General features: G+C 41.6%; 56 protein-coding genes and 1 riboswitch (2 of these 57 cut by a window edge). Of the genes, 22 read left to right on the top strand and 34 right to left on the bottom strand.

Annotated elements, in window-relative coordinates; translation table 11 throughout:
• Positions 1–187, bottom strand: the 5' end (the start) of a protein-coding gene (locus ACU52_RS03435) for a D-2-hydroxyacid dehydrogenase (RefSeq protein WP_053397762.1). Its footprint begins 767 nt before the window's first position; 187 of the gene's 954 nt are visible here — the first part of the coding sequence; its start codon is at positions 185–187; its stop codon lies off the left edge, out of view.
• A 15-nt stretch (positions 188–202) separates the two neighbouring features.
• Positions 203–1477: a replication-associated recombination protein A gene (locus tag ACU52_RS03430; protein WP_053397761.1), complete on the bottom strand. Its 1275-nt coding sequence runs from the start codon at positions 1475–1477 to the stop codon at positions 203–205.
• A gap of 118 nt (positions 1478–1595) precedes the next feature.
• Here ACU52_RS03430 and ACU52_RS03425 point away from each other — a divergent pair, with 118 nt between their 5' ends.
• The 9 genes from ACU52_RS03425 (at position 1596) to trxA (ending at position 14578) form a co-directional block, all read left to right on the top strand.
• Entirely contained in the window at positions 1596–2351 is a 756-nt protein-coding gene (locus ACU52_RS03425; protein ID WP_053397760.1) for a nitrilase-related carbon-nitrogen hydrolase, read from the top strand.
• Between the two features lie 29 nt (positions 2352–2380).
• Positions 2381–3187, top strand: coding sequence for a hypothetical protein (locus tag ACU52_RS03420; protein ID WP_021855599.1), 807 nt, complete (start codon positions 2381–2383; stop codon positions 3185–3187).
• A 186-nt stretch (positions 3188–3373) separates the two neighbouring features.
• Positions 3374–3558, top strand: a riboswitch (cobalamin riboswitch).
• Between the two features lie 40 nt (positions 3559–3598).
• On the top strand, positions 3599–3763 hold the full coding sequence (locus tag ACU52_RS15530) for a hypothetical protein (RefSeq protein WP_239684860.1): 165 nt from the start codon (positions 3599–3601) through the stop codon (positions 3761–3763).
• Positions 3763–5586, top strand: a complete 1824-nt coding sequence (locus ACU52_RS03415) for a TonB-dependent receptor plug domain-containing protein (protein ID WP_316936640.1) — start codon at positions 3763–3765, stop codon at positions 5584–5586. Before ACU52_RS15530 ends, ACU52_RS03415 begins: the two co-directional genes overlap by 1 nt.
• A gap of 11 nt (positions 5587–5597) precedes the next feature.
• Positions 5598–6713 (top strand): YncE family protein, encoded by a 1116-nt coding sequence (locus ACU52_RS03410; RefSeq protein WP_053397759.1) that lies wholly within the window; start codon positions 5598–5600, stop codon positions 6711–6713.
• Entirely contained in the window at positions 6706–7836 is a 1131-nt protein-coding gene (locus ACU52_RS03405; RefSeq protein WP_021855596.1) for an ABC transporter substrate-binding protein, read from the top strand. The genes ACU52_RS03410 and ACU52_RS03405 overlap by 8 nt, the downstream gene beginning before the upstream one ends.
• Positions 7833–8849, top strand: a complete 1017-nt coding sequence (locus tag ACU52_RS03400; protein WP_021855595.1) for an iron ABC transporter permease — start codon at positions 7833–7835, stop codon at positions 8847–8849. Before ACU52_RS03405 ends, ACU52_RS03400 begins: the two co-directional genes overlap by 4 nt.
• 814 nt (positions 8850–9663) lie before the next feature.
• Entirely contained in the window at positions 9664–14094 is a 4431-nt protein-coding gene (locus ACU52_RS03395; protein ID WP_082335144.1) for a carboxypeptidase regulatory-like domain-containing protein, read from the top strand.
• Positions 14095–14275: 181 nt separating this feature from the next.
• Positions 14276–14578, top strand: a complete 303-nt coding sequence (gene trxA / locus ACU52_RS03390) for a thioredoxin (RefSeq protein WP_021855594.1) — start codon at positions 14276–14278, stop codon at positions 14576–14578.
• Between the two features lie 199 nt (positions 14579–14777).
• Here trxA and ACU52_RS03385 read toward each other — a convergent pair whose 3' ends face one another.
• From ACU52_RS03385 to ACU52_RS03375, 3 genes are all read right to left on the bottom strand, one after another.
• Positions 14778–15500 carry a nitroreductase family protein gene (locus ACU52_RS03385; RefSeq protein WP_239684859.1) on the bottom strand — a complete coding sequence of 241 codons (723 nt, stop codon included), beginning with the start codon at positions 15498–15500 and terminating at the stop codon, positions 14778–14780.
• A complete protein-coding gene (locus ACU52_RS03380; protein WP_053397757.1) occupies positions 15473–16009 on the bottom strand; it encodes a GNAT family N-acetyltransferase in 537 nt (178 codons plus the stop codon). The genes ACU52_RS03385 and ACU52_RS03380 overlap by 28 nt, the downstream gene beginning before the upstream one ends.
• 64 nt (positions 16010–16073) lie before the next feature.
• A complete protein-coding gene (locus ACU52_RS03375; RefSeq protein ID WP_053397756.1) occupies positions 16074–16670 on the bottom strand; it encodes a YqiA/YcfP family alpha/beta fold hydrolase in 597 nt (198 codons plus the stop codon).
• Between the two features lie 408 nt (positions 16671–17078).
• Here ACU52_RS03375 and ACU52_RS03370 point away from each other — a divergent pair, with 408 nt between their 5' ends.
• Positions 17079–17378 (top strand): glutaredoxin domain-containing protein, encoded by a 300-nt coding sequence (locus ACU52_RS03370; RefSeq protein ID WP_053397755.1) that lies wholly within the window; start codon positions 17079–17081, stop codon positions 17376–17378.
• 92 nt (positions 17379–17470) lie between these two features.
• Here the strand turns inward: ACU52_RS03370 and recQ are convergent, their stop codons facing one another.
• The gene (gene recQ, locus ACU52_RS03365; protein ID WP_053397754.1) at positions 17471–19288 is read right to left on the bottom strand and encodes a DNA helicase RecQ; all 1818 of its coding nucleotides are present in this window, start codon (positions 19286–19288) and stop codon (positions 17471–17473) included.
• A gap of 424 nt (positions 19289–19712) precedes the next feature.
• Here recQ and ACU52_RS03360 point away from each other — a divergent pair, with 424 nt between their 5' ends.
• Positions 19713–20408, top strand: a complete 696-nt coding sequence (locus tag ACU52_RS03360; RefSeq protein ID WP_053397753.1) for a hypothetical protein — start codon at positions 19713–19715, stop codon at positions 20406–20408.
• Between the two features lie 302 nt (positions 20409–20710).
• On the opposite strand, the gene ACU52_RS03355 is transcribed toward ACU52_RS03360, so the two are convergent.
• Positions 20711–21385, bottom strand: a complete 675-nt coding sequence (locus ACU52_RS03355) for a GIY-YIG nuclease family protein (RefSeq protein ID WP_053397772.1) — start codon at positions 21383–21385, stop codon at positions 20711–20713.
• A 464-nt stretch (positions 21386–21849) separates the two neighbouring features.
• Here ACU52_RS03355 and ACU52_RS14960 point away from each other — a divergent pair, with 464 nt between their 5' ends.
• Positions 21850–21990: a hypothetical protein gene (locus tag ACU52_RS14960; protein ID WP_156316878.1), complete on the top strand. Its 141-nt coding sequence runs from the start codon at positions 21850–21852 to the stop codon at positions 21988–21990.
• Positions 21991–22493: 503 nt separating this feature from the next.
• Here ACU52_RS14960 and ACU52_RS03350 read toward each other — a convergent pair.
• Positions 22494–23945 (bottom strand): hypothetical protein, encoded by a 1452-nt coding sequence (locus ACU52_RS03350; RefSeq protein WP_147630751.1) that lies wholly within the window; start codon positions 23943–23945, stop codon positions 22494–22496.
• Positions 23946–24683: 738 nt separating this feature from the next.
• Between ACU52_RS03350 and ACU52_RS03345 the strand changes: the two genes are divergently transcribed.
• The gene (locus ACU52_RS03345) at positions 24684–25472 is read left to right on the top strand and encodes an inositol monophosphatase family protein (protein WP_053397751.1); all 789 of its coding nucleotides are present in this window, start codon (positions 24684–24686) and stop codon (positions 25470–25472) included.
• A gap of 51 nt (positions 25473–25523) precedes the next feature.
• Here ACU52_RS03345 and ACU52_RS03340 read toward each other — a convergent pair whose 3' ends face one another.
• Together ACU52_RS03340 and ACU52_RS03335 are read right to left on the bottom strand one after the other, a co-directional pair.
• Positions 25524–26318 (bottom strand): ADP-ribosylglycohydrolase family protein, encoded by a 795-nt coding sequence (locus ACU52_RS03340; protein ID WP_053397750.1) that lies wholly within the window; start codon positions 26316–26318, stop codon positions 25524–25526.
• A gap of 48 nt (positions 26319–26366) precedes the next feature.
• A complete protein-coding gene (locus tag ACU52_RS03335; RefSeq protein WP_053397771.1) occupies positions 26367–27047 on the bottom strand; it encodes an NUDIX hydrolase in 681 nt (226 codons plus the stop codon).
• A gap of 241 nt (positions 27048–27288) precedes the next feature.
• Here ACU52_RS03335 and ACU52_RS03330 point away from each other — a divergent pair, with 241 nt between their 5' ends.
• Positions 27289–27687: a BamJ family beta-barrel-assembly machinery protein gene (locus ACU52_RS03330; protein WP_053397749.1), complete on the top strand. Its 399-nt coding sequence runs from the start codon at positions 27289–27291 to the stop codon at positions 27685–27687.
• Between the two features lie 35 nt (positions 27688–27722).
• On the opposite strand, the gene ACU52_RS03325 is transcribed toward ACU52_RS03330, so the two are convergent.
• From ACU52_RS03325 to nusB, 14 genes are all read right to left on the bottom strand, one after another.
• A complete protein-coding gene (locus tag ACU52_RS03325) occupies positions 27723–28484 on the bottom strand; it encodes an arginase family protein (RefSeq protein WP_053397748.1) in 762 nt (253 codons plus the stop codon).
• 144 nt (positions 28485–28628) lie between these two features.
• On the bottom strand, positions 28629–29441 hold the full coding sequence (locus ACU52_RS03320) for a TrmH family RNA methyltransferase (RefSeq protein ID WP_053397747.1): 813 nt from the start codon (positions 29439–29441) through the stop codon (positions 28629–28631).
• 820 nt (positions 29442–30261) lie between these two features.
• The gene (locus ACU52_RS03315; RefSeq protein WP_053397746.1) at positions 30262–30831 is read right to left on the bottom strand and encodes a hypothetical protein; all 570 of its coding nucleotides are present in this window, start codon (positions 30829–30831) and stop codon (positions 30262–30264) included.
• 267 nt (positions 30832–31098) lie between these two features.
• Complete coding sequence (locus ACU52_RS03310; RefSeq protein ID WP_053397745.1) at positions 31099–32367, bottom strand: Y-family DNA polymerase; 1269 nt, start codon at positions 32365–32367, stop codon at positions 31099–31101.
• Positions 32368–32374: 7 nt separating this feature from the next.
• Positions 32375–32812, bottom strand: coding sequence for a LexA family protein (locus ACU52_RS03305; RefSeq protein ID WP_021855570.1), 438 nt, complete (start codon positions 32810–32812; stop codon positions 32375–32377).
• Complete coding sequence (locus ACU52_RS03300) at positions 32809–33093, bottom strand: hypothetical protein (RefSeq protein WP_021855569.1); 285 nt, start codon at positions 33091–33093, stop codon at positions 32809–32811. Before ACU52_RS03300 ends, ACU52_RS03305 begins: the two co-directional genes overlap by 4 nt.
• A gap of 353 nt (positions 33094–33446) precedes the next feature.
• Positions 33447–34145 (bottom strand): DUF2461 domain-containing protein, encoded by a 699-nt coding sequence (locus ACU52_RS03295; protein ID WP_053397744.1) that lies wholly within the window; start codon positions 34143–34145, stop codon positions 33447–33449.
• 55 nt (positions 34146–34200) lie between these two features.
• Positions 34201–34848, bottom strand: a complete 648-nt coding sequence (gene nth, locus ACU52_RS03290; protein WP_053397743.1) for an endonuclease III — start codon at positions 34846–34848, stop codon at positions 34201–34203.
• The gene (locus ACU52_RS03285) at positions 34832–35266 is read right to left on the bottom strand and encodes a DUF5606 family protein (RefSeq protein ID WP_053397742.1); all 435 of its coding nucleotides are present in this window, start codon (positions 35264–35266) and stop codon (positions 34832–34834) included. Before ACU52_RS03285 ends, nth begins: the two co-directional genes overlap by 17 nt.
• Positions 35267–35312: 46 nt before the next feature.
• Positions 35313–35873, bottom strand: a complete 561-nt coding sequence (gene coaE, locus ACU52_RS03280) for a dephospho-CoA kinase (protein WP_053397741.1) — start codon at positions 35871–35873, stop codon at positions 35313–35315.
• Between the two features lie 6 nt (positions 35874–35879).
• On the bottom strand, positions 35880–36500 hold the full coding sequence (locus ACU52_RS15775) for a CdaR family protein (RefSeq protein ID WP_316936639.1): 621 nt from the start codon (positions 36498–36500) through the stop codon (positions 35880–35882).
• Positions 36478–36864 carry a hypothetical protein gene (locus ACU52_RS15770; RefSeq protein ID WP_316936638.1) on the bottom strand — a complete coding sequence of 129 codons (387 nt, stop codon included), beginning with the start codon at positions 36862–36864 and terminating at the stop codon, positions 36478–36480. Before ACU52_RS15770 ends, ACU52_RS15775 begins: the two co-directional genes overlap by 23 nt.
• Positions 36864–37196, bottom strand: a complete 333-nt coding sequence (gene yajC, locus ACU52_RS03270; RefSeq protein WP_021855563.1) for a preprotein translocase subunit YajC — start codon at positions 37194–37196, stop codon at positions 36864–36866. The genes ACU52_RS15770 and yajC overlap by 1 nt, the downstream gene beginning before the upstream one ends.
• A 31-nt stretch (positions 37197–37227) precedes the next feature.
• Positions 37228–38169, bottom strand: a complete 942-nt coding sequence (nusB, locus tag ACU52_RS03265; protein ID WP_021855562.1) for a transcription antitermination factor NusB — start codon at positions 38167–38169, stop codon at positions 37228–37230.
• 229 nt (positions 38170–38398) lie between these two features.
• On the opposite strand from nusB, the gene ACU52_RS03260 reads away from it, so the two are divergent.
• The 6 genes from ACU52_RS03260 (at position 38399) to ACU52_RS03235 (ending at position 44039) form a co-directional block, all read left to right on the top strand.
• Positions 38399–38998: a 50S ribosomal protein L25/general stress protein Ctc gene (locus ACU52_RS03260; protein WP_021855561.1), complete on the top strand. Its 600-nt coding sequence runs from the start codon at positions 38399–38401 to the stop codon at positions 38996–38998.
• A gap of 10 nt (positions 38999–39008) precedes the next feature.
• Entirely contained in the window at positions 39009–39581 is a 573-nt protein-coding gene (gene pth / locus ACU52_RS03255; RefSeq protein WP_021855560.1) for an aminoacyl-tRNA hydrolase, read from the top strand.
• Positions 39581–40009 carry an RNA-binding S4 domain-containing protein gene (locus ACU52_RS03250; protein WP_021855559.1) on the top strand — a complete coding sequence of 143 codons (429 nt, stop codon included), beginning with the start codon at positions 39581–39583 and terminating at the stop codon, positions 40007–40009. The genes pth and ACU52_RS03250 overlap by 1 nt, the downstream gene beginning before the upstream one ends.
• Before the next feature lie 29 nt (positions 40010–40038).
• Positions 40039–40614 (top strand): phosphoribosylglycinamide formyltransferase, encoded by a 576-nt coding sequence (gene purN, locus ACU52_RS03245; RefSeq protein WP_021855558.1) that lies wholly within the window; start codon positions 40039–40041, stop codon positions 40612–40614.
• Between the two features lie 610 nt (positions 40615–41224).
• Positions 41225–43570 carry a TonB-dependent receptor gene (locus ACU52_RS03240; RefSeq protein WP_239684858.1) on the top strand — a complete coding sequence of 782 codons (2346 nt, stop codon included), beginning with the start codon at positions 41225–41227 and terminating at the stop codon, positions 43568–43570.
• A gap of 55 nt (positions 43571–43625) precedes the next feature.
• Positions 43626–44039 carry a secondary thiamine-phosphate synthase enzyme YjbQ gene (locus ACU52_RS03235; protein ID WP_021855556.1) on the top strand — a complete coding sequence of 138 codons (414 nt, stop codon included), beginning with the start codon at positions 43626–43628 and terminating at the stop codon, positions 44037–44039.
• Between the two features lie 213 nt (positions 44040–44252).
• Here ACU52_RS03235 and ACU52_RS03230 read toward each other — a convergent pair whose 3' ends face one another.
• Positions 44253–46112, bottom strand: coding sequence for an SLC13 family permease (locus ACU52_RS03230; RefSeq protein ID WP_053397769.1), 1860 nt, complete (start codon positions 46110–46112; stop codon positions 44253–44255).
• 301 nt (positions 46113–46413) lie between these two features.
• On the opposite strand from ACU52_RS03230, the gene ACU52_RS03225 reads away from it, so the two are divergent.
• Positions 46414–48546 (top strand): Tex family protein, encoded by a 2133-nt coding sequence (locus tag ACU52_RS03225; protein ID WP_053397740.1) that lies wholly within the window; start codon positions 46414–46416, stop codon positions 48544–48546.
• Positions 48547–48599: 53 nt separating this feature from the next.
• Here the strand turns inward: ACU52_RS03225 and coaW are convergent, their stop codons facing one another.
• The 6 genes from coaW to ACU52_RS03195 form a co-directional block, all read right to left on the bottom strand.
• The gene (gene coaW / locus ACU52_RS03220; protein WP_021855553.1) at positions 48600–49442 is read right to left on the bottom strand and encodes a type II pantothenate kinase; all 843 of its coding nucleotides are present in this window, start codon (positions 49440–49442) and stop codon (positions 48600–48602) included.
• A gap of 132 nt (positions 49443–49574) precedes the next feature.
• Positions 49575–49919 carry a 50S ribosomal protein L20 gene (gene rplT, locus ACU52_RS03215; protein ID WP_021852324.1) on the bottom strand — a complete coding sequence of 115 codons (345 nt, stop codon included), beginning with the start codon at positions 49917–49919 and terminating at the stop codon, positions 49575–49577.
• Positions 49920–49952: 33 nt separating this feature from the next.
• The gene (gene rpmI / locus ACU52_RS03210; protein WP_021855552.1) at positions 49953–50150 is read right to left on the bottom strand and encodes a 50S ribosomal protein L35; all 198 of its coding nucleotides are present in this window, start codon (positions 50148–50150) and stop codon (positions 49953–49955) included.
• 90 nt (positions 50151–50240) lie between these two features.
• Positions 50241–50924, bottom strand: a complete 684-nt coding sequence (gene infC, locus ACU52_RS03205; RefSeq protein ID WP_053397739.1) for a translation initiation factor IF-3 — start codon at positions 50922–50924, stop codon at positions 50241–50243.
• A 135-nt stretch (positions 50925–51059) separates the two neighbouring features.
• Positions 51060–51572, bottom strand: a complete 513-nt coding sequence (locus ACU52_RS03200) for a flavin reductase (protein ID WP_053397738.1) — start codon at positions 51570–51572, stop codon at positions 51060–51062.
• Between the two features lie 196 nt (positions 51573–51768).
• Positions 51769–52458 carry a leucine-rich repeat protein gene (locus ACU52_RS03195; protein WP_262503037.1) on the bottom strand — a complete coding sequence of 230 codons (690 nt, stop codon included), beginning with the start codon at positions 52456–52458 and terminating at the stop codon, positions 51769–51771.
• An 855-nt stretch (positions 52459–53313) separates the two neighbouring features.
• On the opposite strand from ACU52_RS03195, the gene ACU52_RS03190 reads away from it, so the two are divergent.
• Entirely contained in the window at positions 53314–54279 is a 966-nt protein-coding gene (locus ACU52_RS03190; RefSeq protein WP_008617283.1) for a CfxA family broad-spectrum class A beta-lactamase, read from the top strand.
• Between the two features lie 92 nt (positions 54280–54371).
• Here ACU52_RS03190 and ACU52_RS03185 read toward each other — a convergent pair whose 3' ends face one another.
• The 3 genes from ACU52_RS03185 to ACU52_RS03175 all read right to left on the bottom strand — a co-directional run.
• A complete protein-coding gene (locus ACU52_RS03185; RefSeq protein WP_004339684.1) occupies positions 54372–55775 on the bottom strand; it encodes a hypothetical protein in 1404 nt (467 codons plus the stop codon).
• Between the two features lie 283 nt (positions 55776–56058).
• Positions 56059–57174, bottom strand: a complete 1116-nt coding sequence (locus ACU52_RS03180) for a DUF6371 domain-containing protein (RefSeq protein ID WP_004292742.1) — start codon at positions 57172–57174, stop codon at positions 56059–56061.
• A 3-nt stretch (positions 57175–57177) separates the two neighbouring features.
• On the bottom strand, positions 57178–57671 hold the 3' end of the coding sequence (locus ACU52_RS03175) for an AAA family ATPase (RefSeq protein WP_004338330.1). 604 nt of this gene lie beyond the right edge of the window; the window shows 494 of its 1098 coding nt (coding positions 605–1098); its start codon lies off the right edge, out of view; the stop codon is at positions 57178–57180.

The following is a 57671-nucleotide window of genomic DNA, read 5'->3' as shown; positions in this document are numbered from 1 at the left end:
ACTTAGCCATTATGGCATCAGACAACACAACTTTATTTGTCAACACGATATCAGCCTGCTCAACACGCGACACTACGTCATCAGGAGACGTTCTGTCATATACAGTCAAATCACCTAATTCTTTTATTCCGTTCCATGATAAATCACCTGGATTTACACTATATCCATCTAAAACAACAATCTTCATAGTTATATATTTTTGTTATTCTTTAAATCTGTTTCCCCAACACTTCAACATTCGTTGATACAACTTTTCCTCATTGGGCGAATGTTGCCCATGCCATATCCGCTCATTAACAAGTTCATCAGGCAAGAATTGTTGTTCAACAAAATGTTCCGGATAATCATGTGAATACTTATACCCGTCACTATATCCTAGATCAGCCATAAGTTTCGTAGGAGCATTACGCAAATGCAATGGCACCGGCAGATTACCTGTCCTGGCAACAACTTCAAGTGCATGATTAATGCCGTTATATGCAGAATTGCTCTTGGGACTCGTCGCTAGATACACCGTTGCCTCGGCCAATGGAATTCCCCCCTCAGGCCATCCTATTTTATTTACGGCATCAAATGCTGCATTGGCAAGCAGCAGCGCATTCGGATTCGCCAAGCCAATATCCTCTGAAGCACTTATAACAAGTCTGCGAGCAATGAACTTAGGGTCCTCACCACCTTCAATCATACGTGCTAGCCAATACAACGCTGCATCAGGATCCGAACCTCTAATACTTTTTATAAACGCAGATATTATATCATAATGCATTTCTCCGTCCTTATCGTACGCAAGAGGATTTTGCTGCAAGCACCCTACTACAGTTTCATCAGTTATCTCAATTTTTTCACTATTGACAGAATCAACGACCAACTCTAAAATATTCAACAATTTACGGGCATCTCCCCCGCTATACCTTAGAATGGCATTAGTCTCTTTCAGTTCTATATTTTTTTTCTTCAGTTCAACATCTTCTCTTAAAGCGCGCTGCAAAAGTCCGAGCAAGTCTTCTTTTTCCAAGGGCTTCAACACATAAAGCTGACATCTTGAAAGCAATGGTCTGATAACTTCAAAAGAAGGATTTTCCGTGGTTGCGCCTATCAACGTAACTATACCTTTCTCAACCGCAGCCAACAAAGAATCTTGCTGACTCTTGCTAAAGCGGTGTATCTCATCAATAAACAATATAGGAGTAAAATTATTGAAGAAGCCAGCATTCTTGGCTTTATCAATAACATCCCTGACATCTTTCACACCACTTGTAACAGCACTCAATGTATAAAAGGGTACTTTTAGGTGATTTGCCACTATCAAGGCCAATGTCGTCTTTCCTACCCCAGGAGGCCCCCATAAGATAAAAGATGTCACTCTTCCGGCTTCCAACATATTACGGAGAACGGCATTCTTACCGACAAGATGTTTCTGTCCGATATAGTCGTCAAGAACCTTGGGTCTTAATCTCTCTGCTAAAGGCTTAACCATAAATGCAAAAGTAGAAAATATATGTCATTTATGCAAAAAATATCTATTAAAAACTTGCGAATAAAAGATAATATATTACTTTTGCAGCATTCATAGAAACTGAAAACGAGAATAAATAGTGAAAGTTACAATCCTCCAAACGGATATCAAGTGGGTGCAGCCTGATAAGAATCAAGTTGCAGCAGGTCAACTTATATCCAATAATCCTGGCTCTGATTTATACATATTGCCAGAAATGTGGGCGACAGGATTTATAACAGATCCGGCAAAATATTCTGCAGAAGTCAATTTTCAAAAATCACTTGAATGGATGAAAGAAACAGCACAATCCAACAGATGTGCAATATGTGGAAGTCTTTCTATCCTGACACATCAGTCACAGTACAGAAACAGATTATATTTTGTAATGCCTGACGGAGAATATTATTACTACGACAAGCACCATTTGTTTAAATACGGAGGAGAAGACGTATACTATACAGCAGGCGACAAAAGAGTAATTGCGAAATATAAAAATTTCCGTTTTTTATTACAGACCTGTTATGATTTAAGATTCCCTGCATGGATGAGATATAAAGAAGACTATGACGCTATAATTTTTGTGGCCAACTGGCCTCAAAACAGGCAGGACGCATGGAACATCCTATTAAGAGCAAGGGCCATTGAAAATCAATGTTATGTAATTGGATGTAACCGCACAGGGGAAGATGATAGATGTCAATATAACGGAAATAGTGCCATCATTGACCCCAAAGGCGCTTTACTAGCCCAGTCTGACGAAAAAGAACAGGCTATCACTGCTGAAATTGATTTAGACAAACTGAATCATTATCGTTCAAAGTTTCCTATACTGACAGATAGAGATATATTTTAAAAATAAAAAGAAATTAATTAAAAAGAAATATGAAAGATATTGATAAGAAGTCACTTACATTAAAAACCATCAACAAAAGTAACGTTTGGGATATTCAGGAGAATGATGTTTTCAGGATGTTGGAAGTTGCAGAAAAAGACTCCGATATAAGAGAAAACATCAAGCACTACATTGATATCATCAAAAGCGCATTTGAAGTTGAAGAAATAAAGATAGACCGCCCTGAAATAATCAAGAAGTATGAAGCCCGCGGTTTCCAGATTGGCACAATGCCTGTAGATGAAAGCCAGAAGGTCAAAATAGGAATAAAAAAACGTCCTATATTAAGGGTAACAGACCTTACATACGAGAACATCCGACATATTTCTGCAACAAAACTGCTTGAAGTTATCGATCGTAATTTTGGCGGAGGTTGGGATTCTTTGTCACAAAGCATTCAAGACATCATACAGAGCGGATTTGACATAAGTACAACAACTTTACCCAAAGACAGATTACATAAAGTTGGCGGAATGTACGAAAAGAAAGTTGCTGACGGATTTGAAGTATTGGAAATTTCAAAAGGTGCATGGATTGAAGCTATTTTTGCAAAACTTAAGCCCGAAACAGAAAAGCCCCGTCTTAAATTTGGAACAGACGACTCTCGCAAATACGATTCTGACGAAGATGACGACGAGGATCTGCCTGAGATTGATGAAAAGTATGACAATGACGATGATGATGACGCATTCGACGAAGATAAGCTGACAGAAGAAAGCTACAGAACAACAATCGAGGAAAATCCTGAAGACCTCGATCTTACAGCAGAAGATGTCGCAGATGATGACGAATACTAAAACACAAGCATACATTTAGCATCACAATTGTAAATATCATATAATAGCCATACCGTGCTTATCGCTGGTATGGCTATTTTTCGTACCACATCAATTTACCAAACATATATACGCACTTTCTATTAAAAGGAATGTATCATATCATCTTTTTAACTGTTTTATTATTAAAATTTTAATTATTATCATTACCTTTGCACAATCAATCGGTTCATCATACGATGATTAAAAGGGAACAAGGTGAAAATCCCTGACAGTCCCGCTGCTGTAATTTGTCGTTTATGAAGCAAACAAAATAGCCACTGTGTATTATAGGGAAGGCGTTTGCTTTTATGACAATAAGTCAGAAGACCTGCCATTGAAACAGTTTATCCCACCAGCTTCGAGGAAAGCTGTTGATAAAACATTTTACACATGAAAAAAATAACGGCATTAGTTCTGGTATGCTCAGTTCCTTTTTGTGCTCAAGCGCAATCTGAAAAAAATGATACAATTGATAACACATATCAGTTGCAGGATGTTGTGGTCACAGAAAATAAAAAAAGCACGAAGTTACCAGTACATCGCCATTATATGTAATCAACAACAAAAACCTTAATACTGCAGGCATCACTGATATAGCTGATGCCCTTAACCGTATGCCCGGAATAACCATACGTGATTATGGTGGTGCCGGAGGTATGAAAACCGTTTCTGTCAGAAGTTTCGGCACTCAGCATACAGGCGTTAGCTATGACGGAATAATGCTTAGCGACTGCCAGAGCGGACAAATCGACCTGTCGCGCTATTCCTTAGAAAACATCGACAACATATCGCTTGTCATCGGCGATAATGACGACATTTTTATACCCGCAAAAAATGCCAGTTTACCGGCATCCATTAACATAAGGACAATAAAGTCTCCTACAGAAGACACAGCTCCTCATCTGACCACTCAGCTGAAAGTTGGTTCATTCGGATATATTAGTCCATTTATAAGATACGAGCAGAATTTTTCAAACAAATTTTCTTTCTCGGCAATTGGAGAATTCGTCTATGCAGAAAACGATTATCCTTTCACGCTACGCAATATTTCAGTCGTTACAAAAGAGCGCCGCACAAACAGTCGTATGAAATCAGGGCATGGTGAGACTAATTTTATATGGAACATTAATACCCGCAATGAATTAAGCGGCAAAATATATTATTATGATAACGACAGACAACTGCCCGGACAAGTCAGATATTACACAAATATAAGCAATGAAGAGCTCAGAGACCAGAACTTCTTTGCCCAAATCGGCTACCGCACATTTAACAGCAACAATCTATCTTTAAAAGTTAATGCAAAATATAACTGGGCAGCTTCAAAATATAAAGACGGTTCATATAGCGATGGCATAAAAGATGCTGATTATTGGCAAAGAGAAGCTTATACATCAGCAAGTCTCCTATACACTCCATTTAAAGACTGGGCGTTCTGCTATTCTGCCGACTACAGCTATAACAACATGAACAGCAGCCTTTCAACAGATACACACCCATTTAGGCATACCGTTCTTCAGGCAGCTACAGCTAAATATAAATCAGCAAGACTGTCTATCATCGGAAAGTTGCTGCTTTCACTATATTACAATGGTGCAGAATATGGAGAATCTGCACGCGACATGAGCAAACTCTCACCATCTCTGTCACTCTCATATAAAGTTTTTAAAAATAATGACTTTTATATTAGAGCATCATATAAAAATATATTCAGGGCACCAACATTCAATGAGTCATATTTCTATCATTACGGCAGCACAAATCTGCTTCCAGAAAGCACTGATCAATATAATATAGGATTCACATTATTACAAGATGTCACAAAAAAGACAAATATCAAAATAACATTAGACGGATATCTCAACCATGTTAAAGACAAAATAGTTGCCGTACCATACAATATGTTTATATGGACAAACATAAATGTCGGAAAGGTAAGAGTGTTGGGCTTAGACGCAACGGCTAATGTAATGCATAAGTTTTCAGACAAGCATTTGATAACTCTTACAGCCAGCTATAGCCTGCAGAATGCAGAAAACCGTACTAATCCGGAATCTCCATATTATGGATACCAGATTGCCTATACACCATTACACTCTGGAAGCGTTTCTGTTTGTTACGAAAATCCATGGGTAAACCTCACAGTACACGGCACCGGTATGAGCAGCCGCAGTTCAAATAACGAACATTATGAAGACTCTAACATACCGGGATTTTTCGAAACCGGCATAACCCTTTTCAGGTCGTTTAAAATAGCCAAAAACACGATTACCCTACGAGGAGACATCAAGAACCTCCTCAACAAGCAATACGAAATTGTCAAGGCATATCCGATGCCGGGAATAAGCTATCAATTTTCAATAAATTATAAATTTTAATCAAAAAAGAAATGAAAAAATTTTTAAGTTTTGCAGCAATTGCATTATGCGTATCATTTACATCGTGCAGCGACGATGACGATAATTACGGTCCGAAACCTATTGATGTAAGCACAGGTGCCTTCATTGTAAACTCAGGAAACATGAGTTCTCAAATCAGCGGCAGCATCACATCTATTGACTATTCTACACAGACAGCCGCCCAGAAGGTATTTCAGGCTGCCAATGGACGCAATCTTGGTACAACACCTAATGACGCTCTGATTTATGGTGACAAGATGTATATTGTTGTAACGGGCGAAAATACAGTTGAAGTTGTCAACAAGAACACAATGGTGTCTGTCGGAACAATAAAGACAACCGAAGTTATGGGAGCAGACAAGGGTGAGACACCCAGACGTCTTGCAGCCGGAAACGGAAAAATTTATGTGTCAACATTCAAAGGCTACGTTGCAGCAATCGACACAGCATCTTTAAATCTGGATAAGATTTATCAGGCTGGTTCATATCCTGAGGGAATTGCTATAGACGGCAATATGCTTTATGTAGCAAACAGCAGCTATGGCAATGGCCAAAATCCTTCTATTTCATACATCAACCTTACCGATGGAAGCGTTACAAATCTCACCGACCCATTGATAACAAACCCTGTTGGCATCAGTGTTATCGACGGAACACTTTATGTGATGGACAGTGGTCTTTATGATTCTAATTACAACCAATATGGCGCCGGTGTAAAGAAGATTACTGCAGACAAGAAGGTTACAAACCTTATCGACGCAACAATGATGGCGACAGATAAGAAAAACATCTACGTAATAAATGCTCCTTACAGCTATGTTTCTCCCGTCACTCCTACTTACAGCGTCTACAACATTGCAAGCGGTGAAGTTAAGACATTCATAACAGACAACCTGCCGTTCAGCCCATCTGCAATTGGAGTTGACCCTGTTAACGGATATGTGTTTATCACTTCTTACAGCAAGAATCCTGACACCGGATATGCAAGCTATACTACAGATGGCTATGTCAACATGTACAAAGAAGACGGAACCTTTGTTAAGATGTTCTCTACCGGAGTTGGCCCTAATGCAATAGCATTCAATACTGGTGTTGTTTATGAATAAAAATTTAACGATAACCTCTTTACTGATATCAGTGCTGATTACCCTGTGCGCATGCCGGGGTAACAGCACTGATACATCTTTTAGCGGTGACACCCTAGAACTTAAATATGCCAAGCAGCTTCATATAATCAAATGCGACGGTTACAACGTTGTCACCCTGAACGATCCTTGGAACAAAGGAAAAATACTTCATACATACATCCTTGTACCGTCAGACAAAGAACTGCCGGCCAATCTGCCACAGGGCACTATTGTTAGAACACCTTTGCAACGTGCGGTTGTAACGACATCTGTTCACTGCGGCCTGATTATGTCTTTTGGCAAAGGTCAGAACATCAAAGGGGTTTGTGATGTCAAATATATTAATCTGCCATGGATTCAGCAACAATGCAAAGAAAACAAAATTGCTGACTGCGGCAGCGGAATAACCCCAACACTCGAAAAGATTATAGGTATAAACGCTGACGCAATATTGATTTCTCCATTTCAGAACAGCGGAGGCTACGGACGTCTTAATGAGTGGGAAAAGCCCATTATTGAAACTGCTGACTACATGGAAACTACAGCATTAGGAAGAGCAGAATGGATGAAATTCTATGGAATGCTGTTTGGTGCAGAAAAACAGGCTGACAGCATCTTTAATGACGTTGAGACAAAATACAACAGCCTCAAGCAAATTGCCAAAACTGCCAAGACAAGACATTCTGTAATTATCGATAAGATAAACAGTTCTGTATGGTATGTGCCTGGCGGACAAAGCACCATCGGACAGATAATTGCTGATGCAAATGCGGCATATCCTTTTTCTGCCGAAAAGAGCAGCGGCAGTCTACCTCTACCGTTTGAGATAGTCCTCGAAAAAGCCGGCAACAGCGACATTTGGCTTATCAGATATAATAGTCCTCAAAAAGCCACCTACAAATCATTGTTGACGGAAAACAGCGGATACTCACAGTTTAAGGCATTCAAGAACAAGATGGTCTTCGGATGCAATACTTACAGTAACACGTTCTACGAAGACACCCCATTCCATCCAGACTTGTTGCTGCGTGATTTCATCATAATAACACATCCGGAAATAACCGAACTTGGCAAAGCGAAATACTTTGAACATATAAAATGAAAAAATATTGCAGATTTTTTGTTGTAATAACTTTGGCAATAATTGCTCTGTTTGTAATTAACATCATCTATGGAGCCGTGAAAATACCGATAAACAGCATTATCGATATTTTCAGCGGCAACGATGAGGTAAATGAAAGTTGGAAATATATAATATTGCAGACTCGCCTGCCCCAGGCTCTTACGGCCATTTTATGTGGTGGAGCATTAGCTGTCAGCGGATTATTACTTCAGACCGCATTCTGCAATCCTCTTGCCGGTCCGTCTATATTCGGTATCAATAGTGGTGCCAGCCTTGGCGTGGCTTTCGTTATGCTTCTGTTTGGTGGAAGCATAACGGCAGGAGCAGTTTCTGTTACTGGATTTCTGGCAGTACTTATTGCCGCATTTGTAGGTGCTGTGGCTGTAATGGCTGTATTATTGTTTTTCTCTAATCTTGTAAACAATAACGTCATGCTCCTTATCACCGGCATTATGATAGGCTATATATCCTCATCTGCAATATCACTGCTCAACTTCTTTGCGACTGAAGAGGGCGTTCACTCATATATGATATGGGGATTGGGCAACTTCGGAGGAGTGTCTATGGCTCAGATGCCTCTGTTCGCGGCTGTTACAATAGTAGGTTTAATATGTGCATTGCTTCTCATTAAACCTCTCAATGCCGTATTGTTAGGCGAACAATATGCAGAAAATCTTGGTATAAACACCATCAAGTTGCGCAATTGCCTTTTATTGGTAACAGGACTTCTTACCGCCGTTACCACCGCCTATTGTGGCCCTATTGCATTTATCGGACTTGCCGTTCCACATATAGCACGTATGCTTCTTAAAACAGACAACCACCGCTATCTCATACCTGGCACTATTCTTTCCGGAGCAGCCATATCACTTCTGTGCAACATAATATGCGTTCTTCCTGGCGACAACGGCATCATACCCCTTAATGCTGTCACTCCTATCATGGGTGCACCGGTTATCATTTATGTAATCATCAAAGGGAGACATCAATAACAGCACGTATTGGCATAACAGAAATGAATAATATATAAGACTTTTTACCTAACGACCTCTCCAACAAGGCTAGCATAACTCTTCCGTATTTGCATTGTGCAGACATGATTGTCTTCCATTCTTTTACAGGCTTGTCTGCCAAACTCAAAAAAGCAGAAAAGCAGGAAAATAGGCTCTATATGAAGACTTAATCGGCAAAAAATAAATAGGGCCGAACAAAACCTGCTTTATTGCAACATATAATTCAATTCTGATTTACCTTTACGCAATATAGAACCAACAAACTCCGGGAATAAGTCTATTATAAATATTCCAATATCTCATTTTCCATCGTGTTTGCCTATCTATTTCGTTATATATATGCCAATTGTTTTGTCTACCACCCACACAGAATAAACATCTCAAATATGCATAACTATGCCCATATCAATGCCAACAACCTTGTTCATCATCAATAATCATAACAAAATTGCAAATATCACACAAGAGACGTCTATACGTATGCGAAGATATGAAAATTACAGTATGTGTATACTATTGTATTTTACGGATAAAGAATTTTATACAGCGACATGGTAAAAGCGACATATAATAATTTACATTTAACAACTAGAATATCTCTAAAACAATTTATTATTACTATAAAATCGTAATAAATAAGGAACAGACTATATTTTTATCAATACACATTATTTATATACGAAACAATAATAAATGAAATAAAATATATAAAATTTTATATTGTTTTTCAAAAAATTACGAAATTAGTATTATATTTGCAATAAGTTACAACCTTTATAAAACCAACAGCATTATGTTAAAAAAACTATTACTTTTTATCGCATTTTGTTCAATAAACATGTTGAACTATGCACAAATCACAGAAGGAAGTACAAGAGGACCATCCTATGCCTACAGAACATCAGGCGAAAATGGCATTGTCAGCTTCCAAATGAACACTTTCACTCCAACAATGCTTTATTCTCAAACTGAAAGTGTTAGAACAGGTACATTTGTAGAAGGAAGTTATTATGTTTTAAGTTCTGACTACAAAGAACTTTTCGCTTATGACCTTTCTACAGGTAAAAAGGAAAAAGTCATGGATATTAATGATGAATTCTTTGATATGACTTATGACTACAGTACGCAGTCACTTCTCTTTATTAAATATATTTACCCTGGTTCTGCTTTGGTAAGACTTAACCTTACAACAGGTGAATATACAACACTATGCAATTTCGACTATAGCATGTTTGCCGTAGCTGCAGGACTTAATGGTGAAGTATATGTAGCCGATATGTGGGGAGAAATATATAAAGTCAACACACAAACAGGAGCCTTAACTAGTATTGTAAATACAGATCAATACGCCTCAAGTAATGTAATGCGCTCACTCGATTGCGATGTTGAAACAGGCAAGCTATATTTCATAAGCAACACATCATACGGAGGATGTACAATGTATGAGATTGATCCAAACAGCAAGACATTTACTTCTGTAGGTGAACAGCCTAATACTTATGTCGGACTATACACAGGATATACAAAAGCGACTCCATCAAGTCCATCCGCACCTAAATCACTAACAGTCACACCTGCATCTGGCGGCTCAAATAAATGTACTCTCACGTGGATATGCCCGTCTACAACATTTAATCGTCAAGCTTTAATCGGATTAACTCAAGCGACCATATACCGTGATGGTGAAGTTATAGGTATAACAGAAGATGTTGCTCCCGGCCAGCCAGCAACTTATATTGATGATACAGCAACAGCAGGTATGCATACATACAAAGTAACATTAAGTTGCCCTGTTGGCGGCGAAGGAATGTTTGCTATTGCATCACAATATGTCGGCAAAGACGTACCTGCTGCTCCGACTGATGTTGTTGCCACAGCAACAGATAAGAATACTATAAAAATTACATGGAAAGCTCCAGATAAAGGATTAAACGGAGGATTCTTCTCAACTGCAAATTTAACTTATAACGTAATAAGAAACGATGGAAAAGTTTTGACAAAAAATACAACCGAAACTAATGCCACAGATATTATTGACGGAGCCTATGCAGGCTATTCTTACACTGTAACAGCTATTAATGATTCAGGAGAAGGAGGAAGCACAACTTCTAATACTGTAGCAGCAGGAAATATACAATCGTTACCACTAGAAACTGGTTTCTATAACGATAATGAGTTTAATACTTGGACCATTTATGATGCTAATAACGATGGAAGTACATGGATGTTAGGCACAAAATGGGGCAAAGGCAACATAGGCGCTGAAATATACAAAGCAAGTACAAATGACGACTGGCTCATATCTCCACCTGTAAATATTCCAGCAGGAGTACCAACCCGTATACAGTTTGGTGTTTATTGTACATACTACTGCACTGAAAATCTGGAAGTTTATATTGCTCCGGCCGGTACTTCTGTATCAGAAGCCACATCACTGGGAACTATTGAAATAAAAGGTTCGGAGGGTGGATATTATGGTGATGTAATAAATAAGGTATTTGACATACCAGCTGTTGAAACATCTGGTAATTATAGCATCTATATACGTTATTCGGGTGGATACAGCACACAGGGTGTACACATTAATGATTTTGTATGGAAGGAAAACGATTCTGCCGCAATATCAGGTAAAGTTGAAAATTTCATGATGGGCCTTTCTGGTGCTACAGTACAAGTAGGTGAGACAACAACAAAAACTGATTTATATGGAAACTACACAATTGATGAAATTCCGGCAGGCGACTATGATGTATATGCATCTTATCAAGGTTATAAGACTGCTACTGAGCATGTTTCACTAAAAGCAGGAGACAATGTTACTGTCAACTTTATGCTCGAATTACTTGAATCACACACTGTAACAGGAAATGTTACTGATGAATCCGGAAAACCAATAAAAGGAGCTAAAGTATCGCTTACCGGTTATGAAAATGTTATCGGCGAGACAGATGCAGAAGGTAAATATGCTATTGAAGCAGACGAGGCTGAGAACTATGAACTGTCTGTAATAAAGAACAACTATAAATCACAAAGTCGCAGTATTAATCTTGACGAAAATAAATCTGACGAAAACTTCTCGCTAACCGTTGACGTTCTGCCTCCTTATTGTGTTACTGCAGCCGACAATAACGATGGAACAGTTGCTGTTAATTGGGACAAGCCACGCACTTTATCAGAGAAAAAATACGATGATGGTACACCAGTAAGCAGCTATGGATACGGAACGAACTTCTCTGGCTCTCAAATCATAGGAACAATATTCCCTGGAGAAACAACATTACGTGAACTTAAATGGTGGACTACAGGCGGTGAAGGATGTGAAGATAATATAACACTCATGCTAATTGACCTTGACTGGGGAGGGCAACCTACTGGCGAAGTATTGTATCAGGTAAATGTAATAACCAAGAACGGACAATGGAATACATTCCGTCTTCCGGAATCTTTATATGCTGAAAAGGGATTCCTTTTTGCTATTGCCGGAAAGAATAACGTTGCAACAGATAAAGGTACTGATGACGGAACAGTAGACCATCCAATGACACAGGTCTATACTACAACTTACGACATCGCAAGTTCTTATAATTACATTGACGACACAAGTGAGCCTTCACGCCACCTATTATTGCGTGCAGTATGCGAAAATGTTGAACCTGAAGACGCAACAATGCCTCATGTTACATACAATGTTTACCGTCTGCCCGTAGAGGCAAAGAATCAGCCAGAGTTATGGAAACCGGTTGCTAACGAAACCAATGAAATGACATTCAAAGACAGTAATATACCAAGCGGAAAATATTTTTATGCTGTAAAAGCTGTTTATGGTAAAGATATGCAATCTGTTGAAACATATTCTGACACAATAGAATATAACATGAAAGCAAATGTTACATTCAATGTTAATGCTAACTCAAAACAAGAACATGCAGAAGGAACGACAGTAAGGATATTCAACGAAAGCAATAGCTACACAGCAATTGTAAATGAAGGATCTGCCAAATTCAATAATGTAGAGAAGGGCTATTATTCTGTTACTATAAGCCAGAAAGGTTTTAATACAATTGAGAATGAAAAGTTGCAGATTACTGGCGACGATACCGATTTCAGCTATAACTATACGCTGACGCAGAGTCTTGACCAGCCGGCTAACTTGGACGTACTCATAAATGATGATTCGGCTACGCTGGTATGGAATATGCAGCAAAATATAGAAGACGGATTTGAAAGCGACGACTATACAGACTTTGAAGTAAATCCTGCAGGAAATACAGGCTGGACATATAAAGACAATGACGGTCTTAATACATGGGGATTCGGTAATACCACATTCCCTCATATGGGTGAACCAATGGCCGCAATAATATTTAATCCGGCCACTACTACCCCACCACTCGTAAATAAGGATACAGGTGAAGTATATGAAACATCACATTCAGGTGAACGTGCTCTCGGTTTCTTTGCGTCACGTACTGAAGACGGAGTTACGGTTGTTGAAAGTGACGACTATTTATTCTCTCCAGAATTGCATCCTTATCGCGACTTTAAGTTCTCGTTCTGGGCACGCACATACGATGAGTATGAAGGTTATCGCGAACGCATAAGAGTTGGATATTCTACAACAACGACAGATCTTAACAACATTACATGGCTCGACTCTGAACTACAATATGTTCCACTTGAATATACATATTATGAGTATGACATTCCAAAAAATGCTAAATACGTAGTACTTAACAGTTCTTCAATGATGAACTTCCTCTTGCTAGTCGATGATATATTTATTGGCGTTGATAATCAAGTAAAAGGTAACAACTATATGCCAGTAAACGTATTAGGATATGAGGTTTATCTAGATGGAGAAAAGGTTGCAGATACAAACGATACAGAATACACTTTCCGCGATTTGTCAAATGGCACTCATACAGCAAGCATTGTACAAAAGTTCGATACAGGAAATTCTGCACAGCTTACAATTTCATTCGATATTCTTACTACAGGAATTAAAACGATTGCAGACAACGTACTTGCAATCTACACTAATGGAGATGAGTTACATATCGATGGCGAATACACTAACGGAGTGGTTTACAATACATCTGGAGCTGCTGTTATGAATCTCTACGGTGCAGCAACAAACAGTCTGTCATCATTACCAAACGGCATATATATTGTTAAAGCGCAAAAGGCTGACGGCAAGATAATGACAGCTAAAATTACTAAATAGCGTTTATTCCTAAAAAGAATAAAATTCATATTTATAGATGCCGTGTCATTTCAATATGGGACGGCATCTTTTTCTTTAACGGAATTTTTATACACCTTAACAGCATACTTAGCCTAATATTTTGGCACACACTTTGCTTGTTAGAATTACAAATAAGTTATTAATTTAATCACGAAAAGCGATGGAAACTTTTAACGACGTAATATCCGGCAATGGTCTCGTCCTAGTAGACTTCTTTGCCACATGGTGTGGTCCATGCAAAATGATGCACCCTGTATTAGAACAAGTTAAGGCAACTCTCGGCGACAAGATACGTATCATTAAGGTTGACGTTGACAAACACAATGATACAGCCGGACGCTATGGCATACAATCTGTCCCCACTCTTATGCTCTTCAGAAATGGAGAAATTCTTTACAGACAAAGCGGCGCAATGTCTAAATCAGATCTGATGGCTCTTCTCGATCCGTTCTTGAATCAATAAACATCGCAGATACAATGCTGTAGTTGGCACAACTGATAAGAATAAGTCCAAACCGACAAAAGTCAATAATCGGTTTGGACTTATTTTATTATAATGTTATAAGGTCTTAGCTCTAAAATTTGATAATAAGTCCACAGACAATTGAGCTACCTCCACTAGCCGTCGGTCCATCTGTGTTATAAGCATTTAATATCTATACTTATTCTGTCCACACAAAGTTCTCCAGGCCTGCTCCTATTTCGAAATGCAGTTTGGCTATACCTAAATCCATTTTAGTATAACCTACCAATGAGAACTGACGCCTTGCACGTACCTTTGCAGGATTTATTCCGTCGGCACTAACATACTCAAAATAAAACTTCTGCTGATTCACTGCTGTAGGAGCGAGCAAGGCGGCCTCAACTCCACTCTTAAACCATTCAGGAGTTGCCCCGTCAGCATTGCTCACCTGCTCCATGCGCTTTATTTTGTGCGACACGCCGTTTGTCTCGCCGTAGCCTATCGAAATATAGGCTTTTATTGCTTCATTATCATCAAGCACATACGTTCCTGGCACTTTCTTATAGCTCAATCCTACCCAACAGGTATTCATCCCGGCCATCTGCGCCGCCAGCACCAGTTGTTCACCATAATAGCCGATACGCTCATCAAGGTCATCTGCCTTCTTTCCTGCCATAACGATATAGTTGTTAACGTTTCTGAACTTGCCATACTTTGCCAGCATACCCTGAAAAGCCTTATGCTCATTCTGTATCAGCTGCATATGCAGATGCCCCATAGCATTAAGTTCTTCTATCTTACCCTCAAGCAGTTTCACATCGTTGTCTGTCAGAGGCATGTTCTTATAAGCCCTCACGCTATGCCTTTGCTTTATCGCGTCGTCTATTGTCATCATCAGTCCTCCTTTGGCAGATTCTTCCAAAACTTTCTTAAATCATCTATTATGCTGTCGTAGTCATTTTGCGTAAACGTTCCTTCCCCCAGCAACAATATTGTGTAGTCAATACCTTCAAAACTCTTTGCCGTCTGGGTGTCGCGGAATCCGTTACGCTTATAAAACTCATATCTTCTGCAACGCTGCTCCTTGTTGTTGCAGTCTGTCTGCCATGGCGATTCTATATCTATAACCAGTCGTCTGTCTGCATATTTTGCCTTCAATGCAGTTAGAATATGCTGTCCGTATCCCCTGCCGCGCAGCTCTTCCCTTACGGCGAAATACCAGCCCCAGTTAAAGTCTTTGCGGTTAAGAACCATCGTCAAGCCAACAAACACGTCTTCGTCATAATATGCCATAAAGTCTATGGGCATAACTCCCAACAGCCCTTTTAGCTCATCATATGGTATACGCTCTTCCTTCGGAAACGCACTCTCATACAGACTTTTCAGTTGAACATTGTCTACATTCTCTGCGGTTATCTTTTCTGTCCTCATAATATCAATTATTAACATTTGTCAAGATAAGAAACACTTTGCTTCCTGCCGTTAGCATTTACAGCTATAAATTTTGTACCAGCATTTTTTCAGCCAGCGGCACATACCATTCCTTCACCTCATCTGCCGTAGGTGTATGTCCTCCCGGGAAATGATAAGCATGTTTATAATGCTCCATAAACAACGGTTCGAAATGCGCCAGAGTGTCATTCTCGCCGAACAGTCCCCATATCCGTTCCTTGTTTTCATCCTTGCAGCACTCAAACTGAACAGCTTCCATCTCGGAAAATTCACAAATAAGTTTCTCGTCAATTACCAGACGTTGCCTGCCGTTTTGGCGCGGCGACTTATATTCATGCTCACCTATTCTGGTTTTCAGAAACTCCGTCATCATAAAATACGGATTGCCCAGCAGTGCCGGTATGCCTTCTATGTTGGCAGCCATCTGTGCATAAAACGACCCGCAACTGTTGCCTACAAGCACGTCAGGTTTCTCACTGTCGCAGATGTCTTTAATCATCGCCATGGCCTCATCTGGATGTATCGGCAGGTCGGGCGTTATCACCTCAGCCTTTCCCTTTAGAGCCTCTCTAAGACTAAGTGCCGGCACACATTGGCCACTGGCAAAAAATCCGTGAAGGAATAATATCTTTTTATCCATATTCGTCATTGAAAAATTCAAACTATACATGCCACAAACAAATGAATGCCCAATGATTCTCTATACGAAAACCACACAAACCGGCACTATTCATTAAGCGGCAAATATTCTATACTTTACAAAAGTACAAAATTAAAGCCAAATACATCATCACAAAGCCACAATATCATATAAGTTTACACTGCTGCTACAGCTTTTACGCTCATTGCCTTACAGCCGACATGCATTTATACTATTTGCAGCCAAGCCTCACATTCTATAATCGTTGCCGGCTGTTTCTGACATATATTTCATATTTTACACAACATTTATCGCCGCAGCACATACTGATATAAGTAAATTTCCTTAACTTTGTCATTGGCATTATATGCCATGACATTTATTCGTCAAACTAAAAACATTTGCATTATGATTAAAATTTATGTAATGAACACATGCCCTGACTGCACCGACGTTAAAGAGCAAGTTAAGGGGAACGACAAATATGAAGTCGTCGACATCGGCGAACATGTAAGAAATCTTAAAGAGTTTCTAAGGCTGCGCGACAAAAATCCAGCCTTCGATGTCATGAAGCGTGTAGGCTCTGTAGGTATTCCATGTTTTGTTCTTGAAGACGGCACCGTTACATTCCGTGCGGATACAGCCGGCTTACAGCCGCCTGTAAAGGAAGAAGGACAATCATGCAGCATTGACGGAAGCGGATGTTAGAACGCTCTTTGTTCCCATTTTATGTTATTGTCTACGCAAATACGATACGTAGACAATAACATATGCAGTCATCATTCCCGACACCACCATTGTCATGAATTGACATATCCTTTTATCACATCCACAAATCTCTTGCCGTAGGTATTCAGTTTATATTCGCCTATGCCATATATGTTGCTGAAGGCATTCAGCGTTGTGGGTTTTTCTTTGGCAAGGGCGTGCAGTGTCTTGTCAGACATAACCACATACGCCGGCCAGTTGTTTTCTTCTGCAATATTCTGCCTCAGCTTACGCAGCACACTGAACAGGGCCGGGTCTTCCGTCTTATCGCCATTACTATACAGCATGGGCAATTCCTGCTGCGCCTGCTTGATTTTATTCTTCCGTCTGTCCTCTCTCCTAATCATCGCAAGCTCCACTTTTTTGTCGCCAAACAATGCCTCACGTCCCAGCATCGTTACCTTCAGATGCTTGTCTTCGGTATATGCTATCTCTATAAAGCCCATCTGCAGCATCTGCAACAGATAGTCGCGCCAGTCGCGTGCCGGCACGTCGTGCCCCACTCCAAAAGTCTTAAGCAGATCATATCTGTTTGCCGCCACGTCGGCAGACATCGTGCCGCGCAGAATATCTATCGTCGTAGTAAAGCCTATACGCTCTTTTGTGCGCATTATTGCCGACAGTGCTTTCTTCACTATCATCGTGCCGTCAAAATGCTGCGGAGGATTGTTGCATACATCACAGTTGCCGCAGTCGTGTTCGCTCACCTCACCAAAATAGTTTAGCATTATGCGCCTTCGGCACACCTGTGCTTCGGCATACTCCTGCATTCTGTTCAGTTTCTCGTTGTTAAGCTCGCTCTGTCCACTCTCGTCGGCAAAGCTGCGCAGGGTTACAAGGTCACCTATATTATAAAACAGCACCGTCTCCGTGGGCAGTCCGTCGCGTCCTCCGCGTCCTATTTCCTGATAAAAGCTCTCTATGCTCTTAGGCAGGTTATAGTGTATCACATACCTCACGTTGCTCTTGTCTATGCCCATGCCAAAAGCCACCGTTGCCACCACTACGTCTATCTTGTCTTTTATAAAGTCCTCTTGTATTCTGCTGCGCTCTTCCATCTCCAGTCCGGCATGATATGCTCCGGCTGCAACGCCCTCACGCTTCAGCTTCCCGGCAAGCCGCTCTGTCTCCTTACGCGACAGACAGTATATTATCCCACTCTCATAAGGATGCCTGTCTATTATGTCCAAGATGGTGTTCAGCTTCTCCTTTGCCGAGTATCCGCGCTTTACATCAAGACTAAGATTAGGGCGGTCGAACGAACTTACAAATATTTGTGGATCGCGTAGGTTCAGTTTGTCTATTATGTCTGCCTTTGTCGTTTTGTCGGCAGTAGCAGTCAATGCTATTATAGGTACATCGGCAAAGCGTTCATGCAACACGCCAAGATGCACATATTCAGGCCTGAAGTCGTGTCCCCATTGTGATATGCAGTGAGCTTCGTCTATTGCGAACAGCGACACCTTCATCATCTGTCCTATCCATACTATTTCTGTCATAAAGCGTTCAGGCGAAATATACAGCAGTTTTATCTTTCCCTGTCTGCATTGTTCGCGTATCACTCTGTCTGTTGCCTCATCGTTACCGCTGTTCAGTGTTGCAGCCATTATTCCGTTTGCACGCAGTGCCTCCACCTGGTCTTTCATCAGTGATATCAGAGGCGATATAACCACAGCCGTACCTTCGAGCATCAGCGCCGGCAATTGGAAGCATATCGACTTTCCGCCGCCTGTAGGCATAAGCACTAAAGAATCATTCTTTTGTATCACATTCTTTATTATCTCTTCCTGCATCAGCCTGAAACTGTCATATCCGAAATATGATTTCAATATCTGTTTTAATGCTTCCATCTATTTTTCCTACTTCTTTTATCTAAAGCACATTAAAGGTAATACTATAATTTTATAGATTTCAAAATAAAACCACTTTAAATTGCCTAATACATAAATATAGTGCCGTACCTACAAAAGTACAAAGATACGAAAAAACTATACAACAAAATGAAAATTTTTTATTACTTTTAGGGCTTAGAGAATCACACGTATTATTTAATCTTTATATTTTATCAATACATATACACAGATTGAAACTGAATTATATTAATTTTTCCACTTATTGATACGTTGTCTATCATAATATAACATAAACAGGCAATAAAATTAAAATTTGTAGAATACAACTGAGAAAAAATAATATATAATATTGCTTATATATTAAAAAACATTATTTTTGTAAAAATAAAAGGATATATATACAAATTTTAAAATTCTGCATATGAAAAAGCTACCAAAACCTATCTTAACCTTATTATCAGCAACGATTTTTCTTTTCAGCGGATGTAATACCTATAGTTTGATTAAAGATGCTACTGACAGAGAAGAAGGACGTATCATAATGAATGACGGAACTGAATATGTCGGCAGAGTTAAAATGCCACATTCTCCAACTAAGAAAATCAGAATCAAGACAACTGAAGGACAAAAGGTAAAATTGAAAAGCACTGATGTATATATTATGGGAGTATGGAAGAAAACCAACCCGGACAATGTTACATACCTTGTATGCCATCCATATTATACAGGTTTATATTTCTCAACAAAGAAAAGAAAAAAAGTTGACCCTTCATGGATGTGCCTTGAGGCAAAAGGTCGATACGTTGAATTTTATATTCTTGGTTACAAATACAGCATAAACTCTAAAGGTGTATTTAAGATAGCTGTTGGAGGCGGTGGCCTAATTCAATATCTGGCACGTAAAAAAGATGATGATACAGCTATAGTTATTGGAACATATAAAGGAAATAAAGACTTATTGCGTAAAGAATTGGTTGAATATCTGTCTGATGATCCAGAACTATGTAGCCGCATAACTGACATGGAGATTGAGCCTGACGATTTTTCTGAAATTGCAGATAAATATCGTCCTCAGAATGAGAAAGATGATGTGGAATTGCCTAATACTAAATTTTAATTCAGTAATAAAATTATATCGTCATATTATTTATAATGCAGAAGGAACCATATAAATGATTATTGAAACTAACTGCAATCCTCTAAAATATTTAATTACGTATGAAATCTCAAAAATAGATATGTTCTTATGGATTATCTGCTTTTAAGGTTTCATACTTATAAAATTGCAATACCATTAAAAACAGTATTCCTATTTTTATTATTACTTTTGAAGTACTTACAGCAAATTTTTCTGAGAAGAATACATTAATAAGTAGCTCCAAAAGCTTTAGCTTTAAACGTATATATTATACTTTTATTTTAATAATCCTCCTTTTCATTTCTCAAGTCACTTAATATTTTGCCATTATAGCTAAAATATTTCGGACCTTGATATGCACCGGATGAGTTTTGTTTTTCTTCTGGCAAAAAGTTTGCAGTAAAAGCTGATAAACTGTACAACCGTCCTTCATACTCAATCTTATCATCGCTGGCTATTCTTACAGGAAGTTGAAGAGCATCAAAAATTATAGTGTCGCCTACATTAAGGCCAATCATATGAAACTTAAATGGTGGCTTTGGTGCCTTACGTTGTTTTTCTTTCGACTCAGCCTCAATCTTCTTATCCTCATCCTTACTCTTACTAATCACTGGCTTGCCGTCAACGTACACATACAATTCAGCATCATCAAGCAAATCAGCAATATCACGCATAATATCTAAAGCAACAGACGGTGCAATATTAAAGAATTCACGATTCTGTCTTATCCTTAAATCTGTCAAGCGGTCAATTTGTTTATGTATCTGTTTCTCAACTTTAGCATATTTACTAGTCTTGAGAGTTGCATAAATTTCAAAAGGTAAAGGCACAGCAGTATTGTCAAGCTCTTTACTCCGAACATCTACAGGACGTGAACTTTTACCAATCTTTACCCAATCTTCTCTAAAACTTGGATTGGTTAATATATAAACAAAACCAGAATCATTTTTCTCCATAATCATTACACATTAATGGCCTTTATCAGGCTTGTACCAATATTGTTCTATTAAAATCAAACAACATATAATCAGTTTTTATATAACTAAAAACAGAATATACCAAAACATTCATAATGTCCTTATTTCAAAATACAAAAATACAAAAATTTATCGAGATAAAATTCAAAACACAATATTATTATTCCAAGGAATAATCGAACAAAGAAAACTAATTCATTATACAAACTAATCCAGCATATCAAATCATCCACCCTCCTCAATCATTTTAAGGCACAAAAAATTGAAACAAGAACATATACTTTTCGTTAACAAACAAGAGAAATGAAGATCAATTTAGCACAGACCGTAAGCAAAACAATACGCATAGGTTTCAAATCATTAGCCTATTGTTTTTGAGTCGTAACTCGGCCACTTTTGATGCAAAAGTGACTGAGTTTTTAGGCACAAACAAATGAGTTTTAATGGCAAAACTGATGCGTCGGGATATGGCGCAAACAGCTAAACAAAAATGGACTAAAAATGCAGGCAACAAAAACCGGCCTATACAGTCAAAAGGAGAAAAGGAAGAGTTAATAAATCATAAAAATAATGACGGCATATAAGTTACGCCGCAACATAACAGCAAGCGACGTAACTATCAGATAATCAATGCCTATTTAAAACAAAGTAAAAAATAAGGCTTTAAGCTCTTTGAAAACGCCTGAAATGCCTTTACGCCGAACAGCATCGGACAACGACACGACAAAAGAGGATTTGGCAATATGAACAAAACAGACTATATTTGCTGCGTATTTAACCCATATTATATGAAAGATTTTACTGAAGAATTGATTCTCTTTATCAGAAGACACAAAATCCTGGCATTAGTTGTCTATACGGCTGCAGTAATGACGGTGTTGACTATGACGTTTAGCGAAAGCAATGACGAAAGATGGTTGAACCTTAATCTTTTAGACATCATAAATCGGATGTCAGATTAATAAACGACCTAACAAAAAAACAGAACACGGAACAGTTTTTATTGGTTCCGTGTTCTGCTGCTATATGTTTAATCCTAAACCGGCCATCCGTCCGCATACTTGGTTTACAATATTATCACTGCGCTTTATTTAACAAGCACTTTATATGAATTATTGTTGATGCGAACAATAAACAGACCCGGCTCAGAGCTTATGTCAGATGCCTTGCCGCTATAAACCATCTGTCCGCCAACGGTGTATACCTGCATCATCTCTCCGTCTGCACCCTCAACAACAATTCTGTTGTCAGCAGCATAGACATTGATATTGTCATTAAACGCAGGGCTTGCAATTCCGGTGCCGATAGACTCCATGAAGCTCAAAATCGGGAAACCGTTGTTTATGTTCTTTGTATCAGCAGCCCATATCTTATCTTCGCTGCCGCTACCGTTGTTGAGCGTAGTAACAAAATCTTCAGCCTTCATCTGCTCAGAAGTCATGACAGGAGCATTTGTTATTTCGAAGGCACCAAAAATATCGGTAACTTCACCGCATGAAGAACCGGCAAACACATCAGAGCTGAAATACATGTCGTGCATCTTAAGCGTGTTAAAATTCTGGAACATGGCAAGACCAATGATACCGCCTAAAGTAGAGTTGCCATCTATTGCACCGACATTATAGCAGTTGTATAATTCACAGTTGTCTCCACGGCCTAAGGCATCACCAATGATACCGCCGAGACGCTCCGGACCACTCACTTTACCGGTATTAATACAGTTGCGTATAACGCCACCCTCAAGCAGTCCGATAACGCCGCCTGCACCATTTGTCATAGCTTTAACATCACCGAAGTTTGCACATTCTTCAATCAGGCTGTAGCATGTACCGGCAACACCTCCTGCTGACATACCGTTTCCGCCTTCGCTTCCGGCTGTAATATCTCCATAATTAACGCACTGTCTGATGACGCCTTCTCTGTAATTAGAACCAACGATACCGCCGGCATAATAGTAAACACATGATATGTCAACCTTGTTGACACAATTCTCAATGATACCGCTGTTTGAGCCTACAAACGGACCAACAACCATATCGCCCGTAATCGAACCGCTCTCAATTGTCAGGTTTCTCAACTCAAAGCCCGGATCAGTGCATCCAAACATACCCATTGACTTATAGTCAGTCAAACCAGGAATGGTCAGATTAGTAATTTTATGGCCGTCGCCGTCTACTTTTCCGCTGAAAGCAACTCTTACATTTTCCTCACCAACAGAACAGTTGTATCCGATAGGGAACCAGTCGTGACCTGCCAAATCAATATCAGCAACCAGTTTGAAATATGTATTTTCGTATACAGAAGTACCGTCGTAAACATCTTTAGCCAGTTTAGCAAGCTGCTCCGGAGTTTTTATCAGATAAGGCGATTCAGCCGTACCCTCGCCACCTTCAAAACTTGAAGCAGCGAAATCTGTCCATTGTGTCCCGTCGGCAACAGCAGATACATGATTGACACTTTTGTCGAACGAATAAGACGCTGAAGCTGTCAGACTCTGCATAGACAGTCCTAAGCAAAATAAAAGTAAAGTTTTTTTCATAGTTAAATTATTTTATAAGAATTTATATGATTATATTTGTCAAATATAGACAAAATAAAACAAACCGCAATGAATTATTACAATTAAATATCATTTCGCTTTATAAATTAAGCCATATAGACATATATTTCAATTTATTAATATTAAAACTTTTCACTTTCAGATATCAGCTGAAAGGGTTAATGTAAAGATATTTTCTGTCTACCTAAACGGAAGATGAGATACAAAAATTAGAACACTATATAGGATTAAGAGAAACTATTTCGCAAGATTTACCCTCAATCGGTTATCAGACCGCATATAACTTTATCAATTTTATGCATTGATGCTTTCAGCCCGCCTTTTGTTTCTATTGGCGTCTTTTTGTTCGCTTTTTCTTGACATGGCCCGCTATGCCTGCAAAAATCCAACAAAAAGCCGCTCAATATAAAGCAAAAATACAGACCGAATCATAATAACAGATTTGGGTTTAAAAGGAATTCAAGAAAATAACGTTGACTTTTTATACTTTGCCCATGAACCTGTTATGACAATAATAATAAGGTCTAAAACAAAAGAATAAAGTAACAGAAAAACCGATACACCGAAACAAGACTACAGAAACAGCAACAGGTCATTATAATCAAACAAGAAAAAAGTATAAAATATGAAAATATGACGACAAATGAGCGTAAATTTAATAATTTTGCAAGTTGAACGGCTGAAGCCGGAATCAACAACATATTAACAGAACAGAATATGAACACTCCATCGTTACAGCAAATTATAGACATAGTTAAGGAGGCTGCGGGACTGATGCAGACCGATGCCTTCGAAATATCAGAAAAAGAAGGATTTGCCAACATCGTGACATCATCAGATGTGGCTGTGCAGGACTTCCTGTGCGGCAGACTGAAAGAACTGATGCCTGACAGCGGATTTCTGTGTGAAGAAGAAGACATGTGGGACACATCGCACGAATACACATGGATAATAGACCCAATTGACGGCACGGCAAACTATAGCCGCGGCATAGCGCAATGCGCAATATGCGTAGGCCTGAAGCACAATGAAGACATGGCTATGGGCGTGGTGTATATACCGATGACAGGAGAAATGTTTTATGCCGAGCAAGGCAAAGGGGCTTTTCTGAACGGACGACAGATACACGTGTCAGACCGTCCGTTTGAGAACTCGCTGCTATGCACAGCCCTGCCCGTCTACCACAAAGAGTATGCACAGATGTGCTCTGACATTATAGTTGAAGCCTTTGGCCGCTGCAACGACATAAGGCGCTTCGGCGCTTGCGCCCCGGAACTGTGCTATCTGGCAATGGGCCGCTGCGAACTCTACTTTGAATATCTGCTCAGCCCATGGGACTATGCTGCAGCCTCACTAATTGTGACTGAAGCCGGAGGCACAATAACAGCCACAGACGGATCGCCTGTAAAACTGACGCAAAAGGGCGGTGTCATAGCAGCCAACAACGCAGCCAACCATAAACAGATGGCAGACATCGTGGCAGAAAAGACCAGAAGCACAAACTGACAGGCACGCACGCGAAGGCATAAAGACCTGAGCGGCACGGACAAGACGCGGCTATAAAGAGACAGCCGCGTCGAAATCGCTGTTGACCCGGCGCATCCATTCAGGAAGCATAGCCAAAGCCTCATCCTGCAAGTTGTCAGGCATAGACCTGTAGAAGGCATAAGCCATAGGCCCGGCAATGGCTGCAAGAGTGTCGGCATCGCCGCCGAGAGAAATGGCAAGCTTGATGCAGTCGACATAATCTTTCGACTCAAGAAAACAAATAAGAGCTGCCGGCACCGTGCCCTGACAGGTGGTGTCGTTTACGTAGTCATCATGGATATCGGCATAACCTTTTAATGCCCAGTCAGGATAGAAATGTTCGAGAACATAAGACCTGACATACGCCTTGTCGCGTCCCGACTTGAGATGATACACAGCCAGTGCCGTTGCCATAGCCCCCTTTATACCTTCAGGATGATTGTGAGTGGGCATAGCCGTAAGACGTGCCATATCTACACACTCTTCTTCTGTTCCGGCAAGCCATCCGGCAGCACTGCATCTCATAGCGCTGCCGTTGCCATAGCTGCCATAAGGATTATGGACAGATGAAGCCATCCAAAGCCTGAACCTGTAGCCGTAGCCAGCATGCGGATGCCCGTTGGTACGCTTCCACAGATTATCGGCCATGTCGAGATTGTTCAACAAGGCTTCGGCACAAGCAAAAGTACATACTGTGTCGTCGGTAAAACGGGCGTGAGAAGAAAACATCTCAACGGCATCATAGTTCTTTGTACTATTATATCTGCTCTCATAAGCACTGCCGGCAATGTCGCCAATGGCTGCACTCAACAATAAATTCTTCATATCGAAACAACTATTATCTGATAATAACAAGCAAAACTCTGCCGACAGCTAAAACTCCGGAAATATGCCGTTACGCCTGAGTTCCTCATACTTTTCAGCGTCAAAGCGATAGACTGAACTTTTATGACCTGATGCAGGCGCAACCTTAACAAGAAGGCCTGTACGCAACATTCTGCCACCAAAGCTCCGATGATCAAAGCTAACACAAAATACTGCTTCATAAAGGGTGCGCAACTCCTTCATGGTAAACTCTTTTGGCAGAAGGCCGAAGGCTACGGGATGAAAATGGATGCGCTCACGCAAACGTGTAAGGGCATCTTTCAATATACGTGCATGATCGAAGGCCAAAGGCGGCACCTCGTTGAGCGAAAACCACCGCGCCCTTGAAGCATCGTCGCCGGGACGCACCTCACTTGTGCGTACAAGAGCATAATGTGCTATTGTTATTACACGCTCACGCGGATCGCGGTCAGGGGCACTATATGTATGAAACTGCTCCATATAAGCCCCGGTCAGTCCTGTTTCTTCTTCAAGTTCGCGCATAGCACCCTCGGCTGCCGACTCATCCATATTGAGAAATCCGCCGGGAAATGCCCAACAGCCTTTAAACGGCTCAGCACCACGCTCGATAAGCAACACCTGGAGACTGGAGCCATCGAATCCGAAAATGACACAGTCAACCGTAACTGACGGGTGAGGATGCTTATATGTATAAACCTTATTTTCCATATTGTCTTTGTGCATTGATTCTGTTGCAAATATAGTGAAAGGCGAGAGCAATGCAAAACAAAAAAACATTTTTTTGAATCTGCAATGCCGAGCCGAATCCTATATATACCAGGCACGAAATGTCCAGTCTGCCCAAAACATGAGCAGCAGATAAATGTTTGCAATATAAAAGGCACAGAATAATCAAAAAAAACAGCTACCTTTACAGCCGGAAAAAATTATATAAACAAAGAAAAACAGAATGGGAAAGAAAGAATATATCAAGGCTAACCGCGAATGGCTTGAGGCAAAAGCCGGCGAAGAAGGCGTAATGGCTCTGCCGAAAGGCGTTTATTACAAAGTGCTTTCGGCTGGAAACAACAACGGCGTACACCCTACTCCACGAAGCATTGTAACGGCACACTATACAGGACGCACCATTGACGGCAAAACATTCGACTCAAGTGTTGGCGGAACTCCTGTGGCTTTCAGACTGAGTGACCTCATTGAAGGATGGATTATTGCCATGCAATACATGTGCGTAGGCGACAAATGGGAAATTTATATACCGGCAGAACTGGGTTACGGAAAATTCTCACAACCGGGAATACCGGGCGGCTCAACATTGATATTTGAGATAGAACTGCTCGGAATTGCATAAAGTCAACGCAAAGATAAAGACAGACTGCAGGGCCATCAACGGGCAGAAGCAAGTCTGCAATAAAGAGACAAAAGCTCGTGATTGGCCTTGCCGTCAATACTAATACTGCGCTGTTCGTCAAAAAGGTCGAGCGAAGGAGTACATTCTCCACATACATCTATACCTATGGCGTTCTCGTTTCGAAGTATTATTGAAAGCAAACTCTCAAGTGATACAAGCGACAAAGAGCCCTGATCCCAGTTGGTAACGGCAGAGTCAGTATTAAGCACATCCTTGTCTACTGAAATATACACAGGCTCGTCGACATGTTCAGCTGAGAACTTTCTCCATGCCTCAGCATGCTCCAAAGAAGACTCACCATAAAACTTTACCCGGTCGCGATACTCATCAGGAACAGCCCGGATAAGTCTGTCGGCTGCCCCAACAATAAGCACCTTGCGCAAGAACTTATTAGTGTCGAGCATGGTCTTAACCCAAGAGCCACACGAAAGCATCTCATCGAATAAAGACGGCTGCATGTCGGGATGATGGTCGAATACTACCATTGAGAACGGTTCAATTATTTTATCAGTCCAAAACTTGCTGACGTAATGATAATTGCCAGAATCGATAAAATGCAGTCCGTGTGGACTGTAAGGCTTCATCCTACGTCTGAGCGCATCGGCTGCTTCAGCATCACAGTAACAGTCGGTGCCATTAAGGTCGGTACAGTCAATCCAGCGGAAATGACTATTTGACAGAAAACGCTCCTGCTCATATACATGAGTGAAGTTCATCACCACAATTTCAGGTTTCATCTTACAGTTAGTTTTTTATGTTTATTTGCTGTATTGCGCCTGCAAAGCCACAAGCTACTCGACCGCAACACTTCCGGCATTAATCCTAAAAACTGCCGCACAGAGCAAGAGCGAGCAGAAGAGTCAAAAGTCAGGCATGAAAAATCAGCCTTGCTGATGCTGCGGTCTAAGTTCCCAAAAAGCTACGGCTGCCGCAGCAGCCACATTAAGAGAGTCGACCTGATGTGACATAGGGATGCGCACCACATAGTCGGCCTTACAGATAGCTTCAGCAGGAAGTCCGTCGCCCTCGGTACCCATAATGAGCGCAAGACGCGACTCGTCTTTCAGCGGTTTATAATCAAGAGGCACAGAACGGTCGGTAAGAGCCATTGCCGCCGTGCGGAAGCCAAGGCGTGACAACTCGCCAAACGGATCGTCGCACCATGTCCACGGAACAAGAAAAACCGAACCCATAGACACCCTGACAGCACGACGGTTAAGAGGATCGCACGAATCGGGTGTTATCAGCACGGCATCAATGCCCAAAGCTGCAGCGGAACGAAAGATAGCACCAATGTTGGTTGTGTCGACAACACCATGAATGACTACAACCCGGCTTGCATCACGGCAAACATCACTGACTGAAGGCATGACAGGACGACGCATGGCACACAGCACGCCACGCGTAAGTGTATACCCGGTAAGTCCAAACAAGACATCACGCTCACCGGTGTATATCGGCACATCACCTATACGCTCCACTATATCGGCAGCATCGCCTGTGATATGCTTACGCTCGCACATAAGCGCCAAAGGCTCATATCCGGCATCGAGAGCCACACGTATAACCTTTGGACTCTCAACAATAAACAGACCTTTTCCCGGCTCTACACGGTTACGGAGCTGTGCTTCGGTAAGTTTACCGAATATTTCTACTCCGGGATGACTTAATGATGTTATCTCTATTACAGGCATGCAGCAATGATAATCTTTTTACGTTTGTATTATGACGATACAAAAGTAGCATTTATTTGCCACACTCCATAAATATTCAGGCACAAAAGACTATAGGCAGATGCTGTTTTTATAGAACTTATAAGAAGTTAACGGAAGTTTGCGGCATATCAAGACATTTGATTAATGCCACAATTATATGGATGCACAATATTCTCCCGCATGATAATGGCATATAAAGAACAGCCACAAGACAAACCTACATTAAAATGAAAAATGAACAACAAAACAGCCAAAAACATCTATGACCAACCGGGAATAACATAAAGAAAACCTGCCGCACCATAATGGCACGGCAGGGCAATCGCTAAATCTAAAAGACACTCACGTGCCAATAAAAAAGAAACCAACACGACACTCACGTGCCAAAATAAAAGGAAAATCAAATTACAACGCCAATATAAATGTAGCAATTGTATGACATCAACTACCAACAAATCCGTAATCGGCATTAAGTTTCCATATCAACAAATTACTTTAACCCAAATCAGTAATCAGGCTATGTATTGTTTAATACAATTGGTATATTCATACTTTCAGCCGTATTTGTATTTTCTATCGTCGGAGTTCATAAACCGCACGCCAGTGAAAGGTATACGGTAATCAACCCAATATAAAACAACAATACAGCAGAAAGCTAATAACCAGTTGGGGGTAAATCTCATCAAGCAAATTGTCTATGAAAAGACATCTGCAAGACTTCAGCAGCACTCTGCACAAAAGTCATAATAAAGCTATAATTTGAACATAAGACCGAAAACATAATCAAGCAGCAATAAAGTCAGGCTTTTTCTGGGAGACCCAATTCCCTACGCTGCCGCTGAAGGTCGAGTTCGCGTTTTTGCCGTTCTCTCCTTTCTTTCATCATATCCTGCCATTTTGCATATTGTCCGTCATCAAGAATCTTTTTCATCTTCTTGTCCATCTTCTCTTCACGCTTTTTCATCTGTTCAGCCTTCTCGCTGAAATCTGCATTATCCGTTCCATCACCTGGTCTAGGCCTCATTCCTCTACCGGGCCCCATGCGCATACCATCAGGTCTCATTCCCGAATGCATTCCGCCGCGACCTTCCCCAGGGGCTACCATGCCATCAGGCATTTCTGGTTTATTTTCATCGGCCATGGCCTCAGCTTCTTTCAGGTTGAGCTTGTAAACCTTTTTATATTGCTTTTCTGTAAGTTTCAGTTCCTCTTTCATCCTGTCTGTAAGCTCACGCGCCGAAGTTTCAGGGTCAACAACTTTTCTCATTGCCGGTTTACGGTCCTGTTGCTCTTGTGCATAAACACTCGGTGAGCCCAAGACACAGAAAAGCGACATTGCAAAAGCAGCTATAAAAGTTAACTTTTTCATATCATTTAATTTGTTTATGAAACATTTCTGCGGCAAAATTACAAAATGCGTAATTCAAATAAAAACATAATCAACAAACAGGAAGATTGTATATACCAAAACGAATAGAAATCTTAATCCGAAAAAAAATTTTAATAATCTATCATAAAATCAGTCTTCTATATATGCCGGAATAAGATAAAATACTAATAACAAAAAATTACGGAAGCAAATAATAAAAAGATAAAAGACACAACAAACGCCTAAAAGACATGGAATAATCGGGAATTATGCCTTCACCTTTATTATTTCATTCAAGTCTGTCGTATATCTCTGTGAGGCATGTTCGTGCTTGAGGTGCCAGTCATTGCCTGTGCCCTGCACTGCAATCTTAACCATGCCATAGCCGTTTTTACGGTTTATACAATCTATTGCGGCAGCAAGTCGGGCCTGCTTTGCACGGTCAACCTTATCAAAAAGATAAGTCTGAACAGCCGTGTCAGGACAAATGTCCCACACTATTACACCAGCCTTCTTAAAGCGGCATGTATCAACCGGCCACTGAGAACGCAAGGCATCTACTGCCGTTGACACGAGTTCACGCAAATCATTGGTGGGAACTGTCATCACTGACGTATGGTTTATTGCACGGCGAGGCACATCTGTACGGAAACGGCTTGTATAGGCAAACACTGTAACGGCACCACAACAGCTGTGCTGTTGCTTAAGCTTGCGAGAACATGACGAAGCAAAGTTTGCCACGGCCTCCTCTAAATGACAGAGTTCAGACAAGCCTTCATCGGCAAAACTTCGGCTCGTGCATATGCTCTTTTTCTGCGGCAACTCTTCTATATCTATGCAACTTTCGCCATGAAGTTCACGCCAGGTTCTTACTCCTGATATGGTAAGCATCTTGCGCACCCAACTCTCACTGCGCTGCACCAGGTCGTAGGCGGTGTGTACTCCATAATAGTTGAGCTTAGACACGCTGCGCCGTCCTATGCCCCACACATCAGCCACATCAAGTCCCTGCAGAGCTTTTATACGTTTGCCATCTGTATCGATAAGGCATACGCCATGATAGCCCTTGAAACGTTTGCCATACTTAGAAGCCACCTTAGCCAAAGTCCTGGTAGGAGCAATGCCCATGGTTACCGGTATACCCGTACCCTTGCCTATGGCACGCACAATCTTCATTCCATATTCGCGCAGCATGTCACCGCTGCCAAAACCAGAAAGGTCAACAAAAGCCTCATCAATTGAATATTGACTGACATCGGGAGCGAACTCGGAAAGAAGCATCATTACACGCCTGCTCATGTCGCCATAAAGGGTGTAATTTGAACTGAACACGGCCACCTTGTTTCTCTCGAGCATATCTTTAACCTGATAGAACGGAGTGCCCATGGCAATGCCCATGGCCTTTGCCTCATTGCTGCGCGCTATGATGCATCCGTCGTTATTTGAAAGCACTACGACAGGCGACGTTCGCAAGGCCGGATTGAACACGCGCTCACACGAACAGTAAAAATTATTGCAGTCAACCAAGGCAAACATTGTATAACTATCTTCTTAGCTGCCGTTTTATATTATAGGTAAGAACGCCCCACACGATAAAATTGTTCTCCTCTGTTACCTTTATCGGAGGATAATCGTCATTGGCAGGAATTAACCAAAGACAACTGCCGTCTGGATCTATCCTTACTTTCTTCAGTGTAAACTCGCCGTCGATAAATGCCACGACAATATCGCCGTCATGCGGGTCGATAGACTTGTCGATAACGAGCAAATCGCCATCGTCAATGCCACATCCCTTCATTGAGTCGCCGACAGCACGGGCGTAAAACGTTGTGGCCGGATGACGCACAAGTTCACGGTTAAGGTCAATGCTGTCAGACAAATAGTCTTGTGCCGGTGAAGGAAAACCTGCACGTATGCCTCCGTCTGCATAAGTAAGGCTTAACTCGCTGCTAAGATCTGCCGAATATAGTATAAGGGTCATCTTCTGAGTGCGTTTTTAATCATATCCTCTCTTACAAGTTCCTTCTCCGTAGCCGAGAGTTTAGGCAACTTCACCCTGTCGGGACATTCAGTCTGATACGCCTTAACCTCGTTAATAAGCTGTTGCCAATCGTACAAGAATTCTTCAGAGCAGCCATGCTTACGGTAAATGTCCATAGCCGCCTCCAATATTTCGGGAGCACAGCTGTCGTCACCCTGAAACACAACAGCCGGTATATAGTTGGTTATACAATCTCTCAGTAACCTTAACTGATCCTTCATTAGCGTTTTTAATTAAATTAATGCATAATAGGCGTAACTGCCACAGAAATATGCCAAACGGCAATATGTCAAAGAAAATAGCTTATCTGACAACGGTATCATGTATCACCTGTAAATATCTATTTTACAGCTTATTATGAAGCATGCTGCAAAAGGCATTGTTTTAGCGTTCAAAAAGCCGTCTTTTACAATCCAATATGCCGTCTTTCGGGATGCAAAAGAATGTCTTTTGCAATATCACTACCGGAGCTCAATATAAAAACTTGCCGTGCAATATTCACTCAGCACGATACATTGGCATGTGGGGCGTATCGCACATAGCTCTAACAGTAGCCATAATATCTGATTAGCGGTTATTCATAATCATCTATAACCGAATTGACAAAGTCCATCATTGGCTTACCGACAGCCAGGATGTCTGACATCTCGTCGAGCCATGTGCTCTTTGAAAAGAATGTGTCGGGCACAGCTGTCCAGCAGCAGTAATCTTTCATTCGCAGATACTGGATAAACTCATAATCGCGCGGAAATCCAGACGGAGCAGTCTTCAGACTTTCCAATCCAAACCCCTTAGGTGAATCCCATGTTCCTTCGCCCGGACGGCCAAAGAGTTCTACAAACTTCTTGCTCTCAACAATGCCTCTCCATGTATCTATGTTAGCCATTATCTCGTTTCTGCAGGAAGTAAGGATATTGGTAGGAAGCCAATAGCTGCCACATGACAACAGACAGTGTCCCGGCTCAAAATGGATGTAATAACCTCCATGAAGCGCCTTCTTGCCATGGGCTGCAATATATGCCCCAAGATGAGTCTTGTACGGAGACTTATCCTGCGAAAAACGTGTGTCGCGATAGAAACGGTAAGTTACATCCTTTATTGTAAGATGTTTTACCGAAGGGTCGAACTCTGTAATCCTTGCTATTGCCTCTTCTATACATTTTTCAAACACAGCCTTGGCTGAAAGATATTCGTCCTTATGGCTGTTAAACCATTCCCTGTTGTTATTTTTTCTTATATTTTCAAGAAAATCGAATATTATTTTTGTTTGCATAATACCTACAGACCATTAAATAAGACTACAAAATTCAATAAATAAGAATACCGGTTTACAACTTTGAGCCATCCATTATTTTAGGACAGAAGTGATCAAAAGGACACTTCTCACAATGAGGCTTACGGCTCGTACATACGTACCGGCCGTGCAACAGCAGCCAATGATGTGCATCTGTTGCATATTCTGCCGGGATGTTAGCCATAAGTTCACTCTCAACTTTAAGCGGCGTGTTGGCCTTACGTGTTACAAGTCCGAGCCTGTGGCTCACACGGAACACATGCGTGTCAACGGCAATGACCGAACGGCCGAAGGCTACGGCCTGGATGACATTAGCCGTCTTGCGCCCCACTCCCGGCAGTTTTATCAACTTATCCATTGTGTCGGGCACTTCGCCGTTGAAGTCAGATATCAGCATACGTGCCATGCTGACAAGATGCTGCGACTTGGCGTTAGGATACGACACGCTCTTTATATACTCGTAAACCTCATCCGCCTCCGCCTCGGCCATAGACTTAGCATCAGGATAACGGTCAAACAGCTGCGGCGTGATAGAGTTGACGCGCTTGTCGGTACATTGGGCACTGAGAACAACGGCAACCAATAATTGAAAAACACTACCGAATTCTAATTCGGTAGTGACTTTCGGCATTTCTTCTTTGAAATAATCAATTATGTACTGATACCTATCCTTCTTGTTCATTCTCTTCAGCTGAAGCCTCGGTATTGTTCTCAAAATCAGTTATTCCGTTCTTAACCAATATGTTGTACCATTGATACAGCTTCTTGATGTCGCTGTCGTGAACTCTGTCCTGATCGAAATCCGGAAGAACCTTTGCAAAGTGATCACGAAGTTCCTTTGAAGGACATTTTCTGTAATCTATTGATACCTCGCCACCATTCTCTACTTTATAGAGGTCAGCAAGAATCTTTGTCAAAGGCACATCATCGGCATTTGTATACATGGCTATGTCGTTAAGACTTGTTACACAGTCACTTGCAAACACCGGCATACGCTTATGTGTTTCGTCTACTTTTTCAACTATTAAATTAGCCTTGCCTCTTGATACCAAAATATAAAGGCCTGGTTTTCCTGAGATAGAAAGAATTGTCTGTTTCATCTTTATATTCAAAAAAATTATAATTAAATTAATTACATTATTATCATTACTTGTCCAACGACTCGAGCACCTTGTTTATCTGGCTTTCGATGTCGCTATGACCATCGTTCACGATAACATAGTCGCTCAGCGCAGCCATATCCTCCTGAGACATCTGATGGTTTATCCAGTCGCACGCCTTCTGACGAGAAATGTTATCGCGCTCCATCACTCTCCTTATCCTAACCTCCAATGGAGCAGTGACGCATATTGTCTTGTCAACTAACTTATCGAAACCGCTCGAAAACAAAATAGCACATTCCATCCATGTATAGTCAGAATGAACAAAATCGTCTGCCACGGCAGGATGTACAATAGAGTTGATCTTTTCTGTATTTTCAGGACTCTTCAGCAGAAATGATGTCAGAGCCGGCTTGTTGAGCACTCCGTTGACATAAGCATTGTCGCCCACTAATGCCGTAAGTCCGGCATGTATCTTTTCGGATGTGGCCATAAGCCGCTTTGCAGCATCATCACAGCTGTAAATACGTATACCACGCTTCTCAAGCATACTGCAAATATAACTTTTTCCGCTTCCTATACCGCCTGTAACTGCAACTTTCACCATTTTACTCTACTGCTCCTCTATTAAATAGTCAACCTGATTCACATCCATCTTTGCATTGCGTACTCCGTGAGGAATATAGCGCAGATATACATTACATTTTTCCGACGGACTGTCTATCAGTTCGTTATAATCAACAATAACCTTAAACTTATCAGGCTGAATGGTTCTGAACATGCTGGCACCAACCGTAAACGTAACAGTTACGCGAGACGGGAACGTGCGCAATATTTTTCCTTCCGGCATATTCACTGCAACGATAGGCACCTCGACCTTTTCTTCTGTCAGAATATCCGGGAACAATGATATCTTTACATTATCAGGCACACTCTTGACTCCACGTGTCTTAAGCAACGGCACCTGACGTATCACAGTATCTGTTAAATTTGTTATGTTAAGGCGTTCTGTATATACATATTTAATACTGTCGAGAACATCACGCCCTGCATATATGTCTATTGAATCCGGAGAGAACATGACCTTGGCAAGATAATAGCTTCTACCAAGACGTATCTTTCCGTTTAACTTAACGGGCACCCGCTTCTTTAATCCATAATTGAAAAAGAACTCATACTTGTCGGGCTTTATGCTCGTTATATGGGAAGAATTAAAAAGCTGCTGATATATCATTTTTTTGCAATTCAGCAGAAGCTACGGTTCCTGTACCTGTGTTTTTTGCGTAACTGTTGAACTTGACTTTTATTGGATGTATCTTATTGCTGTACAAATATGTAAGCAGATAATAGCCTTTATCACGAACCGTAACACGTATGTCTGTTGTTGTGTCGCTTGTTAAAACAACATTTTTAGGTATATCGACCAATGTGACCGGTACCTCTATTTCTTTTTCATAGGTTTCATTCAAGGTCATCAACAACCAGAATGTACCGCTTAATATTAAAAAAAACAAGAAAATCAGAAACTCCTTGTTTACAGAACTAAACAAGAAGCTTCTGATGACTTTAAATATATGAAACAATTTTGAATCGTTCATTATTTGTTTTGACCAGCTGTAAGCTCTGATGATGTCGCATCGGCAAATACATAACCTTTGTCAACACGAATTGTCACACCTTTTGCAATCTCTATTTCAACAATATTGGTTGCAAGGTCTATTCTTTTAACCTCACCATAAATTCCACCGCCGGTTACGACCTTTGTACCTTCCTGAAGAGCATTCTGGAACTTACGGATCTCTTTCTGCTTCTTCTGCTGAGGACGTATCATAAAGAACCACATGATAGCGAATATAGCCACCATAAAGATTAGAAAACTCATACTTCCTCCCTGCTGAGCCTGAGAAGCCAAAAACATAAATGTGTTCATTTCGTTAATTCAGTTAATTTTATTTATTAATTCATTTTTTATTGTCACTTATAGGTTTCAACAGCACGCCAGTATTTATAAGATGCCTTGCAATTGTGTCAAGCATACCGTTGATATATCCGGCACTCTTAGGAGTGCTGTAAACCTTTGCCAAATCAACGTACTCATTAATAGTAACGTTAATAGGGATATTGGCAAATGTAAGCATCTCGGCTATTGCAATCTGCATAATCACGACATCCATATATGCTAGACGTGAGAAGTCCCAGTTACGTGAAGTCTCGCTCATATAATGCTGATACTTGTCTGCATTTAATATCGTTGAGCGGAAAAGTTTACGTGCAAAGTCCTTGTCTTCGTCATCTTTATACTCCGGCAGCAGTTCCTGCTTATCATCATTTGCAGGATCAAAGCGCTTTATTGTCTTCAATACAAACGTATCAACAATCTCTTTGTCATCATTCCAATAAAGACTTTTTTCCTCGAGCAGAGCATCAAGTTCCTCATTTTCCATAATGAACGTCTTATAAAGCTTGCGCCACAATTCACGGTCTGCCTCATAAGAAGAGTCATCACTGCTCATATAGTCTGTGTAGATTCTGCTCTGAACGATCTGAGAATATAGTTTTCTTACGAACTCTATATCATCATCCCATGTCTGTTTCTGAGTTGAGATAAAGTCACAGAGCTGCTGGTTTGCCTCCAGCTGTATGGCAAACTTATTATCAACGAACTTACTTGACGGCATGGCAGTATTTTCTCGGTTGGCCCTTGCCACTTCGACATCATAATGCTTGCGTGCCTCTTTTGACACGGCAACAACCAATGCCAATAAATAATGGTAAAGATGATAAGCTTTTGAAAGACTGAACAACAATTCTTTCTCTGCCACATCTATATTCCGATTGCCGTTTTGATAGTATGCATAGGTTAACTGGACTATCTTTATTCTAATTAATTCCCTGTTAATCATTATTTTATAGATTATTTTCTATTTTAATACGTGCAAAAGTAGGTAAAAATAAGAACATTTGCAAGAAAATGGTATAGTTTTTATATGTTTTTATTGTTATTATTTGCTCATTAGAATAAAAAGTAATAACTTTGCATCGCTTTTTTCAGAGCACATCGTGAAATTTATTCTCGTGTGATGGTGAATTAAGCAAGATTTTATTAACTTAATTTAGAGTAACACAATTATTATGAAAGAAATTGAAGTAACCGGTAAAAAAAGAAGTACCATCGGTAAGAAATCTTCTAAGAACCTGAGAAAAGAAGGATTTATCCCATGTAACCTTTATGGTGAGGCAAAGGACGAAAACGGCGCACCTAAAGCATTGGCATTCACATGCCCGATGAACGAGCTCCGCAAAATCGTTTACACTCCTCACATCTATGTAATAAACCTTATTATCGATGGTGAAAGCCATACTGCAATACTGAAGGAACTGCAGTTCCACCCGGTAACAGACGCACTTCTGCACGTAGACTTCTATGAGGTTAACGACCAGAAGCCTATCACAATCGGTATACCTGTTAAGCTCACAGGTCTTGCACAGGGTATCCGCGATGGTGGACGTATGAACCTTTCTATCCGCAAAATCAACGTTACAGCTAAATATCAGGATATTCCTGAGCACCTCGACATTGATGTTACTGACCTGAAGATCGGTAAGAGCATCAAGGTTGGCGACCTGCACTTCGAAGGTCTGGAGATGGCTACAAGCAAAGAGGTTGTTGTATGCTCAATCAAGGCTACACGTAAATCTAATGCAGCCAGCAAAGCTGAAGACGCTGAATAATAACTAAAGAATGGATAAATACTTGATTGTAGGACTTGGAAATCCTGGTGATGAATACCAGAATACCAGACACAATACCGGATTTATGATATTGGACGCTTTCGCGAAAGCGTCCAATATTATTTTTGAAGACCGCAGATACGGCTTTATAGGAGAAACATCCATAAAAGGTCGCAAACTCATACTGCTTAAACCAACTACATACATGAACCTCAGCGGCAATGCCGTTAGATACTGGATGAACAAAGAGAACATATCTCTTGAACATCTTCTTGTTGTAGTTGACGACTTGTCATTGCCATTAGGCGCATTACGTCTGAAAGCAAGCGGAAGCAATGGCGGGCACAACGGTCTGGGAAATATCCAAAGCGTCATCGGTACGCAACAGTATTCACGTCTGCGTGTAGGCATCGGCAACGATTTTCCTAAAGGAGCACAAGTAGACTGGGTATTGGGAAAATACGACGAAGAAGACATGAAGACGCTTACTCCGGCAATAGACACATCTATCGAAATAATCAAAAGTTTTGTACTGGCTGGAGTCAACATTACAATGAATCAATATAACAAAAAGCACCAATAATGGCAGACACTGCGAGAATAGACAAATGGCTGTGGGCGTCAAGAATATTCAAGACACGCTCACTGGCCGCCAATGCCTGCAAGAACGGAAGAGTAACCATAAACGGCGTCAACGTAAAGCCCTCGCACATGGTTAAAATAGGGGAAACTGTATCCGTGAAGAAGCCTCCTGTAACATACTCATTTAAGATATTACAATGCATAGAACAACGCGTAGGCGCCAAGCTCATTCCTGGCATTTATGAGAATGTTACAGATCCTAAACAATATGAAATTCTTGAGATGAACCGCATCAGCGGTTTCATTGACCGTGCACGAGGAACAGGTCGTCCGACAAAGAAAGAAAGAAGAAGTCTGGACGCATTTATAGAACCGGCAGAATTCGGATTCGACGACTGGGATGACTCTTTCGATGACGATGAGTTTTGAAAACAATAATATCATTAAATACAAACCAAATGACAAACATCGCAATATTTGCATCCGGAAACGGCACTAACTGTGAAAATATAATAAGATATTTCACTGACCACAAAGATATAAACATTAATCTTGTTATCAGCAACAAGCAAGATGCTTATGTCTTGACTCGTGCCAGCAAATATAATGTTCCCTGCAAAGTATTGACAAAAGCAGAAATAAACAATGCGGAGATAATGTTGTCTTTGTTAAAAGAGAATGATATTAATTTCATCGTATTAGCAGGATTTCTGCTCATGATACCTGATTTTCTCATTGAAAATTTTGAAAATAGAATTATAAACATACATCCGTCACTACTGCCAAAATTTGGTGGCAAAGGCATGTACGGACATCATGTTCATGAAGCCGTTAAAGCTGCAAAAGAAACAGAAACAGGCATCACGATACACTTTGTGAGCAATGTATGCGATGGTGGCGCAATCATAAAGCAATATACAACCCCACTCACGGAAAACGACACGGTAGAAGTTATCGAGTCAAAGGTTCATGAACTTGAACAGAAATATTTTCCGAAGACAATAGAAGATGTTGTGTTAAAAATGAATTCTTAATCTGGTCCTCTAGATTTCCGTACAATATATAACACAATAAGCTCCACACATTAATATGTGTGTTTCACACAGCTTTAATTACCAAGTTATATCTCCATTTAGATAAACGCATAAAAGCCAGTGATATATTTTGCTGACTGCATTAATTGTACAATTTATTCTGCATGCAATGCAATATAAAATCGGCATAGTATATAAATCAAAATGCCAACTCAAAACCAGTTTTACCACTAAACAATATTAGACTTACCATATTAACACTTTCCTTTTTATAAATCTGTTTTATAAAACAACCAATATACCGAAACCATAGACGACCTATTTTATATAAATAAAAATAGGTCATAAGCTTCTGACCTGTTGTGATAAAAATAGAACGAAACCAACAAAAAACACATACAACTACAATACAAAAATCCACATAAATAAGGATTGCACATAAAATGTGTAATACTTAATTTTGCAGGCGAAAATAAAAACGGTGAATACAAATGGATACAAAAAAATAACATACATGGCAGTTGCCTTGATGTGGTTAACAACAACCGAAAGTCAGGCTGCAGTGTTTAAATATTGTGGTAACACTGCATTTTCTGAAAACAAAGTCTCTTTGACAGACGTTGCAAATAAAATTGAAGCAACAGACACTTCACGAGTATACAACCTTGATGAAGTTGTCATCGTATCACAGCCCAAAGAAGCTTTGCTTCTGAGGCAGCAGCCACTTAGCTCTTCAATGTTCACCGGCAACGACATAAACAGCCTTGGAATAACAGACCTGAGCATGCTTGCCAGCTATGTACCTTCTTTCGCAATGCCTGCATACGGTTCACGTCTTACATCTTCAATGTATATCCGTGGTATAGGCTCGCGAGTAAACAATCCTGCAATAGGAATATATGTCGACGGCATCCCCATGGTAAACAAGAGCGCATTCAACATACATACATACCAGATTGACCGCGCCGACATTCTACGTGGTCCACAAGGCACACTGTATGGCATGAATACAGAAGGCGGACTGTTGCGCTTATATACCAAAAATCCGATGAAATATCAGGGAACAGACATTCATCTTGGTCTGGGCACACATTTTCAAAGAGATTTTGAAGCAGCTCATTACGGAAAGCTTGGTGATAACGCTGCCTTCAGCATTGCAGGTTTTTATAGCGGAAGTAACGGATTCTTTAAGAATCAGACAACAGGCAACAGAGCTGACAATTATAATGAGGCTGGCGGCAAGGCACGCTTTGTGTCAAGACTAACAGACAGGTTCACAATAGACTTTACAGCCGATTATCAGTATGTAAACCAAAACGCCTTCCCATATGGTCTGCTTGACATAACGACCAACAATGTTGAATCACCATCGGCCAACAGACAAAACAGCTATAAACGAAATATGCTTAACACTGGCCTTAACCTTAAATATGCAACAGACAAATTTACACTGACATCAACCACAAGTTATCAGTTCATGGACGATTGCATGATGATGGACCAAGACTACCTTGCATCCGACTTTATGCATCTGGAGCAGCGGCAGCTCACTAACGCAATAACACAGGAACTGACCGTAAGAAATAACACAGAAGGTAAATGGAAACATGCTACAGGCCTTTATGGATCGTACCAATGGCTAAGAACTGACGCCCCTGTATTTTTCGACGAAGACTTTACCGGCCGCATATCAGGCGGAATACAGTCGGCAATGTATAATTCAATACTTAAGGCAATGATCGACAAGATGGTTGCAGCAGGCATGCCGCAGGCTGCAGCCGAAAAAGCAGCTGCTGCTGCAATAGAGAAAGCTGGAGGAATTAATGTAAGCGCAGACATGAAAGTTCCGGCTACATTCAACACTCCACAGCTCAACATCGGCGTTTTCCATGAATCTAACATCAGTCTTACAGACCGGCTGACAGCCACACTTGGACTTAGATACGACTACAACAGGGTAAAAGTGCATTACGACACATACGCTGCAATGGCAATTACGGCAAATGTTATGGGACAAAGCATGACAAACACATTGACATCAATGCTCAACAACATGTCGCACGACAACTATAGCCAACTACTTCCGAAAGTAGGTCTTAGCTACACAATTGACTCTGACGGAAGTAACGTGTATGCCACTGTATGTAAGGGATACAGGGCCGGAGGCTACAACATACAGATGTTTTCAGACATACTTCAACATGAACTTAACGAAAACAGCAACAAAGCCATGACCGGGAGCTACGACATACCTCACACACAGGCAGACTATGATGAAATAAACAATACGATATCATACAAGCCGGAGGAAAGCTGGAACTATGAAATCGGTGCCCATCTTAACCTGTTTGACAATAAGATTCATGCCGATTTAGCCGTGTATTACATGCAGATACGCAACCAGCAATTATCAGTAATGGCCGGTGAATACGGATTCGGACGAATGATGGTCAATGCAGGAAAAAGCATAAGCTGGGGACTTGAAGCAGCACTGCGCGGCAGTGCGTTCGACAACAGTCTTACATGGTCGGCTGGATACGGCCTTACAAGAGCGACATTCAAAGAATACAACGAGACAAGCAATGACACCGAGATAAGCTACAACGGGAAACGTGTGCCATTCATACCTATGCACACCCTAAATGCCAGAGCTGACTACAGAATAAGGCTCAATGGGTCAGCCGTACAGTCTGTTGTCATCGGCGCAGACGTAACAGCTCAGGGACGCACATACTGGAATGAGGCCAACACATACAGCCAGCCATTCTATGCTCTGTTAGGAGCACATGCCGACATTAACTTCACCGGCGTAAGCCTGAAACTGTGGTGCCGTAACATTACAGACACTCATTACAACACATTCGCATTCGACAGCAGCGCATCCGGACAAACCATTTATCTAGCTCAGCGCGGCACTCCGATACAAGCAGGATTTGACATCGACCTACATTTCTGACACAATGGAGGACAGAAATTTACATAACAACAAGCAACAGATAATTTTATAAGAAATGATAAAACAGACGGAATTTACACTGAAGCCGCGTACACGAGGCTTTCATCTTATAAGCAACGAGATAATAAGCCAGCTGCCGCAACTGCCTAAAAACGGACTGCTTAATCTATTTGTTAAACATACAAGCTGCGGACTTTGCATAAACGAAAATGCAGACCCTGACGTACGCACAGACATGGAAGGCATATTCAACCACATAGTACCCGAAAATCAGCCATACTTTTGTCATACCCTTGAAGGAAGCGATGACATGCCGGCCCATGCAAAATCTGTCATATCAGGCGTGAGTCTCAGCATACCCATAACTGACGGCCGTCTGAATCTCGGCACATGGCAGGGTATTTATCTCTGTGAATACAGGAGCCACGGCGGCCCGAGACGCATAGTTGCCACGATTATAGGCGAATAAACACACCACTGTCAGCACTCTTTGGTATTTAAATTAACAAGAACCCGCACAAACGGAGCAGACAATAATAAAACTGGCCATATCATAACACTCTTTTCTGAGTGATGATATGGCCAGTTTTGCTTTAATAGGCAATTATATTAAAAGTAAAGCCATATAATTTTGTATGAATGGTTTATCACTGCTTATCCGGCCACAATAAATACCGGTTTGTCAGAACGGGAAAAGCAGAGGCAGAACAAACACCATAACCAGACCTATAATTATCTGCAGAGGAAGTCCAACTTTTACATAGTCCATAAATGTGTACCGCCCGGCCTGCATGACAAGTGCATTTGGCGGTGTTGAAAACGGTGAGGCAAAACACATGCTGGCACCAAGCGTAACAGCAAAAAGGAATGGATATGGACTTAACCCAGTTTCCGTCGCGGAAGCCAAGGCAATGGGAGCCATAAGCACAGCCGTAGCAGTGTTGCTTATAAACATAGTAAGAAGCGACGTCGTGAAATAAATTCCTGCAAGCAACACAAACGGGCCGTATGCACCCAATCCGCTTACAAGCGAATGAGAAATCAATGCCGAAGCTCCGGTTTTCTCCAGTGCCACAGACATAGGCAACATGGCAGCAATAAGCACCACGCTCTCCCAGTTAATTGTCTTATATGCAGCCTCAACGTTACGGAAACATCCCGTAAGCACCATCAGCACGCCGGCTATCATAACAGCCGTAACTGGAGCTACTGGAATAAAGTCGAACACCATCATGGCTATCATTAGCAACATTATGCAGGCTGCCAGCGGTGCCTTATAGTCGAGAGTAACCTTTGCGGCCTCTTCGAGCGGCTGTCCCAGCACCACCCAGTCGTCCTCATCCCTGCCTAAACGGCTTATGTTGGCCCATGTTCCCTGAACCAGAAGCACGTCGCCCCCATGCAGGCGCACATCAGGCAGACCCTCCATTATATATTCGCCCTTACGCCTTATGCCGATTATGTTTATGCCATATTTAGAGCGGAACGACGACTCCTTTAGCAGACGGTTTACGAGGCGCGATGTAGGCAGCAATACTATCTCAGCAATGCCAATGTCATAAAAGTCGAGTGACTCATGGTCTGCACGTCCGTCAGAAACAGCCTTTGAAGGGATGTCCAAAGAGTAGTCTGCAGCAAGCCGCAATGCCTGTTCTCTCTCCCCTATCACGTATATTATGTCGCCGTCCTGCATTATTGTATTCGGACCGGCAAGCTTCTGACTTACACTTTTTATTATACCCTTCTGCCTGGTTGTCTCACGCCTTATTTCCAGCACAGTAAGTCCATAACGGTTGTGTACGTCAAGCTCAGCCACAGTCTTTCCCTTAGCCTTCGATCCGGCCCCTACGACAAAGCGCGAAAGGTTTTCATCAAGACGGTATTCACGCACAAGTTCGTCGAGAGATTTTGTCTTGTGCTCCTTATCCTTGTCGCCGTCATTTTTCTTGACAAGCAGCCACTTGCTGAGCGGCAGAAGCACGATGATGCCGATGACGATGCATATCAGTCCGACAGGAGTGAACGAGAAAAACGACAACGGAGCATAGCCATTCTCAGAAAGAACGCCCTGAATAACAAGGTTGGGCGGCGTACCGATAAGCGTCAGCATACCGCCAAGGCTGCTGGCAAAGGCTAACGGCATGAGCAGGCGCCCCGCACTTATGCCGGCCTTGGCTGCAAGACTCACAACGATAGGCAACATAAGGGCTACCGTACCCGTGTTGCTGACGAATGCCCCAATAACGGATGTAACTGTCATAACCAGAAGAAACAGGCGCAGTTCGCTGTCGCCTGCCAGCTTCATTATGCGTCCGCTTATCATCTTTGCAAGTCCTGTCTGAAATATAGCTCCGCCAACAACAAACAGGCCTACCATCATTATCACCACCGAATTTGAAAAGCCAGAAAGAGCCTCTTCAGGCGTCAGTATGCCCAACGACATAAGCAGTATAAGAGCACACAGGGCAACAATGTCTGAACGTATTTTTCCTATTGCAAAAAAGAAAGCGGAAACAGCAAGTATTATTAATGTCGTTATCATATAAACAAGAATAGTTTTCTGAATCAGTCTATCAAAAAAAACATGACATACACCTACGGCCGCAAACCTGCCAGCACGACAGACATACAGCTCAGGCAACCATGTTATATGGTTATATGCAAAGATAACCATTTTAAAAGAAAGACTGCTGACGGGCTTCTCTTTTTTACTATCCTTTAACGAAACAAATAAAACCCGTACTCCGTGCTACATAACATTTAACTTTTAAAAATAGGTGCACAGGATTGCATTTTAACCGAAAAGCAGTATTTTTGTAACAAAGTTAATCAATACAGTAAAGATGAATCTATTTGCCAAACGAATATCCGACCTTCTGAACATCAACATAAAATATGTTGACAACACCCTGGAGCTGCTCGACTCGGGATGCACCATCCCCTTCATAAGCCGTTACAGGAAAGAACGTACAGGAGGGCTTGACGAAGTTCAGATAACACAGATTTGTGAACTGAACGAGCGCATGAAGGAAACCGCCAAACGTAAGGAAACCATAATAAAGACAATAAGCGAACAGGGTAAACTTACCCCCGAACTGGAAAAGCGTATTAACGAATGTTGGGAGCCGGAAGTGCTTGAGGACATCTACATGCCCTACAAGCCGAAACGGCGAACAAGGGCCCAGGTGGCAAGGGAGAATGGTCTCGAACCGCTGGCAACAATAATAATGCTGCAACGCGACAGCGCCCCCGAGACAACAGCACGGAGATTTATAAACGAGAACGTCAAAAGCGAGGAAGACGCCATAAAGGGAGCTTTGGACATTATAGCCGAAAATGTCAGTGAGGACGAACGCTCACGTAGCCAGCTGCGCAATGCCTTCAGACGCGGGGCAATAATAACCTCGAAAGTAATAAAGAGCAAGGCCGACACTGACGAGGCCGCAAAATATTCGGACTACTTTGATTTCTCCGAACCGCTGAAAAGATGTTCGTCACACAGATTGCTGGCAATGAGGCGGGGCGAGAAGGACGGCATACTGCGCGTAAGCATTTCTGCCGACGACGAAGAATGCGTTGAAAAGTTAAAACGTCTTTTCGTAAGAGGCTACGGCAGGTGCTCAACACTAGTAGGCGAAGCTGTGGCCGATTCGTTCAAGCGTCTGCTTAAGCCTTCAATAGAAACGGAGTTTGCCACCCTGAGTAAGGAGAATGCCGACGGCGATGCCATAGCCGTATTTGCAGAGAATCTGCGCCAGCTTCTGCTTGCCGCGCCTTTGGGACAGAAGCGCGTGATGGGCATCGACCCTGGCTTCCGTACAGGATGCAAGGTGGTATGCCTCGACGAGCAGGGCAACCTGCTTCATCACGAAGCCATATTCCCCCACCCTCCGCGCAATGAACAGATAGAAGCATCAACACAGATAAAGGAGATGGTGAAAAAGTATGGCGTAGAGGCCATAGCAATAGGCAACGGCACGGCTAGCCGTGAGACTGACAGATTCGTAAAGACTCTCGGACTTGCAGACAGCATACAGGTCTTCACAGTAAGCGAAGACGGAGCTTCAGTTTATTCTGCCTCAAAGACTGCGCGCGAGGAGTTTCCCGACAAGGACGTAACCGTGCGCGGTGCCGTAAGCATAGGCAGGCGACTTATGGACCCTCTGGCTGAACTTGTAAAGATTGACCCTAAAAGCATCGGCGTAGGACAATATCAGCACGACGTTGACCAGGCCAAGCTGAAAAAGAGCCTTGACCTTACCGTTGAAAGCTGTGTCAACTCGGTTGGTGTAAACCTTAACACCGCCAGCAAACACCTGCTCACCTATGTGAGCGGCCTTGGACCGACGCTTGCACAGAATATAATAGACTACCGCACGGCCAACGGAGCATTCCGTAGCCGTTCTCAACTGCTGAAGGTGCCACGGCTCGGCCCGTCGGCATTTGAGCAGAGTGCAGGTTTCCTGAGGATACCGGACGCAAAAAATCCGCTTGACAATACAGCCGTACACCCTGAAAGCTATAAGATTGTAGAGAAAATGGCAAAAGACTGCGGATGCAGCGTGGCAGAACTGATTAAAGACAAAGACAAGCGAAAGAGCATCAGGCTTGACAGATATGTAAGCGAAAAAGTAGGCATGCCAACGCTAACAGATATTATGGCCGAACTTGAAAAGCCTGGACGCGATCCGCGCGAACAACTCGAAGAGTTTGAATTTGATCCTAACGTGAGCACTCCCGACGATCTTGTTGAAGGCATGGTTCTGCCGGGCATTGTAACCAACATTACCAACTTCGGAGCTTTTGTCGATATTGGAGTTCATCAGGACGGACTGGTGCACATATCACAGCTTGCCGACAGATATGTAAGCGACCCCACACAGGTTGTCAAATTACATCAGCACGTAATGGTGAAGGTTATAGAGGTAGACCGCAGACGCAACAGAATATCGCTTTCGATGAAAGCATGCAAATAATGTATTAATGTCGGTTGAAATATATGTCACTTTATTTCAACCGACAAAATATTTTATAATCGTTCTGTTTTATACCTTTTATCAAAATAGCTCAAAGCAGCACCAATAGCAGTACAATATTCAGAATATTCAGGGATAATGAGTTTTACACGATATAGTTTCTCAATAGGAGGAAACACCCTACGGCATTGAGGCAGCAAAGTTAGATTGCCAATCATAACATACTCGCGAATATCACTGCCTATCGAAGCCAACACCGCAGACTGTCCGACAGACTGCAAGACAGCCCAAATCAGCCCGATGGCAATATCTTCACGAGAAGCATCACTTTTTGCATTACCAAACAATGAAGCTACTGCAGACATCGGTAATCCAGGCAACGGTTTGGCACTTATGTCACCAATAGTTAAATTTATCTTTGACACGTCACCATTCATCGCAATCTCTGACACAGTACGTATGTCATCTGTCTTCAGCATAAGACGCGCCAAGCCCTGCAGAGTTCCGCCTCCAATCCCTATTCCGCCAATGTGCTCTATCTTATCGCCGTCACATTTTACAAGAGATGTTCCGGTGCCCATGCTCACAACAATTATCTTGTCCCTTCCTGACTCATGTCGGGCACCAAGTCCGTCAGCTATAAACTCGTTAGCTTTATCGGTAGGCAAGCCATAAACAGGTTCGTTTATATATGCGCTGCCAACACCTGTAAGCATAACATGCTCTACATCAGAAAGTTGTATCTTATTGTCATACAGATACTTTCCGAATGCACCATATAAAGAAGTAACAGGGTCTGTTGCCTTGACACGTATAGGCGAAACAACATGCCCGTCACGTATTCCAACTATTTTTGTCGTACTGATTCCGACATCAATACCGATAACTATTCCCATAATATTTAAACTTTTTACAAAGACAATGATTAGCAAGAAAAAAGCCTAAGCAGAACTCACTCTATAATATAAAGAAAAACCGCAACCTCTCATCAAAGAGATTGCGGTTAATATATAAGATTCAGTTACATCTTATTTTACTTTCTCAACGATAGCCTTGAAAGCCTCAGGATTGTTTACAGCGAGGTCAGCAAGAACCTTACGGTTAATCTCGATACCAGCCTTGTGCAAAGCACCCATAAGTGTTGAGTAGCTCATATTCTCAAGACGAGCTGCAGCATTGATACGCTGTATCCACAAAGAACGGAAGTTACGTTTCTTGTTACGGCGATCACGGTAAGCATAGGTCAAACCTTTCTCCCATGTATTCTTGGCAACTGTCCAGACATTTTTTCTAGCTCCGTAGTATCCACGAGTGAGCTTTAAAATTCTTTTTCTTTTTGCTCTTGAAGCAACGTGATTTACTGATCTTGGCATAATTTTTTTCCTCTAATTTTTGTTCGACATTGATTAACGGAGACACAGCAAGTCGCGTACCTGCTTCATGTTGCTCTGGTCTACGATTGTCTGGTGTACCAGATTACGTTTCTGCTTCTTTGTTTTCTTAGTCAGGATGTGACTGTGGTAAGCATGATGTCTCTTAATCTTACCTGTACCGGTGAAACGGAATCTCTTCTTTGCACCGGAATTTGTCTTCATTTTTGGCATTTTTTCTTAAATTTAAATTAGTTGTTATTTATTAGCTGTGGCAACGTATATACCAGGACGTTACGCACATATTTATTATTTCTCGTTAATTTAGTCGTTTCCTTCACTGAGCTTTTTCAGTGCATCAGCTCCGTTCTTGGCGTTATCAAACAGGCCACCGGCTGCAGAAACATTCTTCTCGGCAACGCTGTCAGCTGCTTTTGCTTCAGCCTCACGACGCTCACGGTCCATCTTCTGCTGGCTCTTCTTGGCAACACCAGCCTTTTTCGGACTTAGATAAAGGAACATCTTCTTGCCCTCAAGTGCCGGCATCTGCTCAACTTTACCATATTCTTCCAAATCGTTAGCGAAACGCAACAGCAGCACCTCACCTTGCTCTTTAAACAAAATTGAGCGACCGCGGAAGAATACAAAAGCACGAACCTTATTGCCTTCTTCAAGGAACTCTTTCGCATGCTTCAACTTAAAGTTGTAGTCATGCTCATCGGTCTGAGGTCCGAATCTTATTTCTTTTACCTCTTGCTTAACCTGCTTTGCCTTAAGCTCCTTAGCACGTTTTTTCTGCTGATAGAGGAATTTACTATAGTCGATGAGACGACATACAGGTGGCTGTGCATTAGGAGATATTTCCACAAGGTCAACACCTTCCTCACGCGCCATCTCCAACGCCTGACGTGTTGGTACTACTGTTGATCCGTTATCACCTACGATACGGACTTCCTTTACGCGAATTTGTTCATTCACGCGATAATGATTGTTCTTGTCGTTCTTCATTCAACTATTTCATTCAACTATTTTATGAAAATCGGGTGCAAATTTACTATTTTTCAATCAATCAACAAAATATTTCTTACCTTTTTTATCTTTATCGTCAAAATCATTATGAAGGACATGTCTTGCACACCTAAATTATTGACTTACATATACATTTTTGATTTCCAGAATGTAAGCATCATGATATCCGCCATGCGAACCGCCGTACCATTTGCTTATTTCAGGATTGAGAAAACACTCAGGCTTGATGTTGTCTTTATAAAGCTTTTCACACTCAAGCGTAAGACGTGCCTGCTTAAACGTAACGCTGCCGCATTCTGTGTCAACCGGCATAAGTTCTGTTGCCTTGACTTTATCACATTCACGGCCTGACTTTGAACCGCAAAGATTGTATATGCTGCGCATATCTGGATCTTTTCCTAGAAAGGACAACGTCACAACGGCATTGTCTTCAATAAAATCATGAGTAAAACGTTCGGGCCTAACAAATATCACGGCTACAGGTTTATTCCATAACCACCCTACACAGCCCCATGAAGCTGTCATGACATTAAAATGGTCTCTGTTGCCTGATGCTATAAGCATCCATTCTTTGCCTATTGCTTCTATAAAATTTTCGTTCAGAGTTTTTATATCTACCTTCTTCATCTTCTGTCATTTATAAATAATAGTTGCAAAGATAATGCAAGATTACAGCAAAGCAAAACTAAGAGCCGAGTTTTTGTATTGCCGGCAAAGATATTGTCATATTTGAAAAGATTTCTTTTTGAACTATGCATAAAAAATTTGAAACTGCCCTGCTTACTGAGGACAGTTTCAAATAAGAACTTAAACATTCAAACTGTTATGGTATTAACACTTTTGACGCAACATCGTTTATGCAAACCACATACATACCAGACTGAAGAGCAACCGACATACTGCCGGAGTCTGATGCAGCCGAATATACTTTCTGCCCGGCCAATGTATAAACAGAAAGTGCCGAGCCATCATTCAGATTATCTATGTTCAACATTCCCGGCGCAACTCTAATCAGCGGCATTTGTCCCTCTGAAACAGAAGCAATTGATGTTGTTGTGGTCATGAAGTCTTTCCATTGTTCTGCCTCTTTATACTTATCGATACTTTCTTCAGGAACAAACAACTTGCACTTGCCTACCGGAGTGAGATTAAAGACATAAGAACCGAGACTTGGCGGCTCAACGGCATAAACGCTGAACTGCTGCAAACCAGATAACCCGGAGAAGCACTCTGTACCTATATGTGAAACGCGACTGCCTAAAGACACACTGAGCAATCCACTGCAATTCTGGAACACGTAATCGTCTATATATTCAACACTTTCGGGCAACGTGATATCATCTAAAGATTTACATGAATAAAAAGCACTCCAGTCTATACGGGTAAGCTTGTCATTCCAAGCTATATCTTTAAGTGCCGTACACTCAAAGAATGCTCCATTTCCAATAGTCTCAAGGTTTGCGCCCAAAGTCAGCTTCTCTAAAGCCGTACAATTATCGTATTTACAACCGATTATTACTCAATATTTTATAGATAATAAGTCAGAAATATGGTTGTTATTTTTAATTGCACATTCTAAAAGGTGAAGATTTAACGCTTTTATTGATTATTAACTCAAAAAGGACATCAACTTGGGTCGTTTCTTCTCTTTTCCTTGCTATTCGTTTCCGATATTCCACTTTTGTTTTGGTCTATCTCATATGTACTGCAAAGGTATTGATTTTTGTTTGATATTGCTCCTTGCTTGCTCCTTGTCGTAGATTAATTTTCACACAGGAATTTTTGTTCTCTTTCTATAGGGGCTTGAAACAATCCATTTATTGGAAACAATTAAAGACGGAGCTGGTTTGCCCCAGTGCTTTTTAAGAAACAGGGCAATTATTTTATCTCCACAAAGGCTCTTGTTCCCAATTATGAGGAAAGCCTAATAAACGAGTTCTTACTGATGGGTATTTCGATAAAAGCTGCTTGAAATCTGCAACAAAAGTGTTGCCCATAGAAATGGAGTTAAGCCAATACACCACATAGCAGAGTTGCGGATAAAGTGTTTGTTCACGGAACGAGAAATCCGTAATCCATGTGTTTGGCATACGCATAGGCATCATTGGCTTGACAGGAAAGACCCGATTTGACAGTCTTGAATGATGGGCGCAGCAATTACGAAGTACGGGTCTGGGTACGGATTAAAAGGCTAAGTGATTATTTCCAGTCATTTAGCCTTTTTGATAATTAATTTTTCCCCACATTTTCCCCACAGCTGTCTATTTATATATTTTTATATATTTTAGAAACATATTTTTCCGTAAAGTTATGTACCTTTGTCGGCAAATAAAGATATTCTCGTCAAACAAATATAAATAATATAAACATGGAAAAAAACAGAAAAAAACAAATCGTAGTTTTGAGTATAGCTTTAGTTTGCATTTTCATCTTGGTATTTTCATTGTTCCATAAATCAGCGACAAAAGATAGCGCAAATCCTCCTTTAACAAATGTTTTGACTGATAGCATTTCTCAAATTGTCTCAGCTTGTCCTGGCGAAATTGGTGTGGCGGTTATTGTTAATAACAGAGATACGGTTAAGGTCAATAATAAGAGTGTTTATCCTATGATGAGTGTGTTTAAGGTTCATCAGGCATTAGCTCTTTGTAATGACTTTGACAATAAAGGAATTTCACTTGATACCTTAGTAAATATAAATAGGGATAAACTTGACCCAAAGACTTGGAGTCCTATGCTGAAAGATTATTCAGGGCCAGTCATATCATTGACAGTGAGAGATTTGCTGCGTTATACTCTTACTCAGAGTGACAACAATGCAAGCAACCTTATGTTTAAGGATATGGTTAATGTCGCTCAAACAGATAGTTTTATAGCCACACTCATTCCTCGTTCAAGTTTTCAGATAGCTTATACGGAAGAGGAAATGTCGGCTGACCATAACAAGGCTTACTCTAACTATACATCTCCTCTTGGTGCTGCAATGTTGATGAATCGTTTGTTTACTGAAGGTCTTATCGATGATGAGAAACAAAGTTTCATTAAGAATACGTTAAAAGAATGCAAAACAGGTGTAGATAGGATAGCAGCTCCACTTCTTGATAAAGAAGGGGTTGTTATAGCGCATAAGACAGGTTCAGGTTCTGTTAATGAAAATGGTGTTCTTGCAGCTCACAATGATGTTGCCTATATATGTCTGCCTAATAATATCAGTTATACCTTAGCGGTATTTGTTAAGGATTTCAAGGGAAATGAATCACAAGCGTCACAATATGTTGCGCATATATCAGCTGTAGTATATTCTTTATTAATGCAAACTTCAGTAAAATCTTAAACTGCACTTGCTTTGATAATTAATGATAAACAATCTAAAAGCACTCTAATCGTTATCGGAGTGCTTTTAGATTACTAATCAAATTGCTTCTATTATAATTTGAATCCTCTACTTTTTCTTTCTTCCTGTTGCGGCACTCTTGCTCCATATCTAAGCCTGTGCCATTGCTCCCTGAACCAGTCGGCAATCGGCTTCCTGTTTATTGTCAGGTTCAGCCTGCTTTCATCGTCAGGGTCATTTTCCACCCTTAAAATATCATCCTTTATATCAAAGTTCCGCCTGTGTTGCTCGGAATAGATTTTACCGCTACATTTCAGGGCTTCTTTTTTGACTATAAGACTTTCAGTCATTTCTTTAGAGAATCCCAGCATGGCACAAAACTTTTCCATGCGCAGCATTTCCCTGAACATCGGAAACCACCTGAAAGCCTTGTCTATGATTCTGGCGAGCCGTGACAGTTCTTTTTCTTTCATGTCAAGTTCCTGCCTGTGCATTTCTCTGAGATTGTGGATTTGCGTATCATGCTGTTTCTGCATCTGCTGTACTTGGCTCTGCAATTTTTCAATATTGGTGTTCCGTTTTGAAACCTCGTCTTGCAGTTTTTCGTTGGCACGTTCCAGTTCTTTCAGTTTTCCACTCCCGAAAAGAGAAGCAACTCCACTAGTTATGGCTGTCGCTGCCGTGGTGGCTGTCTTCTTTAACTTGTCAGTGCGTATTTCTGATTTCACCTGTTTCAGTTCCTGCTCGGCAAGATTTATCTGTTCTTCTTTGTGCCGTTTGGCTGCATCCATGCGTTGCAGTTCAGCTTTCTGCTTCTCAATGATAAAGTCGTTCCGTTCCAGATGCTCCTTACCAGTGACAGCCTTTGACTGCCCGCGTTCCATCAGCAGGATGTCGGATGCAAGGGTCTGCATCTGCATCATGTCATCGTCATTGAGCTTTCGGCTCTTTCCTGTTTCGTGGTTCATCCAGTCGAAAACGATATGGGCATGATAGTTCGGCTTGAACCATCTGTCCCCGACTTTGAAGCTTTCCCTGTCTTCCGCTTCCGGCTGACCGTTCAGCCAATGCCCTTCATCCTTGTGCAGGAAGATTTGCAGCGGTGTGATTCCCCAGCGTCTTTGACACTCCTCACCGAATTTACGCACGTCTGCCAGTGTGGTGTCCGACCTGACAAGCAGCACTCCTTCACGTATGGGGGAGCATCCCGCAATCTTGACTATTTTACCGTTCTTGCCTTTGCGTTCACGCTCCTTTTCCTGCATGGCACGTCCGGTCTTTTCCTTTACCATCTGTCTGATATTGTCATAATGCATCCGCAAATCCGGACTGCCGAAGTCGGGATTTATCCACTGCTCATTATCGGTGGAGAGTTCTGGAACCACATAGGTTCTGGACTCTCCGATGTGGCGCATGTATTCGGCAGTCCTCCTGTTGTGAGCCTCACTCGATGCGATATTGCAGGGCTTGATATGTATGCTTGATTTTGTTGCCATAGATACTTGTTTTTTGGGTTTGTACTTTATTGTTTGCTTTTCCGCTGTCCGTAAACGCATGGGGTTCTTAGGGGTGCAACCCATAAGCGGAGATTGCAAAGAGAGGGTCACTCTTTGCTCTGGGTTCTCAGGGGAGAAACGCCCTGAGTGGGTCATTAGGGTAAAACCCTAATCCCCTCGGGAGAGCCCACAACTACGTAAGCGGAGCGTGTAGTTATAGTGGGCTATATCAATGGCAAGCCATTGTCTGCAAACTCCAGCCTACGGCTTCCGCTCTCCTCCGTCAGGGAGGTTTTTCATCATCGTTGCCGATTGGAGATGCACCGACCAGCACAAGGTCTAAATCGTCTATCAGTTTTTGCAGGACGGGATTCTTCTCTATCATCCGCTGGAGGATTCTCTCAGCCTCGACCAAGTGGTTGGCTGTACTCATCACCTTGCCCTCCCGTATCTGAAAGATAATCCAATCGGCTATGTCGATATGGGCTTCTTTTTGTTTCGGGGTGGCATTCCTTTCGATGATGTCCGAAACCACCACCTTACAAAAGTACATGCTCTCGGCTCGCTGTTTCCACTCGGCATAAGCATCGGCATCGGGAAAGAGAAGCACGGTTCGCCCTGACAGTACACGGAGTTTCTCTTCTCTCATCTGACTCTTACCACCCGTAGCCAGCCATACATAATCGGGGAAGATAGCAGAACCGATAACGGCACTCTTCTCGGATTCCACCAAGACCACCACCTTGTCGGGATGCGTTTTCAACAAGTGTTCCCCGAAAAGGCATTGGGATAGTTGCCAATCCTCTGCCAACACACGCTGCTTTTTCAATATGCTGTGTATCCAGTTCACTGCCGATGTCTGTCCTCCCTTGATACGGTGTCCGTCTTCGGGATTGTACTGCATCACCTTTCCCGTGCGTACCTTGCCCGTCCTGTCTATCTGCCAAAAGATAACAGAGCCGTCACGGGTAGCCCCCAAACGGTATTCCTCCAACAACCGCTTCAACACCTCTTTCGCCTTGTCGCCATAGTAGGAAGTAAGGAGTGTGAAGAGGAAACGGAAGAAATTGCTACGCTCGCTTTGCGACTTCTCCACATAGTGAGGGGGAATATAGCCGATGGCTGTCGGCTTACTTTGCTGCTTCACTTTCTTCTGCTCTGCTCTTTGCCTGTCAAAAGAGAAATCATTGGTAGTTCTGTGTTCAGGATGCTCTTGAAAATACTCTTTCGGAGTGTAGTGATACCCACAACCGCTTTCGTGGTTACATCTGCCGACCGATGGATGCAACGGCACATTATTTTCGTCCACGTAATAGACGAAAGAATGCCTGTCTCCGCATTTGGGGCAGGTATGCCGTGTTGCCGTTCCTTTATACTTCTGTAATGAATAATTGCCCATAGCTTAGTCCGTTTTTGATGGTTGATTGTCGGCTGTCCCATCCTGTCCCATTGTCCCACACTCTAAGGGTTGGGACAGTGGGACACTTGGGACACCTGCGTTTTTACTCTCTTTGCTGCGCTGGATGATACGGTTTACGGTGGACTTGCCACAATTCACCTGTGAGGCTATCTCCCTGACGGACTTGCCCGATTGGGAGAGTTGCAGAATTTGGCAATCCCTTTGGCTTGATTCATTGTCGCCCAATTTTTTCAAGTGTTCCTTTTCCGTGGAATAGCCCCTGAACACGAACTGCAAGAAAGCATCCACCTTGTCAATCTCGTAAACGATTACATTATCCGCATCATGAGAGAACGTGCCATAGCGCACTTTAAGCTGCTTCACATAGCGAAGCCCTCCGTCTTGGGCACTTTTTCCAATGGTGAACACGCTGTCAAAGAAATTGTAGAGCCGTTTGCTTCCGGCAAGGTCGTTGGATGTGATGGGACAATCCAAAG

It is taken from the genome of Xylanibacter rarus (assembly GCF_001275135.1).
GTDB classification, from domain to species: Bacteria; Bacteroidota; Bacteroidia; order Bacteroidales; family Bacteroidaceae; genus Prevotella; species Prevotella rara.
Note: the sequence above shows the minus strand (reverse complement) of the source record. Positions and strands in the feature narration are given on the sequence as shown.

What these genes read in the sequence shown, in the direction of transcription:
- ACU52_RS03300 (WP_021855569.1), bottom strand. Translation starts at nt 33,093, where the DNA reads ATGAAGGATCAGTTAAGGTTACTGAGAGATTGTATAACCAACTATATA.
- ACU52_RS03190 (WP_008617283.1), top strand. Translation starts at nt 53,314, where the DNA reads ATGGAAAAAAACAGAAAAAAACAAATCGTAGTTTTGAGTATAGCTTTA.
- rplT (WP_021852324.1), bottom strand. Translation starts at nt 49,919, where the DNA reads ATGCCAAGATCAGTAAATCACGTTGCTTCAAGAGCAAAAAGAAAAAGA.
- ACU52_RS03235 (WP_021855556.1), top strand. Translation starts at nt 43,626, where the DNA reads ATGATAAAACAGACGGAATTTACACTGAAGCCGCGTACACGAGGCTTT.
- ACU52_RS03375 (WP_053397756.1), bottom strand. Translation starts at nt 16,670, where the DNA reads ATGGATAAAAAGATATTATTCCTTCACGGATTTTTTGCCAGTGGCCAA.
- coaE (WP_053397741.1), bottom strand. Translation starts at nt 35,873, where the DNA reads ATGGTGAAAGTTGCAGTTACAGGCGGTATAGGAAGCGGAAAAAGTTAT.
- yajC (WP_021855563.1), bottom strand. Translation starts at nt 37,196, where the DNA reads ATGAACACATTTATGTTTTTGGCTTCTCAGGCTCAGCAGGGAGGAAGT.
- ACU52_RS03370 (WP_053397755.1), top strand. Translation starts at nt 17,079, where the DNA reads ATGATTAAAATTTATGTAATGAACACATGCCCTGACTGCACCGACGTT.
- nusB (WP_021855562.1), bottom strand. Translation starts at nt 38,169, where the DNA reads ATGATTAACAGGGAATTAATTAGAATAAAGATAGTCCAGTTAACCTAT.
- recQ (WP_053397754.1), bottom strand. Translation starts at nt 19,288, where the DNA reads ATGGAAGCATTAAAACAGATATTGAAATCATATTTCGGATATGACAGT.
- ACU52_RS03335 (WP_053397771.1), bottom strand. Translation starts at nt 27,047, where the DNA reads ATGGAAAATAAGGTTTATACATATAAGCATCCTCACCCGTCAGTTACG.
- ACU52_RS03350 (WP_147630751.1), bottom strand. Translation starts at nt 23,945, where the DNA reads ATGAAAAAAACTTTACTTTTATTTTGCTTAGGACTGTCTATGCAGAGT.
- trxA (WP_021855594.1), top strand. Translation starts at nt 14,276, where the DNA reads ATGGAAACTTTTAACGACGTAATATCCGGCAATGGTCTCGTCCTAGTA.
- ACU52_RS03310 (WP_053397745.1), bottom strand. Translation starts at nt 32,367, where the DNA reads ATGTTTGCCTTGGTTGACTGCAATAATTTTTACTGTTCGTGTGAGCGC.
- ACU52_RS03420 (WP_021855599.1), top strand. Translation starts at nt 2,381, where the DNA reads ATGAAAGATATTGATAAGAAGTCACTTACATTAAAAACCATCAACAAA.
- ACU52_RS03405 (WP_021855596.1), top strand. Translation starts at nt 6,706, where the DNA reads ATGAATAAAAATTTAACGATAACCTCTTTACTGATATCAGTGCTGATT.
- infC (WP_053397739.1), bottom strand. Translation starts at nt 50,924, where the DNA reads ATGAAGAACGACAAGAACAATCATTATCGCGTGAATGAACAAATTCGC.
- ACU52_RS03225 (WP_053397740.1), top strand. Translation starts at nt 46,414, where the DNA reads ATGAATCTATTTGCCAAACGAATATCCGACCTTCTGAACATCAACATA.
- ACU52_RS03260 (WP_021855561.1), top strand. Translation starts at nt 38,399, where the DNA reads ATGAAAGAAATTGAAGTAACCGGTAAAAAAAGAAGTACCATCGGTAAG.
- ACU52_RS03305 (WP_021855570.1), bottom strand. Translation starts at nt 32,812, where the DNA reads ATGACCCTTATACTATATTCGGCAGATCTTAGCAGCGAGTTAAGCCTT.
- ACU52_RS03295 (WP_053397744.1), bottom strand. Translation starts at nt 34,145, where the DNA reads ATGCAAACAAAAATAATATTCGATTTTCTTGAAAATATAAGAAAAAAT.
- ACU52_RS03325 (WP_053397748.1), bottom strand. Translation starts at nt 28,484, where the DNA reads ATGAAACCTGAAATTGTGGTGATGAACTTCACTCATGTATATGAGCAG.
- ACU52_RS15775 (WP_316936639.1), bottom strand. Translation starts at nt 36,500, where the DNA reads ATGATATATCAGCAGCTTTTTAATTCTTCCCATATAACGAGCATAAAG.
- ACU52_RS03185 (WP_004339684.1), bottom strand. Translation starts at nt 55,775, where the DNA reads ATGGCAACAAAATCAAGCATACATATCAAGCCCTGCAATATCGCATCG.
- ACU52_RS03320 (WP_053397747.1), bottom strand. Translation starts at nt 29,441, where the DNA reads ATGCCTGTAATAGAGATAACATCATTAAGTCATCCCGGAGTAGAAATA.
- ACU52_RS03355 (WP_053397772.1), bottom strand. Translation starts at nt 21,385, where the DNA reads ATGGAGAAAAATGATTCTGGTTTTGTTTATATATTAACCAATCCAAGT.
- ACU52_RS03230 (WP_053397769.1), bottom strand. Translation starts at nt 46,112, where the DNA reads ATGATAACGACATTAATAATACTTGCTGTTTCCGCTTTCTTTTTTGCA.
- ACU52_RS03395 (WP_082335144.1), top strand. Translation starts at nt 9,664, where the DNA reads ATGTTAAAAAAACTATTACTTTTTATCGCATTTTGTTCAATAAACATG.
- ACU52_RS03180 (WP_004292742.1), bottom strand. Translation starts at nt 57,174, where the DNA reads ATGGGCAATTATTCATTACAGAAGTATAAAGGAACGGCAACACGGCAT.
- ACU52_RS03380 (WP_053397757.1), bottom strand. Translation starts at nt 16,009, where the DNA reads ATGAGGACAGAAAAGATAACCGCAGAGAATGTAGACAATGTTCAACTG.
- ACU52_RS03400 (WP_021855595.1), top strand. Translation starts at nt 7,833, where the DNA reads ATGAAAAAATATTGCAGATTTTTTGTTGTAATAACTTTGGCAATAATT.
- ACU52_RS03340 (WP_053397750.1), bottom strand. Translation starts at nt 26,318, where the DNA reads ATGAAGAATTTATTGTTGAGTGCAGCCATTGGCGACATTGCCGGCAGT.
- rpmI (WP_021855552.1), bottom strand. Translation starts at nt 50,150, where the DNA reads ATGCCAAAAATGAAGACAAATTCCGGTGCAAAGAAGAGATTCCGTTTC.
- ACU52_RS03410 (WP_053397759.1), top strand. Translation starts at nt 5,598, where the DNA reads ATGAAAAAATTTTTAAGTTTTGCAGCAATTGCATTATGCGTATCATTT.
- purN (WP_021855558.1), top strand. Translation starts at nt 40,039, where the DNA reads ATGACAAACATCGCAATATTTGCATCCGGAAACGGCACTAACTGTGAA.
- nth (WP_053397743.1), bottom strand. Translation starts at nt 34,848, where the DNA reads ATGAACAAGAAGGATAGGTATCAGTACATAATTGATTATTTCAAAGAA.
- ACU52_RS03330 (WP_053397749.1), top strand. Translation starts at nt 27,289, where the DNA reads ATGGGAAAGAAAGAATATATCAAGGCTAACCGCGAATGGCTTGAGGCA.
- ACU52_RS03315 (WP_053397746.1), bottom strand. Translation starts at nt 30,831, where the DNA reads ATGAAAAAGTTAACTTTTATAGCTGCTTTTGCAATGTCGCTTTTCTGT.
- ACU52_RS03430 (WP_053397761.1), bottom strand. Translation starts at nt 1,477, where the DNA reads ATGGTTAAGCCTTTAGCAGAGAGATTAAGACCCAAGGTTCTTGACGAC.
- ACU52_RS03250 (WP_021855559.1), top strand. Translation starts at nt 39,581, where the DNA reads ATGGCAGACACTGCGAGAATAGACAAATGGCTGTGGGCGTCAAGAATA.
- ACU52_RS03360 (WP_053397753.1), top strand. Translation starts at nt 19,713, where the DNA reads ATGAAAAAGCTACCAAAACCTATCTTAACCTTATTATCAGCAACGATT.
- coaW (WP_021855553.1), bottom strand. Translation starts at nt 49,442, where the DNA reads ATGGGAATAGTTATCGGTATTGATGTCGGAATCAGTACGACAAAAATA.
- pth (WP_021855560.1), top strand. Translation starts at nt 39,009, where the DNA reads ATGGATAAATACTTGATTGTAGGACTTGGAAATCCTGGTGATGAATAC.
- ACU52_RS03200 (WP_053397738.1), bottom strand. Translation starts at nt 51,572, where the DNA reads ATGAAGAAGGTAGATATAAAAACTCTGAACGAAAATTTTATAGAAGCA.
- ACU52_RS15770 (WP_316936638.1), bottom strand. Translation starts at nt 36,864, where the DNA reads ATGAACGATTCAAAATTGTTTCATATATTTAAAGTCATCAGAAGCTTC.
- ACU52_RS03345 (WP_053397751.1), top strand. Translation starts at nt 24,684, where the DNA reads ATGAACACTCCATCGTTACAGCAAATTATAGACATAGTTAAGGAGGCT.
- ACU52_RS03285 (WP_053397742.1), bottom strand. Translation starts at nt 35,266, where the DNA reads ATGAAACAGACAATTCTTTCTATCTCAGGAAAACCAGGCCTTTATATT.
- ACU52_RS14960 (WP_156316878.1), top strand. Translation starts at nt 21,850, where the DNA reads ATGGCAAAACTGATGCGTCGGGATATGGCGCAAACAGCTAAACAAAAA.
- ACU52_RS15530 (WP_239684860.1), top strand. Translation starts at nt 3,599, where the DNA reads ATGAAAAAAATAACGGCATTAGTTCTGGTATGCTCAGTTCCTTTTTGT.